Raw genomic sequence first — 55,741 nt, forward strand, 5'->3', positions numbered from 1 at the left:
GCGCCATTCGGCGCGAGGTCGCGCCTCCCACAAGGGGGGCGCCGTGCACTGCGTTTTTTGTGGGAGGCCCGACCCCGGGCCGAAGCTTTTTCGGACTCCGAGTTGGCGCCATTCGGCGCGAGGTCGCGCCTCCCACAAGGGGGGCGCCGTGCATTGCGTTTTTTTGCGGGAGGCCCGACCCCGGGCCGAAGCTTTTTCGGACTCCGGGTTGGCGTCGTTCGGCGCGAGGTCGCGCCTCCCACAAGGGGGGCGCCATGCATTGCTTTTTTCGTGGGAGGCCCGACCCCGGGGCGAAGCTTTTCGGACTCCGGGTTGGCGCCGCTCGCCGCGGGTCGCGCCTCCCACAGAACCTGGCCACTAGCCGAAGAGCCAACACCAAACTGGCGGACCGAAAACAGCCTGCCAGACAAGCCGAGCCATTTCCGCCCTTAAGGGTGGGTCAGGATGAGGGAAGCGGAATCCGAGCCCCATCCATCACCGCAAAAGGAGAAGCCCATGAGCCATGACTACGACACCCTCTTCGCCCAGGATCGTGCCCACTTCATGCACCCGTCCACCCATGCCCACGACCATGCCAGCGGGGCGCTCCAAGGGCGCATTGTCACCGGCGCCTCGGGCATCCGTATCCGTGACCACGAAGGCCGCGAGCTGATCGACGCTTTCGCCGGGCTGTACTGCGTGAACATCGGTTATGGCCGCACCGAGGTGGCCGAGGCCATCTACCAGCAAGCCAAGGAACTGGCCTACTACCACACCTACGTCGGCCACTCGACCGAGGCCATCATCGAACTGTCGCGGCGCATCATCGACTGGGCGCCTGAGGGTATGAAGAAGGTCTATTACGGCCTCTCCGGCTCGGATGCCAACGAGACCCAGATCAAGCTGGTGCGCTATTACAACAACGTGCTCGGCCGCCCGCAGAAGAAAAAGATCATCTCCCGTCAGCGCGGCTATCACGGCTCGGGAATCATGACCGGCAGCCTGACCGGCCTGGCCAGTTTCCATCAGCACTTCGATCTGCCACACGCGGACATCAAGCACGCCGCCTGCCCGCACTTCTACAAAGCCCCGGCCGGCATGGACGAAGCGGCCTTCGTGCGCCATTGCGTAGATGACCTGGAGCAACTGATCGAGCGCGAAGGGCCGGACACCGTCGCTGCCTTCATCGGCGAACCGGTGATGGGCACGGGCGGCATCATCGTCCCACCCAAGGGTTACTGGGAGGCGATCCAGGCGGTGCTGGCGAAATACGACATCCTCTTGATCGCCGACGAGGTGGTCTGCGCCTTCGGCCGTCTGGGTACGCCAATGGGCAGCCAGCTGTTCGGCATGAAGCCGGACCTGATCACCACGGCCAAAGGCCTGACCAGTGCCTACGCACCGTTATCGGCGGTGATCGTCGGCGAAAAAGTATGGGATGCGATAGACGAAGCCTCGACCCGTGACGGCGCCATGGGGCACGGCTGGACCTACTCTGGGCACCCGATCTGTGCCGCCGCGGCGCTGGCGAATCTGGACATCCTGGAAAAGGAGAACATTCCCGGCAATGCCGCTGAAGTGGGTGCCTATCTCAATGCTCAGCTGCGCCAGACCTTCGAGCACCATCCACTGGTCGGCGAGGTGCGCGGCATCGGCATGCTCGCGGCGCTCGAGTTCGTGGCTGACCGCAAGGGCCGTACGCCGTTCGATGCGGCACTGAAGGTCGGCCCGCGGGTCTCGGCCGCTTGCCTGGAGCGCGGTATGATTGCCCGCGCCATGCCGCAGGGCGACATCCTCGGCTTCGCCCCGCCCCTGGTATTGACCCAGGCGGAAGCGGATCAGGTCGTCGAGATCGCCAAAAGTGCGGTGGACGCGGTGGCTGCCGAGGTGCTCTGAACTCAGAAGAAGGTCAGGCCGGCCTGGAACAGCCGTTCTACATCGCGGATATGCTTCTTGTCGACGAGGAACAGGATCACATGATCGCCGGATTCGATGACGGTGTTGTCGTGGGCGATCAGCACCTCCTCGTCGCGAATCACCGCGCCGATGCTGGTGCCTGGCGGCAGGCCGATCTTGCCGATGGCGCGGCCGACCACCTTGCTCGAGCGCGAATCGCCGTGGGCGATCACTTCGATGGCCTCCGCCGCGCCTCGACGCAGCGAGTGGGCGCTGACGATATCGCCGCGACGCACGTGGGTCAGCAAGGTGCCGATGGTGGCCAACTGCGGGCTGATGGCGATGTCGATCTCGCCGCCCTGGACCAGATCGACATAGGCCGGATTGTTGATGATGCACATCACCTTGCGCGCGCCGAGACGCTTGGCCAGCAACGACGACATGATGTTGGCTTCGTCGTCGTTGGTCAGCGCGAGGAAGACATCGGCGTCATTGATGTTCTCTTCCACCAGTAGATCGCGATCCGAGGCGCTTCCCTGAAGAATGATGGTGCTGTCGAGGGTGTCCGAAAGGTAGCGGCAGCGCGCCGGGTTCATCTCGATGATCTTCACCTGGTAGCGACTTTCAATGGCTTCGGCCAGTCGCTCGCCGATATGCCCGCCGCCGGCAATGACGATCCGCCGGTAGGAGTCATCAAGGCGGCGCATCTCGCTCATTACGGCGCGAATATGCCCACGGGCGGCGATGAAGAACACCTCGTCGTCGGCCTCGATCACCGTATCGCCCTGCGGCATGATCGCCTGGTTGCGGCGGAAGATCGCCGCCACGCGGGTGTCGACATTGGGCATGTGCTTGCGTAGTTGGCGCAACTCCTGGCCTACCAGCGGCCCGCCGTAGTAAGCGCGCACCGCCACCAATTGCGCCTTGCCTTCGGCAAAGTCGATCACCTGCAGCGAGCCGGGATGCTCGATCAGACGCTTGATGTAGTTGGTCACCACCTGCTCCGGGCTGATCAGCACGTCGACCGGAATCGCCTCGTTGCTGAACAGACCTGAGCGGGTCAGGTACGCCGACTCGCGTACCCGCGCAATCTTCGTCGGGGTGTGGAACAGGGTGTAGGCCACCTGACAGGCGACCATGTTGGTTTCGTCGCTGTTGGTCACCGCCACCAGCATGTCGGCATCGTCCGCACCCGCCTGGCGCAGCACGGTGGGAAACGAGCCGCGGCCGACCACGGTGCGAATGTCCAGGCGGTCGCCAAGATCGCGCAGACGATCGGCATCGGTGTCGACCACGGTGATGTCGTTGGCTTCGCTGGCGAGATTTTCGGCGAGCGTGCCGCCCACCTGCCCTGCACCGAGAATAATGATCTTCACGCGATCACTCCTGAAAGGCGGCAGGCCGCCGCATCCATGATTGGCCGAAGCATGCTGCCTGGCTCATTTACGAATTATGGCCATTGGGTTGGGCCGCGATTTTTATCAGTTTGGCGTAGTAGAAGCCGTCGTGGCCGTTTTCTTGCGGCAGCAACTGACGCCCATGGGACTGTTCGACACCGAAACCGCTCGGCAAATCCAGCTCACGGGCGCCAGGCATGCGCGCCAGGAAGGCCTCGATCACCTCACGGTTCTCGGTCGGCAGCACCGAGCAGGTGGCGTACAACAGCACGCCACCGATCGCCAGCGTCGGCCACAGCGCGTCGAGCATCTCGCCCTGCAGGATCGCCAATGGCGCGATGTCGTCGGCCTGGCGGGCCAACTTGATGTCCGGATGGCGGCGGATGACCCCAGTCGCCGAGCAGGGGGCATCGAGCAGGATGCGCTGGAACGGTTGGCCGTCCCACCAGATCTCGGTCTCGCGCGCATCTGCCGCGACCAGTTTCGCCTGCAATTTCAGCCGGTCGAGGTTTTCCTGAACGCGCTGCAGACGCTTAGGCTCAAGATCCAACGCGATGACCTCTGCCAGCGCCGGCTCGCGCTCGAGGATGTGGCAGGTCTTGCCACCGGGCGCGCAGCAGGCGTCCAGCACACGTTGCCCCGGGGCGAGATCGAGCAGCCCGGCCGCGAGCTGCGCGGCTTCGTCCTGCACACTGACGCGCCCTTCGGCAAAACCCGGCAATTGGGTGACGTCGCAGGCTGCGGCCAGGCGGATGCCGTCCTCGCTGTGGTCGCAGGGGAAGGCTTCGAGGCCTGCGCTCTGCAGTTCGTCAAGGTAGGCGTCGCGCAGGGTCTGACGATGGTTGACCCGCAGCATCATCGGCGGATGAACGTTGTTCGCGGTGCAGATGGCCTGCCAGTGCTCGGGCCAGTGCGCCTTCAGCGATTTCTGTAGCCAGCGCGGATGGGCGAAGCGAATCACCGGGTCGTGTTCCAGTTCGGCGAGCAAGGCTTCGCCATCGCGCTGGGCATTGCGCAGCACCGCGTTGAGCAGGCCCTTGGCCCACGGCTTTCTCAGCTTTTCCACGCAGCCGACGGTTTCGCCGATGGCTGCGTGCGGCGGGATGCGGGTATAGAACAACTGGTAGAGACCGACCAGCAGCAGGGCTTCGACGTCGCGATCGGCGGCCTTGAATGGCTTTTGCAGCAGGCGCTCGGCAAGGCCAGCCAGGCGCGGTTGCCAGCGAGCAGCACCGAACGCCAATTCCTGGGTCAGACCACGATCACGGGTGTCGACCTTGCTCAGCACCTCGGGCAGGCTGCTGTTCAGCGAGGCCTTGCCGGACAGCACGGCGCTGAGCGCGCGCGCGGCGGCCAGACGCGGATTCATCGACATCAGACGAACACCTTGCCAGGCGTGAACTGCTCACGTCGGCTGTTGTACAGATCGCTGAAGTTGAGCGGCTTGCCGTTGGGCAGTTGTAGTCGGGTGAGCAGCAGCGAGCCCTCACCGCAAGCGACTTGCAGGCCGTCCTTGCCGGCATCGAGGATTTGGCCGGGCGCGCCCTGTGCTGAAGCCAGGCGAGCGGCGTGAATCTTCACAGCGGCCTCGTCCAGCCGGCTATGGCAGATCGGCCAGGGGTGAAACGCCCGTATCAGGCGCTCCAGCTCGACAGCCGGGCGGCTCCAGTCGAGGCGCGCCTCGTCCTTGTTCAGCTTGTGTGCGTAGGTGGCCTGGCTGTCGTCTTGCTCCTCGCCGCGGAGCGTGCCGGCTTCGAGGGCGGCGACGGCCTTGACCACCGCCTCCGAACCCAGCATGGCGAGCCGGTCATGCAGGGTTCCGCCGGTATCGTCGGCGGCGATCGGCGTGCGGACTTTCAGCAGCATGGGCCCGGTATCCAGCCCGGCTTCCATCTGCATCACGGTCACTCCGGATTCGGCATCACCAGCTTCGACCGCGCGCTGGATCGGCGCGGCGCCGCGCCAGCGTGGCAGCAGCGAGGCGTGACTGTTGATGCAGCCCAGGCGCGGCAGATCGAGCACGGCTTGCGGCAGGATTAATCCGTAGGCCACCACCACCATGAGGTCGGCGTTCAGTTCAGCCAGTTCGGCCTGGGCCGCGGGGTCGCGCAGGGTCTGCGGTTGATGGATGGCAATCCCGTGCTGTAGAGCGAGCTGCTTGACCGGGCTGGGCATCAGCTTATGCCCGCGTCCGGCCGGCCGATCCGGCTGCGTGTAGACCGCCACTACCTGGCGATTGGCATCGAGCAGGGCTTGCAGATGCTGAGCGGCGAATTCCGGCGTTCCGGCGAAAACGATGCGCATGGAAGGACTCGTCAATAAATAAAAAAGGCTTGCTGCTGCAAGCCTTCGGGTCGGTGATCAAGCCTGCTGACGGTGAAGCTTTTCCAGCTTCTTCTTGATCCGGTCGCGCTTGAGAGTGGAGAGGTAATCGACGAAGAGTTTGCCGTTGAGGTGATCGCATTCGTGCTGGATGCACACCGCAAGCAGGCCTTCGGCGATTAGCTCGTAGGGCTGGCCGTCGCGATCCAATGCCTTGATCTTGACCTTCTGCGGTCGGTCGACGTTCTCGTAGAAACCGGGCACCGACAGGCAACCTTCCTGGTACTGCTCCATCTCGTCGGTCAGGAACTCGAACTCGGGGTTGATGAAAACTCGCGGCTCGGACTTGTCCTCGGACAGATCCATCACCACCACACGCTTGTGGACATTGACCTGCGTCGCGGCCAGGCCGATGCCGGGGGCGTCGTACATGGTCTCGAACATGTCGTCGATCAGCTGGCGGATGCCATCGTCGACCACGTCCACCGGTTTGGCTATGGTGCGCAGCCGTGGATCGGGAAATTCTAGGATGTTCAGGATTGCCATATGCGTTTGTGATGCACTTATGGAATAAAGTCAAAAGCCGCTGCTAAGATGCCGAGCAGCTTGTAAACGGCTTAACGCCGCTTTCCACAAGGGTTTCTGCGGCGCTAGGGCGCTTTACGTGAAGGCACATCATAAAGGGATTCACCACATGAGGAAATCACTACTCGCCCTGCTGCTGGTGGCGGTTGGCGGCATGGCACAGGCCGCTGTGCAGCTCAAGGATGACCATCCGGAGCAGTACACCGTAGTGAAAGGCGACACGCTCTGGGATATTTCCGGTCGCTTCCTTCGCGAACCCTGGAAATGGCCGGAGCTCTGGCACGCCAACCCCCAAGTGGAAAACCCGCACCTGATCTATCCCGGCGACAGCCTCAGTCTGGTCTACATCGACGGCCAGCCGCGTGTCGTGCTCAATCGCGGAGCATCGCGCGGCACCATCAAACTGTCACCAACCGTCCGCACCACACCCATAGCCGAAGCCATCAGCACCATCCCGCTGGAAGCGATCAACAGCTTCCTGCTGAGCAACCGCATCGTCAACAACGCCGCCGAATTCGAGGCTGCACCCTATATCGTCGCCGGCAATGCCGAGCGAGTCATCAGTGGTGCAGGCGATCGCGTCTACGGTCGTGGCAACTTCCAAGACGACATCAAGGTTTACGGTATCTTTCGTCAGGGCAAGACCTATGTAGATCCCGAGACCGAGGAGTTCCTGGGCATCAACGCCGATGACGTAGGCACCGCCGAGCTGCTCGACATGGAAGGTGACATCGCCACCATGATGCTCACGCGCGTCACCCAGGAAGCCCGTCTCGGCGACCGCATGTTCCCCAGCGAGGAGCGCGCGGTGAACTCGACGTTCATGCCGAGCGAACCGGAAGGCGAGATCAAAGGCGTGATCCTCGACGTGCCGCGCGGCGTGACCCAGATCGGCCAGTTCGATGTGGTGACCCTGAACAAGGGCGCCCGCGACGGGTTGAGCGTCGGCAATGTGCTGGCGGTGTACAAGACCGGTGAAACCGTGCGCGACCGGGTGACCGGTGAAAACGTCAAGATTCCCGATGAGCGTTCGGGGTTGCTGATGGTCTTCCGCACCTATGAAAAGCTCAGCTATGGCCTGGTCCTCCAGGCCACGCGCTCGCTGTCGGTGATGGATAAGGTCCGCAATCCTTGATTCCCGAGCCCCGCTGATCAGGCTGTGTGAAAACTACTGCGCTCGGTTATGCCGCGTTAAAAACAGGCTCGGATGCGAGCCCAGTCGGAATGTTCATTTACAGCTCGTAAACTCGAGTGCGAGCCCAGTCCGCTTCCTCGCCTGTTTTTGTGGGGACGCCTAGTTCTTGCTTAACCTTCGCTCGCTACGTTTTCACGCAGCCTGAATGCAGGGTTTTTTTTACAGCCGACACCACCGCATGGATGCGGTGCGACGAGACAAGGAATGCTCACCCATGCCTGCGATTTCCCCTGCCGAACTGGAAGCCCGCCTGCGCCTGCATCTGCTGCCGGAGCTCGGCCCGCGGCGTCTGCATAAACTGCTCAGCGCCTTCCCCGATGCCTCCTCTGCGCTCAGTGCACCGGCGACCGCCTGGCGTGCGCTGGGGCTGCCGGCGAGCTGCGCTGAACCCCGACGCAGTCCTGCGATACGCGAACGGGCCGCCCAGGCAATGGCCTGGCTGGAGCAGCCAGACCATCAGTTACTGATGTGGGACGACCCTGGCTACCCGGCATTGCTGGCGGAGCTGCCGGATGCGCCGCCGCTGTTGTTCGTTCACGGCGATTCCACCCTGCTGGAGCAACCACAGCTGGCCATGGTCGGCAGCCGTCGAGCCTCGCGCCCGGGCCTGGACAATGCCACTGCCTTTGCCCGCAGCCTCGCGGGCGGTGGCTTTGTAATCACCAGTGGCCTAGCCCTCGGCATCGATGGCGCCGCGCACCAGGGCGCGCTGGACGTAGGCGGCCGAACGATCGCCGTGTTGGGTACCGGTCTGCAACAGCTCTATCCGCGCCGGCATGTCGGTCTCGCCGGGCGCATCATTGAGAGCGGCGGCGCTCTGGTGTCCGAACTGCCGCTGGACTGCGCACCGCACGCCTCCAACTTTCCCCGTCGCAACCGCATCATCAGCGGGCTCTCGCTCGGCGTGCTGGTGGTCGAGGCCAGCCCTTCGAGTGGCTCGCTGATCACCGCGCGCCTGGCAGCCGAGCAAGGCCGCGAGGTCTACGCCATCCCCGGTTCGATTCATCATCCCGGCGCTCGTGGCTGCCACCAGCTGATCCGTCAGGGCGCGGCACTGGTTGAAAGCGTCGACGATATTCTTCAGGCCCTCCGGGGCTGGCAACAGACGACTGCAGCCGACGAGCCGCAACCAGAGCGGCCGGCACATGCCTTGCTCGATCAACTGATTGCCGGCTCGATGACCAGTGAGTCCCTCGCCGGGGCGGTGGCGCAGCCCTTGGCTCAGGTACTGGCGGAACTGACCGAGCTGGAAATTGAAGGGTTGGTCGCCTGTGAAAATGGGCTCTGGGTCGCGCGAACCGGTTGAGCGCGGCTGTGCAGTCGCATGTGCTTGGGTACACTGCGCCGATCAGTCTCAGCGGGGGTGCTAATGATCGGAAACTGGCGTGTGCAGCAGGCGGCTCGGGTGGTCAGACAGGGCGGCGTCATCGCCTATCCGACCGAAGCGGTCTGGGGGCTGGGTTGCGATCCCTGGGACAGCGATGCGGTGCATCGGTTACTGGCGCTGAAGGAGCGGCCGGTGGAGAAGGGATTGATCCTGGTGGCCGACTGCGTCGAGCAGTTCGACTTCCTACTGGAGGACCTGCCCGAGCGCTGGCTGGATCGTCTGGCCGGCACCTGGCCTGGGCCGAATACCTGGCTGGTACCACATCGCCAGCGGTTGCCGGATTGGATTACCGGCAAGCACGACAGCGTGGCCCTGCGCGTCAGCGATCATCCGTTGGTTGCCCGGCTGTGCGCGCTGACCGGGCCGCTGGTATCCACCTCGGCGAACCCCGCCGGCCGCCCCGCAGCGCGATCGCGCTTGCGCGTCGAGCAGTATTTCTCCGATCAGCTCGACGCGGTGCTCGGCGGCTACCTGGGTGGGCGGCGCAACCCCAGCACCATCCGCGATGTGCGCAACGGCGAGGTCATTCGGCCGTCTTGACGACAGCCGGACGGCCAACCTCAGGGCAGCAGAATGGTCGATCCTGTGGTCTGGCCCGCTGCCAGCGCGCGCTGTGCCTCGGCCGCCTCGGCAAGCGGGTAGCGCTGGTCGATCTCGACCTTGATCTTGCCGCTGGCAATCATCTCGAACAGTTCGCTCGCCATCGCCTGCAGGCGCTCGGCGGTGTCCGCGTAGCCGGCGAGCGTCGGTCGGGTGACATACAGCGAGCCCTTCTGCGCCAGCACTCCGAGGTTCACCCCGGTGACGGCGCCTGAGGCATTGCCGAAGCTGACCAGCAGGCCGCGCGGTGCGACGCAATCCAGCGAGATCTCCCAGCTGCTCTTGCCAACCGAGTCGTAGACCACCGGGCATTTCTTACCCTCGGTGAGTTCCAGCACGCGCTGGACAACGTCCTCGCGGGTGCGGTCGATGGTCGCCCAGGCACCCAGCGCCTTGGCCCGTTCGGCCTTGTCCGCCGAGCCGACGACACCGATCAGTTTCGCGCCGATGGCCTTGGCCCACTGGCAGGCGATCGAACCGACACCACCGGCTGCGGCATGGAACAGCACGGTTTCGCCGGCCTGCAACGCGTGAGTCTGGCGCAGCAGATACTGCGTGGTCAGGCCCTTGAGCATTACGGCGGCGGCCTGCTCGTAGCTGATGGCGTCCGGCAGTTTCACCAGGTGCCGCGCCGGCAAGGTGTGATGCTGGCCATAGGCGCCCAATGGGCCGGTGCCATAGGCGACGCGATCGCCGACCTGAAATCCGCTGACGCCCTCGCCAACGGCCTCGACTTCACCCGCACCTTCGGCACCCAGGCCGGACGGCAGGCTCGGCGGTACATATAGGCCGCTGCGGAAATAGGTATCGATGAAGTTCAGGCCGATCGCATGGTTACGCACCCGAACTTCGCCGGCCCCCGGCGCTGTGACGGGCACGTCTACTTGTTCGAGAACCTCGGGACCACCGTGCTGGCTGAACTGGATGCGCTGCGACATATCGACTCCTGGGCAAATGCAAAGGAGCCTATCCAACGCTTCCCGGACGCGTCCGTCAATCGGCTGGGTGATATGCTTGCCGGCCCTTTTGCTGAAGCACGGCCCGGCCAGTCAATAACGCCGGACCTGTGCGGTTATTTGCCAAGGTGATTTTCGTGAACGAGCGTACCGAAGCCGTCAAAGCCTATCTGCTCGACCTGCAGGACCGTATCTGCGCCGCCTTCGAAGCCGAAGACGGCGGCGCCCGCTTCGTTGAAGACGCCTGGACCCGCCCGGCCGGCGGCGGTGGCCGAACTCGGGTGATCGAGAACGGTGCGCTGATCGAGAAGGGCGGCGTGAACTTCTCGCATGTTCACGGCAGTGGTCTGCCCCCTTCGGCCAGCGCGCACCGCCCTGAACTGGCCGGCCGTGGCTTCGAGGCGCTCGGCGTGTCGCTGGTGATACACCCGGAAAACCCCTATGTGCCAACCTCGCATGCCAACGTGCGGTTCTTCATTGCCGAAAAGGAAGGCGAAGAGCCGGTGTGGTGGTTCGGCGGCGGTTTCGACCTGACGCCCTATTACGGCAACGAGGAAGACTGCATCCACTGGCACCGCGTGGCCCGCGATGCCTGTGCGCCCTTCGGCGCGGATGTGTACCCGCGCTACAAGGAATGGTGCGACCGCTACTTTCACATCAAGCACCGTAACGAACCGCGTGGCGTTGGCGGGTTGTTCTTCGATGACCTCAACGAGTGGGATTTCGACACCAGCTTCGCCTTCATGCGTGCGGTTGGCGATGCCTACATCGAGGCCTATCTGCCCATCGTCCAGAAACGCAAGGCCATGGCCTACGGCGAGCGCGAACGGGCATTCCAGGAGCTGCGCCGCGGCCGCTACGTGGAATACAACCTGGTCTACGATCGCGGCACCTTGTTCGGCCTGCAGTCTGGCGGGCGTACCGAATCGATCCTGATGTCGCTGCCGCCGCTGGTGCGTTGGGGCTACGACAAGCAGCCGGAGCCCGGCACGCCGGAAGCGCGACTGACCGATTATTTCCTGCAGGATCGCGACTGGCTGGGCGAGCAGCCCTGAGCACGGCTCGCCATTGCTGCACTTGCTACGACATTCAGGAGCTTTCATGGACCGCTACGGCGTTTTCGGCAACCCCATCGGCCACAGCAAATCACCGCAGATCCACCGCCTGTTCGCCGAGCAGACCGGCCAGGCGCTGAGCTACGAGCCATTGCTGGCCCCGCTGGATGATTTCTCCGGCTTCGCCCGTGAATTCTTCGCCCACGGGCTGGGCGCCAATGTCACCGTGCCGTTCAAGGAAGAGGCCTTTCGCCTGGCCGATCAGCTGACCGAACGCGCACGGCGCGCCGGCGCGGTGAACACCCTGATGAAGCTCGAAGACGGCCCCCTGCTGGGCGACAACACCGACGGCATTGGTCTGGTGCGCGATCTGCTGGATAACGCCGGCGTGGTGCTGCAAGACAAGCGCGTCTTGCTGTTGGGTGCGGGCGGCGCGGTACGCGGTGTGCTCGAGCCGTTACTGACACAGCGGCCGGCAACGCTGGTCATTGCCAACCGCACGCTGGGCAAGGCCGAGCAGTTGGCCGATGAGTTCGGCGAGCTGGGCCCTGTGAGCGCGAGCGCGTTCGAGCAATTGCAAAGTCCGTTCGATGTGATCATCAACGGCACCTCGGCCAGTCTCGGCGGCGAATTGCCGCCGCTGGCCGACAGCCTGATCCGCTCGGGCACGACCTTCTGCTACGACATGATGTATGGCGCGAAGCCGACGCCCTTCTGCCAATGGGCCGCTGACCTTGGCGCGCAGACCCGGGATGGTTTGGGCATGCTGGTCGAACAGGCCGCGGCGGCTTTCGAGTTGTGGCGCGGGGTACGTCCGGATGCGGTTCCGGTGTTGACGCAATTGCGTCAGCAACTCGCCGGCTGAGTGCCGCTCAAAGGCGGAAGTGGATCTGCTGATGCAAATGCTGTGGCGTTTCCAGCTCGTCGACCATGCCGGCGGCCATGCGCCGAAGCTGCACGCGGCGGTCATCGGTTTCCAGCCCGTCGAGGACGCTGAAATCCTCGATCGACAGGTCCTCGCCGCTGCTTTCAGCATCCACCAGGGTCCACTTCAGTGGGTGCTCCGCGATCCGCTGCAGCGCCGCCGCCACCTCCGGCTCTCCGCCATGGGCGCTGAAGTCGACCACCAGCAGCAGCCGTTCGACGCCGACCTTCGGTAGTCCGGACAACAAGGCATCGACCACCTGATATAGATCGTGCGGCTGCTTTGCCGCTGCGGTACCGGAGGCGGTGGGCACCGACTGGCTGTCGTACAGGCAGACCACCGCGTCCATGCCGGCGACACTCTGCGATACGCTGACGGCATCGAATAGATCGCCGGTCTTGGCACGCAGCCCTGGGCGGACGGTCATCGAATTCAGATCGTCCACCAGCGCCACGGCCTCGTGCTGCCGGCTCAGTAATTCACACAGCAAGGCATTGCCCAGACTTGAGTGCGCCCCGTATAGCGCGAACTTGAGCCTGGGCGTCTCGGCGTTGAGCATGGCGGGACGAGCCGGTCAGCGCCGGGTGACCAGATAACCGATCAGCGCGACCGCGCCGGCGGCCAATGCGACGGTGCTCAGCGGGTGTTCGCGTACGCATTCCTTGGCCATGCGACCGGCATCACGCCCCCGCTTGGACAGGTCGCGGCAGTGCGCGTCCCAGTCGGCGTCGTGCCATAGCGATTCGGCGCGTGCGCGCAGGGAGTCGAAGCGATGTCGTGAGCCGCGCGCCGCGTCGTGCTTGAGCTCATCGAGCGCGGTCATCAAGTTGTGGATTTCGCTTTCGATTTCGTTGCGGGTGGTGGGCTTGCGGCTGAAACGGGACATATCGGTTCTCCCCTTTTGAATGTGCTCGTTGGACCCCATGGTTATGGCAAAGATCCTGACAGGCAGCGGACCAGCAGCAGGCGTACGGGTTCCCGTCCGTCGGGCTGATTGATTCGGCGCGCATCGCTGCCGATAGCCGGGGAGAGGCCGCCACGGTCGTTTCGTGTTGCGGCTTCGCTGTATCGGCTCGGAGGGTGTGGAAAGCGCAGCAGTCGATGTTCTTCTACACTCAGAACGCAGCGCCCTGGGCCCGCTCAGCACAGTCGGATACCCGGGCGCCAATCTGGGCAACGAGCGAAACGGCTTGTACGGAACGGGTCGAAACGGCCCTGAACGAGCCGAAATATAACGCTGCAGGGGCCTTATGCGTGGCCTGGGTTTACCTATAATGCGCGTCGCGTTCGTAGGCTTCGGGCGCGTCTTTTTTCACTGCCAATTCATCGGTGTTCATCTTGAAATTTCGCCAATCCATTCTCGGTCTGCTGCTCGCATGCAGCAGCGTCATCCTGACTCCTTCCGTTATCGCTGCTTCCAAGGCGACCACCCAGCAGGAGCTGGCGTCCGGCAGCGCGCTGTTGATCGATCTGAAGAGCAACGAGGTGCTCTATTCGAGCAACCCCAACCTGGTGGTGCCGATTGCCTCGGTCACCAAGCTGATGACCGCGATGGTCGCGCTCGACGCCAAGCCGCCGCTCGACGAGCGCCTGCCAATTACCATTCGCGATGCGCGGGAAATGCAGGGCGTGTATTCACGGGTGCGCATCGGCAGCGAAATCAGCCGGCGCGAGATGCTTCTGTTGACGCTGATGTCGTCGGAAAACCGCGCCGCGGCGAGCCTGGCGCACCATTATCCAGGTGGCTACAACGCTTTCATTCAGGCCATGAACGCCAAGGCCCGGGCGCTGGGAATGAGTCATACGCATTACGTCGAGCCCACCGGCCTGTCCGAGCAGAACGTGTCCAGCGCCAACGATCTGGTCAAGCTGCTCAAGGCCAGCCAGGCCTATCCGCTGATAGAGCAGTTCAGCACCACCTCGGAAAAGACCGTCGCCTTTCGCAAGCCCAACTACACGCTGGGTTTTCGCAACACCAACGCGCTGGTACGCAAGCCCGACTGGAACATTCACGTGACCAAGACCGGCTTCACCAATGCCGCGGGCCACTGCCTGGTGATGCGTACCGTGATGAACCGTCGCGACGTGGCCTTCGTTGTGTTGGATTCGTTCGGCAAGTACACCCATATGGCCGATGCCAGCCGTCTGAAGAAATGGCTGGAGACCGGCAAGACCACCCCGGTGGCGCCCGCCGCACTGGCTTACAAGCAGCAGAGAATGGCCAAGCGGCAGCTGACTCCTCAGCCGGACAATTCGGCTACGGTGGTCGCCGGCGCGCGCTGAAGCACCGCAGGACGATGGGGCCTCGGTGCCTGCGACTTCATTCGCGGAGCCTGCTGTAAGGCGAGCCGCCCGCTTCTATCGCCCCGACACCACGCTGCTGCCGGCTGGGATGGTCGAAGCGGCGTGGGGTGGATCACGCCCCACCGATCCACCGAGCACCGTCACGGTGGATGTAAAGAGCGACATCCACCCTACACACGACGATTCGCAAGGGTGAGAGAGATGTAAGCCGCCCTGCTACGGCACCTCCAGACATCGATACGCCGATCGATGCAACGATGCCGGTGCGTTCGACTCAAACGACTACCCTTCCCCTTCAGCGCACCGGGAACCCAACGTCGTTATGAGCACACCAGACAACGCCTACATCGAATGGCTGGAAAGCCAATCCATGCTCCACGCAGCCCGTCAGCGGGCCCGCCTCTATGCTGGCCAGGCGCGGCTCTGGCAGCGTCCCTACGCCCAGGCGCGGCCGCGCGACGCGAGCGCGATTTCCTCTGTGTGGTTCACCGCCTACCCCGCCGCGATCATCACTCCCGAGGGCGGCTCGGTGCTGCAAGCGTTGGGTGACGACCGCCTCTGGAGCGCGCTGTCCGAACTCGGCGTGCAGGGCATTCACAACGGCCCGATGAAGCGCTCCGGCGGCCTGCGTGGTCGCGAGTTCACGCCGACCATCGATGGCAACTTCGACCGCATCAGCTTCGACATCGACCCCAACCTCGGCACCGAGGCCGAGATGCTGCAGCTCAGCCGCATGGCCGCCGCGCACAACGCCATCGTCATCGACGACATCGTGCCCGCGCATACCGGCAAGGGCGCGGACTTCCGCCTCGCCGAGATGGCCTACGGCGACTATCCGGGCCTCTACCACATGGTCGAGATCAACGAGGAGGACTGGCCCCTGCTGCCCGACGTGCCCAAGGGGCGCGACTCGGTCAACCTCTCGCCGATCGTGGTCGACCAGCTCAAGGACAAGCACTACATCGTCGGTCAGCTGCAGCGGGTGATCTTCTTCGAACCCGGCATCAAGGACACCGACTGGAGCGCCACCGGCGTGGTCACCGGCGTCGATGGCAAGCGTCGGCGCTGGGTCTATCTGCACTATTTCAAGGAAGGCCAGCCTTCGCTGAACTGGCTGGACCCGACCTTCGCCGCCCAGCAACTGATCATCGGCGATGCCCTGCATGCCATCGACATCTCCGGCGCGCGCGTGCTGCGTCTGGATGCCAACGGCTTCCTCGGTGTCGAGCGCCGCGCCGAGGGCACCGCCTGGTCCGAGGGGCATCCGCTGTCGGTGACCGGTAATCAACTGATCGCCAGCACCATCCGCAAGGCCGGCGGTTTCAGCTTCCAGGAGCTGAACCTGACCATCGACGATATCGCCTCGATGTCCCACGGCGGCGCCGACCTGTCCTATGACTTCATTACCCGCCCCGCCTATCAGCACGCCCTGCTCACCGGCGACACCGAGTTCCTGCGGCTGATGCTGCGCGAGGTGCACGCGTTCGGTATCGACCCGGCATCACTGATCCACGCCATGCAGAACCACGACGAGCTGACCCTGGAGCTGGTGCACTTCTGGACGCTGCACGCCTACGACCATTACCACTATCACGGCCAGACCCTGTCCGGCGGCATTCTTCGCGAGCACATCCGCGAGGAAATGTATGAGCGGCTGACCGGAGAGCACGCGCCCTACAACCTCAAATTCGTCACCAACGGCGTGTCCTGCACCACGGTCAGCGTGATCACCGCAGCGCTTGGCATTCGTGACCTGGACGCCATCAAGCCGGCCGACATCGAACAGATTCAGCGCCTGCACATCCTGCTGGTGATGTTCAACGCCATGCAGCCCGGTGTGTTCGCCCTCTCCGGCTGGGACCTGGTCGGCGCCCTGCCCCTGAAGGCCGAACAGGTCGAGCACCTGATGGGCGACGGCGATACCCGCTGGTTGCACCGCGGCGGCTACGACCTGGCCGATATCGCACCCGAAGCCGAGACGTCCAGCGAGGGGCTGCCCAAGGCGCGCTCGCTCTATGGCAGCCTGGTGGAACAATTGAAGACTCCGGGCTCCTTCGCCTGCCAGCTCAAGCACATCCTCAGCGTCCGCCGCGCCTACGACATTGCCGCGAGCAAGCAGATCCTGATTCCCGACGTCCAGGCTCCGGGGCTGCTGGTCATGGTGCACGAGCTGCCCGCCGGCAAGGGCGTGCAGATCACAGCGCTGAACTTCAGCGCCGAGATCGTCAGCGAGACGATCACGCTGCCTGGCATCGCGCCCGGTCCGGTGGTCGACATCATTCACGAAAGCGTCGAAGGCGATTTGACCGAGAACGGCGAGATGACCTTCAACCTCGACCCTTATGAGGGGCTAGCCCTGCGTGTGGTGAGTGCTGCGTCCCCGGTGCTGTAATGGTGAACGGCCGCGGCGCAAATGCTTCGCGTCGCGGCCGGTGCAAAGTGATCAGATCCAGACGTCGTTCACGGCGGTCCGCTCGTTGATTTCATCGCCGGTGTTCAATACGTCCCGCGGCTCGATCAGCAACAGCTTGGTCTCCCGCGCGGCGCTGGGTTTGTGCTCCACGCCCTTCTTCACCACATACATCTCGCCCGCCGCCACGGTTACCTCACCGTCGCGAAAATGAATGACCAGTTCGCCCTCCAGCACAATGAAGGTCTCATCGGTGTCGGCGTGGCTGTGCCAGACGAACTCGCCTTCGAGCCGGACGATTTTGAACTGGTAGTCGTTCATCTCGGCCACGACTTTCGGCGCCCACTGCTCGTGGAACAGTGCGTATTTTTCGGCGAAGTTGATGGAGGTATAGCGGGTGGGTGTCGCTTGGGATGTCATGGCGTGGCTCGCTCTCGTTGCGGAGTAGGCGACTACGTTAGTGTTGCCTCCGACGCCCGTCTTGCATGATCGTGCAAGTTCCGTCTGCGGCCGCTACCGGCTCGCAAGCATCTTCAGCCAGCGTGCAGACGAGATGCCGAAGGTTTGGGTGTACAGACGGGTCATGTGGCTTTGATCGAAAAACCCGCTGGTCAGCGCCGCGTCGCTCAGCGATTGGCCGGCTAGCAGCCGAGTGCGCACCGCTGCCAGGCGCCGCTGGGTGACGTAGCGATACGGGCTGGTGCCATACAGCGCACGGAAGTCCCGCGACAGGCTCCAGCGATCGCGACCGCTTGCCCGCTCCAGATCATCCAGCGTGATGGCCTTCTCCAGGGCGTCATGGATGAACGTGCGTGCCCGCTCCGCCGCGGGATAATCGATCGCACGACGGCCGCGATGCGTGCCGGCGGCGAGCCTGAGTGCCTGGGCCAGGTCATAGATCGCATCATCTTCTTCCAGTGGATCTAGGGCGTTGTCCAGGCTGTACAGCAAGCGTCGGGTGGCCGAAAACAGCCGAGGATCCCGTGACAGCCCGCCAGCGATGAAAGGCAACGGCTCGCCTCCCAGCACCTTCTGGATCAACGACGGCTCGATGTACAGCATTCGGTAATGGAATCCGGCCCGGGTGCCCGCCTCGCCATCGTGGATCTCGTCTGGATGCAGCACGATGGTGCCGCCCGGCAGGCTATGCCGTTTCGACTGCCGATAATGGAAGCTCTGCACGCCCGCAAGTGTATGGCCGATGGCGTAGGTGTCGTGTCGATGGGGCGTATAGCCGTGCCCGCGAAAATAGGCCTCGATGCGCTCCATCTTCATCGATGGAGTGGCGCGGGCAAGCCAGTCGCGGTCGGTGTGGGTCGTGCTCATCGAACAAGGCCATCCTGAGAGCCAAGGCTGAAATATACCCATCGAGGTGGCCTAGGTCTTGCGGCTCGTCTGCTTTCACCGGCGGCAAGCAGCTTCCATTCTCGTTAGCTGCCAGCGCAGGTCGATTCGTCGGCTACGACAGGAAAAGCTGGAACCAACCTCGAACCGGCCGCCTCTCCTGAACAGGAGCTCCGTCCAAGACGGCCCTGCATATCCGGCTGGAGCCGGTTCAATCAGAGAGGTGACAGACATGAGCGACGAGCAACGCATACGCGAACGGGCCTATCAGCTCTGGGAGGCCGCTGGCCGCCCCGAGGGACAGGATGTCGAATACTGGATGCGGGCCCGTGACGAGATCGAACCCTTCTACAAGGAAGGCGACCCGCTGGCCGGCAGCGTGGAAAGCAGCGTCGCCATCCCGATGCCGAAACGGACGGAGGAATGAAATCACCCATCGAAGTAGACGCCGGTCTGCCGTTATCTTGACCGCATCCGCGCAGGCCGGCCGTCATCTCACCGAAACCCCTGAGGCCACGCCGACCCCACCTGGGGGTTGGCGCTGTGGCTGCTGGGCACTACCGTGTCACGACGAGCCGCCTTCGTTAAGGCGAATGCGCTATCTGGTCTTTGAAAGGAATGGCAATCCATGAGTGAACAAACCATGCGTCATGTAGAGCATCGTCCAGGCGGCGACGCCGAATGCCTGAGGCTGGCCGAAGGACCGGTCCCCGAGCCTGGCCCGCACGATGTGCTGATACGGGTGGCTTACGCCGGGATCAACCGGCCGGACGTATTCCAGCGCTCCGGCAGCTACCCGCCTCCGCCGGATGCGTCGCCCCTGCTCGGCCTTGAAGTCTCAGGGGAAATCGTCGCGCTCGGCAACGAAGTGAACGGCTGGAAACTGGGCGATCAGGTCTGCGCGCTGACACCGGGAGGTGGTTACGCTGAATATTGCGTAGCCCCGGCCGAACATTGCCTGCCGGTGCCCGCCGGGCTGTCACTGCTGGAAGCGGCCGCGCTACCGGAAACCTACTTCACCGTCTGGAGCAACGTGTTCGAGCGCGGTGCCCTGCAGCCCGGTGAATCCTTCCTGGTGCATGGTGGCTCCAGCGGCATCGGCCTGACAGCAATTCAACTGGCCAAACAGTTCGGTGCCACCGTTTACACCACCGTCGGCAGCAGCGAAAAGGCCGACGCCTGCCGCCGCGCCGGCGCGGATCGGGTGATCAACTACCACGAAGAAGATTTCGTCGACGTGCTGAAGCAGGCCACCGATGGCGACGGCGTCAACGTCATCCTCGACATGGTCGGCGGCGACTACATTCCTCGCAATATCAAATCCCTCGCCGTGGAAGGCCGCCTGGTGCAAATCGCCTTTCTCAAAGGCAGCCGCGTCGAACTCGACACTTCGCCAATCATGCGCAAGCGCCTCACCTTCACCGGCTCGACCCTGCGCCCCCGCAGTCGCGAAGAAAAAGCAGATATCGCCAAGGCATTGCACGACAAGGTCTGGCCGCTGCTGGACCAGGGCCGATGCCACCCGGTAATCCACGCCACCTATCCCCTCGAACAAGCCGCCGAAGCGCACCGGCTGATGGAAAGCAGCAAGCACATCGGCAAGATCATGCTGAAGGTTGCGCCGTAATCCTTCGCGGTCAGGTGCAAGCGCCCGCACCGCAGGAGCAACGCTTGCGGTGTTTCGCAACTCTGATGTACGCAGAATCTCGTGCAATCAACTGGTGAGCTGAAAGGGGTACGCCGGACGGGCGCCGATAACGCCGCAGCACTTGTGTTAGAGCAGCTCAGCCTGGCGATGGTGGAATGTTATACACCACGCCCGTCCGGCGTCTTATACACCAATTGGTGTCTAATTATAGTTATGTGTAATCAAGGATCGATCATGAAATTTCAAACAATACCTATTTTGAGAATTTTCGATGAAGGCAAAGCAAAAGAGTTTTACCTCGAATTCTTGGGTATGAACCTAGATTGGGAGCATCGCTTCGAGGCCAATTTACCGATATACATGCAGGTATCAAAAGGAAATCTTGTATTTCATCTCAGCGAACATTCGGGCGACTGCACTCCTGGCAGTAAGGTTTTTGTCAACGTAAGTGACATTGAAACCCTCTATCATGAGGTTACCTCCCGGCCGTATAAGTACAGTAAACCGGAAATTGAGCAGGCTCCATGGGGTGATCGTTGCTTTACGGTAACGGACCCTTTTTCAAATAAAGTGCTATTTAATGAGCCAGCCAATACATAACAACAGGTTCAAACCGTTCGCTTCGCTCACTGGGACGGGCTAAAGCCCGCCCCTTAACCAAACGTTATACAATACGGCCTAAAAATGAATGAGGTTGAGATTAAAATAATAACTCCGGATGAATGGGAGTTATACAAATTAGCCAGACTAAATTCTTTAAAAGAATCGCCTGATTATTTTGGCTCAATTTATGATCAGGAAGCCGTATTGTCAGATGCGGAATGGAGATCACGCTTAGATCTTAAATTTCGTGATGTTGATGCTTTGCCATTAATCGCAGAGCTCAAGGGCCAGCCGGTAGGTATTGCTTGGGGCTTTATACACAAGCCGAACTTGCAAGTCGCACATATCTATCAAATGTGGGTCTCGCCAGAGCTTAGGGGTAAAGGCATAGCAAAATCCCTTCTGCTTAAAATTAAAACATGGGCTTTAGGCAGAGGGTGCAGCCTTATGGCACTTGGCGTCACAACAAGCAATGAAGCGGCAGTTAACTTGTATAAAAAATTTGGTTTTATCGCTGCGGGACAGCTTGAAGAGTTGAGAGCTGGCTCACCACTTTTGGTGCAGCCCATGACTATAGAGCTAAACAGTGTCGTATAACAAATGGTTTAAACCGTTCGCTTCGCTCACTGGGACGGGCTAAAGCCCGCCCTTTGATAAGAAAAGGGGCAGATTTATTTATTTCGTACATCTTTCTGTGCGCTAAATAGATCTGTCCCCCTTTCCCATTTATCGCAGGAGCGCTGATGTTCACTCACCATCACCGCAGTACACACATAACGGCATGGTTAGACGGCTGATAGCAGTATGTCGCTACTGATTAAAGAAATCCCGGCATCAAAGGCTCCCATGGAGTTGTTGCTGTTGGCAGACCCCTCTGAAGACAAAATACGTTCTTATCTTTCACTGTCGAAGTGCTTCGTTGTGCTGGCGGGCGAATGCGTGGTTGGGGCCTGCGTCGTGCAGCCGCTTATCAACGAGACGTACGAGTTGATGAGCATCGCCATTCACCCCGACCATCAGCGGGCGGGTCATGGCGCAGCGCTCTTGAAATGGGTCATCGAGTTCTACCGCGCACGCGGCGCGCGGCAGCTAGAGGTGGGCACCGGCACGTTTGGCTATCAGCTCGCGTTCTATCAGCGGCACGGCTTCCGGGTGACACGCGTTGACCACGATTTTTTTATCAAACACTATCCCGAGCCTCTTTTTGAGGATGGCATACAGCACTTCGACATGCTGCGCCTCACGCTGCGTTATTTGGGGGCCAAGGAGGGTAATGAAAGAGAAAGCTGCTAGTCGTTTGTTTGTTACGGAACACTTTTGTCTTATGTATAGGGGTATCGCAGAGTACTGTCTATTTACCGCAGAGGCGGAGCTGGTAAGTGCTGAAAATACGTCAGGGATGGGGCGCGACGCCCTGGAAGCTGACAAGCGAAACGGAAAGGGGGCAGGGCTATTTCTGGCAATGGCTCGCTTCAAGAACGCACCTGTTCCGTTTTCCGAACTTTCCATGCGGTCAGTGTCTGCCTGCTCCTGTGCGCGGCGGCACCGACCAGAGCGATATTTGCTAAAACGTCTGCTAAAGTAACTTCAAAAGATACTAAAAATAAGGCAGTCTTGAATTATACGCCGCGAACTGGGCAGCCTCAGCACGTTAGCCAACAAGCCGTTATACGCTCAAGGAAGCACTATGCATGACCAGATATGCTCGAAGTTAAGTTTCGGTAAACGGCCATGAGCCAGGACAACCGATCGCCCTTTGCAAATAAGGCTGCAGTCGCGACCTATGCGCAGGACACGCCGCGTAAGGTGCCTGGACTGACCGATCTCCATCGCATGACGACCTTGCTGTTATCCGAGCAGGCGCCAAACGAGACGCACATTCTCGTTATCGGGGCGGGCGGCGGGTTGGAAACGAAGGCCATGGCCGAGGCTCGGCCCGGCTGGCGCTTCACAGGCGTCGATCCAGCGTCTGCCATGCTGGACCTTGCGCGCCAGGCCGTCCTGCCGTTTGCGCATCGCGTCGAGCTCTTGGAGGGCACTGTTGATCAGGCACCGGCTGGCCCTTTCGATGGCGCCACTTGCCTTCTCACGCTGCATTTCCTCGACCGAAGCGAGCGGTTGCACACGCTGCGGGAAATCCGTCGTCGCCTGAAAGTGGGCGCGCACCTTGTGATCGCTCATCACTCGGCGCCCGATCCAGACCCTGAGCGCTGGATGACACGCTCGGTCGCTTTCGGCGACCACAGCGGCATCGATTGGGCAAAAGCGGAAGCTACGGGTAAGGCGATGAACGAGCGGCTGCCTTTGCTCGCGCCGGAGGAGGATGAAGCACTGCTCCGTGAGGCGGGGTTCAGTGATGTCGCGCTGTTTTATGCGGCGTTTTCATTTCGTGGCTGGATTGCGGTCGCCGCCGGGAAGTAGGGGGCCAGGCTTGTGTAACTAGCCGGGCATGCCACCGCTGGAAGCGGCCGACTTGTTTTGCCCGGTCCGCTCGCCGAACAGCAGCGCGAAGGGGCTTTCATCGATGAGGAGCATCACATCCAAGCTGGCTGGCCCTCGTTGATAGTTGTACAGGTTGCGCTGACCGTCTAGCACCACCATAGGCTGTTCTCCATTCTCCGGGTGTGCTCTCACCTTGCCATCGTCCAGCGGTAGTGGAACTCATGTGCCTTTGCGCTTGCTGGTATTTAAACTGAGGCGTGAATGTTGCTCGGTTGGGCTTGTTGTCTCTGCGCCCAGTTACCTATTTTGTCCCCTCTGTCGGCGGTAGGGTTATGTTAACTGTAGGTCCACTTTCAGTCGGGTCGACCTTGACTGTAGTACTGCCGTGAAACGTAGCTTTACATGCTGCTTTGAGCTCGTCTGGGGTTGATTCGTCGGCGTACGAATCAAAGCATAGATAGAAGAAATCGTTAACATCAATAACCGATTTCGCGATGTTCTCGACTGAAGAAGCTACCTTTCCGAGGGCATCCGGGCTCAGTTGGACTACTGGCACTGCATTCGATACCGCCGAAGCTGATGTGCTTACGAGTGATGCGCGATCCTGTTCAAGCTTCAGCTTTAACGCGTCGATCGTTGTGCGGAGGTTTTTTGCTTCGTCAGTTTTGGCGTCCAATGCAGCGTATTTCTGTTCTGCGTCGTTCAGCTGTTTGGTTTGTTCAAGCAGGTCTCTGCCCTGGTCCGCTGAGCTCGACGAGGCCAGGACGACATTGGGTCCATGAGCTATCCCGGTCAGCTGCTCGATCGCCATGATGGCTACAGTGTTTCGTTGATTTCGGGTTAGATACATCTTGTATGTGTTGGGAGAGATAGCGCCGTTGGCGTACGCCTGACAGATGCTGAAAAGCTGGTCGCGTAGCAGTTGTATCGAATGCGTTCGCAGCCCAATGTTCGCTGCCGACTCGCCATAGGTAGCCGCAATGGCAGCGATGTTCTGCTTCGATGCGCTCGCGGATGCCGCTATGGTTTTGAGTGCGTCGGGGCTAGGTTCAGGGCAGACGATGCGCTCTGTGACGCTGTTTTTGCCGATTTTTCGGTCCACGGCAGTAATAACCCTTTCTTCAGCCTCCAGGGTTCGTGTGGAAAGTCGTGCGGGGGTGCAGCCGGTAGTGATCAGTAGAATGCAGAGTGCTGGAACGATTGCTGTCTTCATTATGAAGTCCCTTTTCATAAGCTAGGCCGTGAGCGACAGCAAAACGCTTACCGGAGCATAGGCTAGGTTTGCACTGCTGCAACCTAGCCCTCGCGAACTTTTTAAGGTCCCACTGCACCGGGATGGAAGTCACATAGCGTCTCGGTCATCGACACCCCTGTGTGGCAATAGGGGACGGGCAATAGGGGGGGCAGACCACGTTTTTCATGATCCGAATGACATGTGGCCACGCGCTGCGTTGCGTTGCGGTCGGCTACCTCCGCACTACTTGTAAGCGGCAACATACCTATCAAAACCAGATGCGGTGCAAGAAACGGCAGCGCCAGCGTTGGCTGGCACCGATAGATCCTCAGAACGTCACGCCTGCGATTAGGCCGATATTGCTGTAGGGCCGGCATTCTCCGGTGCGTATCTGCACACGAGCCTTGGCGCATGCGGCCTTGAGTTCGTCATGGCTGACCAGCTGGCGCTCGCCCAGTTCGCCGGCGGCGTACAGCGCCTCGATGGCGCCGAGCCCCGAAGGCGCGACCTCCAGGGTTTCGCGGGCCAGTAGATGACCCTGCACCTGCATTTCGCTGAGCACGACCTGCAAGGTGGTGGCGAAATCCGGCACGCCGGCCGTCAGCGCCAGGTCGATGCAGGGTGTGCCGGGCGGAACCGGCATGCCGGCGTCGCCGATGACGATGATGTCGCCATGCCCGAGTCGGGCGATGGCGGCGGAGAGGGCGGCGTTGAGCAGGGGTGTCTTCTTCATGTGGGCAGCTCATGGCGGTAGGGGATGGAGGGTTGCGCACCCGGACGGGTGACGGCCAGCGCAGCCGCTCGCTGACCGAGGCCGATGGCCGCTTCCAGTGGCTGTCCGGCCGCCAGGGCCGCGGCGAAGCCACCGACGAAGGTATCGCCGGCCGCGGTGGTGTCGATTGCCACAACCGGGTCGACGGGCAGATGAAGATGACGTGTGGCATCGGCGTAGAGCACGCCTTGACTGCCAAGGGTGATCAGTACGCGTCTTGCGCCACGCCTCAACAGCTTGTGTGCTGCGAGCAGCGCGCTTTGCGGCGAGTCGACCTTAATTTCCGTGAGCAACGCGGCCTCGCTTTCATTGGGGATCAGGTAATCCACCAGGCCGTACCAGTGAGCGGGCAGGGGGCCGGTGGCCGGCGCCGGGTTGAGGATGACCGTGCGGCCCAGTTCATGGGCCCGGTACAGCGTGGTCTCGACGGTCGGCAGCGGCACTTCCAGCTGCGCGATGACGATATCGGCTGCCTGCAGCAATGCATCGTGAGCGGCCAGACGCTCCGGCGTCAATTCCCCGTTACCGCCCGCGGCGATGATGATGGCGTTCTGGCCGGCATCGTCCACCAGAATCGTGGCAATGCCGGTGGGGACGCCGGGCGCACTCATGACCGCGCTGCAATCGATGCCTTCGGCCATCAAGCCCGCGCGCAGATCAGCGCCGTAGGCGTCATCGCCAACACAACCGATCATCGCGACATCGGCGCCCAGGCGCGCGGCGGCGACAGCCTGGTTGGCGCCCTTGCCGCCGGGCGCCGTGGCGAAACCGTGGCCGGCGAGGGTTTCGCCACCGACGGGAAGGCGAGGGGTCCGAACGATCAGGTCCATGTTCAGGCTGCCCACCACAACTACCTTTGCTTGCATTGCTGTTGTTCCTCTTTCGCGGCGATACGCAGACGGCTCATGGCTCTTCAACCGGTGGCGCCGTTCAAGCCGCTGGTGCCGCGCTGGATTCACGCAGCACCAGGGTGGGTTCGACGAGTTGATGTGCGGCGCTCAGCTCGGGCTCGCGGATGCGCGCGAGCAGGCGCGCGGCCGCCGTTTCACCAAGCTGGCCGATGGATTGGCCGACCGTGGTCAACGCGGGATACAGGTAGCGGCTGACCTCGATATCGTCGAAACCCACCACCGATAGCTGCTCCGGCACGCGAACGCCTCGTTCCGCCGCGGCACGCAGCACACCCAAGGCGATCATGTCGTTGCCGGCGAAGATCGCGGTCGGCGGCGCTTTACCCGCAAGCAGGGCCAGGGCAGCGGAATATCCCGCGGGGCTGGTGAAGGCGCAGTCCACTACGGGAAGCGGTTCCACGCGGGCGCCTGCCAGGGCGCGGCGATACCCCGCCGCACGTAGCTGCACGACTTGCGTGCTGGCCGGCCCCCCGATGCACGCGATACGGCGATGGCCCAGCTCGAGCAGGTGCTGCGTGGCGAGAAAGCCGCCGCGTTCATGGTCGACCTGCACGCGGTCAGCCGTGACGCCATCGAGGGAGCGGTCGACCAGCATCAGCGGCACTTTCAAACCGGCGAGCGCCTGAGCGAACGCCGTGTCGCTGGCCACGGTGGCGACGATCAGACCGTCGATACGACGCTCCACCAGCACCCGCAGGTAGCGTAGCTGCTTGTCGATATCGTCATCGGAGTTGCACAGGATCACGCTGTAGCCGTTGCGCTCGGCATGGTCCTCGATGCCCCGTGCCAGTTCGGCGAAATAGGGGTTGCTGGCGTTCGGCACGAGCAACCCAAGGGTGCCGGTTGCGCGTGCGCGTAACGAGCGCGCCACGCCGCTGGGCACATAGCCCAGCTCGGATATGGCGGCTTCGACCTTTTCCCGCACCGGGTCGCTTACCGGCCGTGTGCCGTTCACCACGTGGGAAACGGTGGTGTAGGAAATGCCGGCGCGCGCGGCGACGTCCTTGATGGTGGCCATGAACCTTCAGCCCCTGCGCTTGGCGCGATGGCTGCGGTAGGTATCGAGGATCACCGCCACCACGATCACCGCACCGGTGATGATGCGTTTGGTCGGTTCAGTGGCGCCAATCTGCGCCAGCCCGGCCGCCAGTACGGAAATGATCAACACGCCGAAAAAGGTGCTGATCACCGAACCGCGCCCGCCCATCAGGCTGGTGCCGCCGATCACCACGGCAGCGATCACCTGCAGCTCCAGGCCGGAGCCGGCATTCGGATCGGCCGCTTCCAGGCGGGAGATCTGGAAGAGTGCGGCCAGGCCAGCAAGCAGGCCCATCAGCGCGAACACTGAGACCTTGTACGGCTTAGGGTTGATGCCCGCCAGGCGCACGGCCTCTTCGTTGGTGCCGATGGCCACCAGGTAGCGGCCGAACACGCTGCGGGTCAGCAGCAGGTGCGCTGCGACGATCACCAGCAGCGCGATGATGAACGCGGGGGAAATACCCGCCGCGAATGGCGTCGACAGCCAGGCATAGGCGTCGCCGATGTAGGCGGTGCGTGAGTCGGTAAGCTGGTAGGCGAGGCCGCGCGCCATCTCCAACACACCGAGGGAGACGATGAAGGAGGGGATGCCCCAAGCGACAGTGATAGTGCCGGTCACGGTGCCGGCCAATGCGGCGCAGGCCATGCCGAGCAGCGCCGACGGCACGATGCCCCAGCCAAAGCCAAGCATCGCCACGCTGACCACAGCCGCCGCCAGAGCAAGTACCGAACCCACCGACAGGTCGATGCCGCCAATGATCAGGATCAGGGTCATGCCCACCGACAGCACCATCAGATCGGGGATCTGGTTGGCCAGGGTGGTGAAGGTGGCGTAGGACAGGAAGTGACTGCTCAAGGACGAGAACAGCACGATCATCGTCAACAGCGCGCCAGCGAGGCCCAGGTAAGTGCCCAGGCCCTGGTGCGTGCCGCTGCGCTTGGCGGCAGGCGTGGCGGACGAAATGGTCATTGGGAAAGCTCCTGTAACGGGGGCGCGACATCGCCGAGCATGGCTTCGCGGCTGCGGTAGCCTGCGAATGCGGCAGCCAGCAGACGGTCCTGACTCCAGTCGTCGCGGTCAAAGGTTTCAATGAGGCGGCCGGCGGACAACACGCCGATACGGTCGCAGATCAGCATCAGTTCGCGCAGGTCGCTGGACACCACCACCAGCGCTTTGCCCTGGCGCGCCAGGTCGCCGAGCAGGCGGTAAATCTCAAACTTGGCGCCGACGTCGATGCCACGGGTGGGCTCGTCGAACAGCAGCACGCGGCAATCGCGCTCCAGCCAGCGGCCAATGACGACCTTCTGCTGATTACCGCCGGACAGCTCGACCACCGCCTGATGCGGCCCGTTGCACCGGATGCGCATGGAATCTATCTGCCGCTGGGCAAGGGCCTGTTCCGCGGCTGGCCGCATCAGCCCGTTGCGTGAGACGGCCGGCATGTTGCCCAGTGCCAGGTTGGCGGCGATGGGCTGGCTCAGCAGCAGGCCTTCGCCCTTGCGGTCTTCGGTGATCAGCGCGATGCCGTGGCGTACAGCTTCGGCGGGGGAGCGCACCTGGACCGGCACGGGCGGGTTACCGAGCGAGACCTGCCCGCTGTCGGCGCGATCGGCACCATAGATCAGGCGCAGCAGCTCGGTGCGGCCCGCGCCGATCAATCCGGAAATACCGTAGATTTCCCCGGCGCGCACAGTGAGCGACACATCCTCCACCTTGCCGCGGCGGGTGAGATTATCGACTTGCAACAAGGGCGCGCCGATCGGGCGTTCACCCAGGTCGATGGCTTCGCCGACATCGCGGCCGACCATCAGGGTGACGAGCTCGTCGCTGCTGTAGCGGTCGATGGCTTCCACCGCCACCAGTTGGCCGTCACGCAGCACGGCGACGCGCTGCGCCACTTTTGCCAGTTCTTCCAGGCGATGAGAGATGTACATAATGGCGACGCCGGCTTCGCGCAGCCGCTGGATCTGCGCGAACAGCAGGTCCACCTCGCGGGCAGTCAGCATGGCGGTGGGCTCGTCGAGCACCAGTACCCGGCAGTCGCCGATCAGATTGCGGGCGATTTCGACCATCTGCTGATGACCGACTCCCAGGGCCGCGACAGGCGTATCCGGATCCACCGACTCCAGCCCGACCTGCACCATGGCCTGGCGCGCCATCTCACGCAAACGACCACGGGTGATCCAGCCGCCACGGCTGGGCAGATTGTCGAGAAACAGGTTTTCCGCCACGGTCAGTGTCGGCAGCAGGTTGAGCTCCTGCAGCACCATGCGTACGCCAAGGCGCTCGGCTTCGCGACGGCTCGCCGGGGCATAGGGTTGGCCGAGAAAGCTCAGCGAGCCGGTGGTGGGCTGCTCCAGCCCGCAGAGGATCTTCGACAGCGTGCTCTTTCCGGCGCCGTTCTCACCGGTCAGTGCCAGCACCTCGCCGGCGCGCAATTGCAGGTCGATTCCGCCTAGCACCGGCTGAGCATAGGTCTTGCCGATGCTGCTGGCGGCGAGAACGGTCTCGCCACCGGCTACCGCTTGGCTCACGGCTTGGTCACGAGTTCGACAGGGGTTTCGATGACGCCGTCTTTGGCATCGGTGGATTCGCCCTTGACCAGCTTGAGCGCCGCTTCGATACCGAACACGGCTTGCTGCGCGGCGAACTGATCGGCGGTGGCGAGTACACGACCGTCCTCGAGCATGGGCTTGATGGCGTTGATGTTGTCATAGCCGACCACCTGTACCTGGCCTTGCTTGCCGGCCGCGCGCACCGCCGATACCGCGCCGAGCGCCATGCTGTCGTTACCAGCCAGCAACGCCTTGAGGTTCGGGTACTCGTTGAGCATGGCGGAGGCCACAGCGTTGCCGCGATCGATTTCCCAGTTGCCCGACTGCACGCTGACGACCTTCATGCCGGCGGCTTCCATCGCATCCTTGAAGCCTGCGGTGCGTTGCTGAGCATTGGTAGTGGTCGACACACCTTCGATGATGCCGACCTCATCGCCCGCTTTCAGCTTGTTCTTGGCCAGATATTCACCGACCAGACGCGCGCCTTTGCGATTGTCCGGGCCGACGAAGGGCACATCCAGGCCCTTGCTTTTCACCACGTCCGGATCGAGACGGTTATCGATATTGACGACCTTGATCCCGGCATCGCTGGCCTTCTTGATCACGGACACCAGGGCTTTGGAGTCGGCTGGCGCGATGACCAGCGCATCGACCTTGGCGACGATCATCTGCTCGACGATGCGGATCTGCGCAGAAGTATCGGTCTCGTCCTTGATGCCGTTGGCGATCAGCGTGAACTGGCCCGGATGTTCCTTCTGGTAGGCCTTGGCGCCGTCTTCCATGGTGCGGAAGAACTCATTGGCGAGGGATTTCATGACCAGTGCCACCTGAGGCGTTTCACCTTCGGCAGCTTGAGCACTGGAGAGGCTGACTAGGGCGGCGGCACCGAGAGCAATGGCGGCGCAGAGACGGGCAGGACGGAGACCGAGCATGGGAAAACTCCACGGTTATTGTCATTATTTTGGATACGCAAACGTTTGCGTGTATCTAAAACTATGAAATAGCCTGGATTTTGTCAAATTAGGTAGCGCCACCACTCGTCGTTAATAGAACTGCGAGTGCTTAGCGAAGCAGCGGGCTAGGAAGTGCGCTAAACATCGAGCTTTAGAAAGGCCTTGAGCTCGGATTTCTTGCCCATGGCATCCCGGTAACCCAGTTCAATCAGCTCGCTGCAGTAGCCGGGCTCGAACAACAAGTAACTCAACAGCCCGCCGCCGCCTTCGCGCGTGCCGCCCGAACCACGCAGGAATAGCCTCAGAGCCGCGGGCATCTCTCGCCGATGGCGAGCGGCGATCTTGTCCAGCGGTTGGCTGGGAGAAATTACCAGCACCTCGACGGGCGTCAGGCCATAGGCGCGCTTGCGCTGTTCGATAGGCACCAGTCGTCCCAGTAGGTTGAGGCGCTCCAGCAGCTCGATATCAGTCTCGACGTTGTCGATGAACGTGCTGTTGAGCATGTGCCCTGAGATCTGCGCCAGGCTTGGCATGGTGCCGGCAGGCCTGGGTATCGGCGCTGTTTTGGCCTGAGCTCCCACCGGGTTGCCACTGACCCCGACCACCAGCACACGCGTTGCGCCCAGGTGCAGGGCGGGGCTGATCGGTGCGGTCTGGCGTACCGCGCCATCGCCAAAATACTCACGGTTGATTTTCACCGGCTCGAAGATCAGCGGGATGGCCGTGCTGGCCAGCAGATGGGGTATTGCCAGGCGGGTCGGCACACCCACCCGACGATGGCGCAGCCATGGGTCGATCGCAGCATGTCCCTGATAGAAGGTCACCGCCTCGGCCGACTCGTAGCCGAATGCTGTCACCGCTATCGCGCGCAGTTGCCGATGTCGCATAGCCGCGGCGATACCGGAAAAATCCAGCTCGCGCTCAAGCAGCTTGGCCAGCGGCGAACTGTCGAGCAGCGCAACCGGCACTTGCTTGCCGATACCCAGCACGCTGCGGCCGAGAAAACGGCTGGCCTGGTGCAACACACCCGGCCAGTCACTGCGGTACACCTGATCGGTATGAAAGCTGCGCCACACGGAGCTCAGCCGCCCCACTGCCTCGCGAAAATGCAGGGCGCCGCATGCCAGGCTGACGGCATTGATCGAGCCCGCCGAGGTGCCGACGATCACCGGGAACGGGTTGTCTGAGGACTCAGGCAGCAGATCGGCAATCGCCGACAGCACGCCCACCTGATAGGCCGCTCGCGCGCCGCCACCCGAGAGGATGAGCCCAGTGGTACCGGGGTTGTTCACAGTGTCCTCGGCCATCATCGATTCCAGTTCGGGGTTTCCGGTAGCGCTTGGGCTCGCCAGAACTAATGATTTGGTCCGGGGTACTTATCACATGACGATTGAGACCGCGAATGGCTTGAAGCCGGTCGGCCGTGCATCTGTACCTTGGCGTTCTCGCCGTTTGGCTTACCGTGCGGTAGAACCGGCTGTGCTGGCCCATCGGGTTGGGTATTGCAAGCAGACATGGCTATGTGACATGGCGCGCGGCATGGAATGCAACCCTGTTGCATTCAATTTAACTTCCCTCTCTTGTGGCTCAGCCGTTCGGCACGACCTCGTAGGACGTATTGCTGAAGAGGATGTTGCGCCAGTCCGGGCGCCATTGAGGGATGCTCAGGGTGAAGCCCTGGGTGCGCTTGTCGAAGGCGATCCAGGTCACGCCCAGGCTTTGGCTGTCCTCGCTTGCCCGCATGTCCACGGAGTGCGTGGTAAAGAGTGGGCTGCGAAATACCTTCGACCGGTCCGCACGGTCGACGATGCGCAAATACGACAGGCCTCCGCCAGGGGCTAGCAGGCCCTGTACCGGCACGCTTTCGATGAGATGGCCACCTTGCGGGCTGACTTGCGAAACCGACGGCGGCGCGCTCAGCGCTTCGCTCAGGCTCCAGCCAAAGAGCAGGGCGAGCGCGGCGAGAAGGCTGCATACAGCGAGAATGGCTTTGTTCATGTCAGCGTTTCGGCAGGGTGATGGCGGGCGTGCCAGGTGGCAAGGGTTCGCGTAGCAGATCGGAAAACACGCGGAAGTCTCCGCCTCGTTTGTATCTAGCCCGGTACCGCATCAGTGGCCACCGCTTGCCGTATCATGCGCACCCCGTTTTCTTTCATCAGCCCATGACTACCCTCGAACTGATCGCCTCCACCCTCGGCGTGCTCGCCGTCTGGCTCACCGTGCGTCAGAACCCGCTGTGCTGGCCCATCGGATTGGTGATGGTACTGCTGTATGCCTGGTTCTTCTTCGAAGCGCGGTTGTATTCGCAGGTGTTGCTCAACGGAGTATTTGCCGCCATGCAGTTGTATGGCTGGTGGCAGTGGACGTGGGGCGGCGGGCAGGGCGGTGGCCGGCCCGTGGTGGGCTCGACGGCGATGGAGATGGGTGTGGGCCTTGCCGTGGCGGCGCTCGGCAGTGTCGGGCTGGGTTTGTTGATGACCGTGGCTACCGAAGCGGCTTATGCCTGGCCGGACGCTGCGTTGACGGCGTTCAGCCTGCTGGCGCAGCTGTGGATGGCACTCAAGCGGTGGCAGTGCTGGGTGCTGTGGATCGCAGTGGACGTGCTCTTTGTGGCGTTCTTCGTGTTTCAGGAATACTGGTTCACTGCGGGGTTGTACGGGTTATTCACTGTGCTGGCGGTGATGGGCCTGCATGAGTGGCGGCAGTCGAAGTTCGCGGTGCAATGAGGCCCGCGGCGCCGAATTGGCAGGCCGGGTGGCGCTGGGTGGCCGTAATACCGACTGCCGTCGACATTGCTTGGCCGAACAGGCCAGTGGTCCCGCTGTCATTGTTAAGGCGCCACGTGCCTCCCATACTGCCAACCTCCGGCTGTAACCCACGCGCCAGAGCATATGGGCACCACCGAAACACAACTACCGCCCCTTGCTGCGCTATTCCATCTGCCGACCGCAACACGCAATACGCCCGCCCACTCGCCAGAGCAGACCGTGCCCCATGTTGTTCAGCCGTTTCGAAAACCTGATCGATGTTTTCAAGCCAAGCCCCGATGTAGCACCACCCAGCGGCATGCTGCGGTTCTATGCCCACTACCTGAAGCAGGTGTGGCCGCTGATGATCGCGGTGTTGGTGATTGGCTTCGCGGCGGCGGTGATCGAAGTGGCGCTGTTCAGCTTTCTCGGGCAGTTGATCGACATGGCCCAGGCGACCAGCGATGCGCGGACATTCTTTGCCGAGCATCGTAACGAGCTGCTGTGGATGGCGGCCGTGGCGCTGATCATCCGCCCCCTGGTGTTCGGCCTGCACAACCTGCTCACTCATCAGGCGATCAACCCTGGGCTGACCAACCTGATCCGCTGGCAGAATCATCGTTATGTGCTCAAGCAGAGCCTGAATTTCTTCCAGAACGATTTTGCCGGGCGCATCGCCCAGCGCGTGATGCAGACCGGCTCGTCGCTGCGTGATTCGGCCATGCAGGTGATCGACGCGCTGTGGCACGTGGTGGTCTATGCCGGCAGCGCGCTGTACCTGTTCGCCGCCGCCGATCTGCGTTTGATCGTGCCCTTGCTGCTGTGGATCGTCGGCTACAGCGCCGCACTCTGGTACTTCGTGCCGCGTATCCGCGCGCGTTCGGCGGCGGCGTCCGCTGCGCGCTCCAAGGTGATGGGACGGGTGGTGGATGGCTACAGCAACGTCGCCACGCTCAAGCTATTCGCCCACTCCCGGGAGGAAGAAAGCTACGCCCGCGAGGCCATGCAGGAGCTGCTCGGCAAATTCCGTCTACAGTCGCGCGTCATCACCAGCCTGGATTTCGCGATTACCTGCATGAATGGCCTGTTGATCGTCGGCACCGGCGCGCTGGCGCTGTGGCTCTGGAGCGAGGCGCTGATCAGCACCGGTGCCATCGCCCTGGCGCTGGGCCTGGTGATCCGCATCAACAACATGGCCGAATGGATCATGTGGGTGGTCAACGGCATCTTCGAGAACGTCGGCACCGTGCAGGACGGTATGAAGAGCATCGTTCGACCCCGTGATGTGCTCGACCGTGAAGACGCCCAACCGCTGCAGGTGGAGCAGGGCGGTGTGCGCTTCGACGATGTGCATTTCCACTACGGCAAGCGCGGCGGGGTGATCAGCGGGGTGAGCATCGATGTCCGTCCCGGCGAGAAGATCGGCCTGGTCGGGCCGTCCGGCGCGGGCAAGTCCACATTGGTCAACCTGCTGCTGCGCCTCTATGACCTGGAAAGCGGGCGGATCCTCATCGACGGCCAGAACGTCGCCGAGGTCGGTCAGGAAAGCTTGCGCGCCAACATCGGCGTGGTCACCCAGGACACCTCGCTGCTGCACCGCTCGATTCGCGACAACCTGCGCTACGGCAAGCCCGAAGCCAGCGACGATCAGCTCTGGGCCGCTGCCCGCAAGGCCCGGGCGGACGTCTTCATCGGCACGCTGGACGACAGCCAGGGCGGTCTGGGCTTCGACGCCATGGTCGGTGAGCGGGGCGTCAAACTCTCCGGTGGGCAACGCCAGCGCATCGCCATCGCCCGGGTACTGCTGAAAGATGCACCGATCCTGGTGCTCGATGAAGCCACCTCGGCGCTGGATTCGGAAGTCGAAGCGGCGATTCAGGAGAGCCTGGACACCCTGATGGAAGGCAAGACGGTGATCGCCATCGCGCACCGGTTGTCGACCATCGCGCGCATGGATCGACTGGTGGTGATCGACAAGGGCCAGGTAATCGAGACCGGCACCCACACCGAGCTGATCGAGCGCGGCGGCCTCTATGCGCGCCTATGGCAGCATCAGACCGGTGGCTTCGTGGGCGTGGATTGAACGGACCGGTAACGGCAGAGGGAAAGACTTCACGGATGGACAGGGAAAACGCCAGGCAGCCGAGGGGAGCGGGCCAATGAAGGTGCTGGTACTCACCGGAGCCGAATCGACCGGCAAAAGCTGGCTCGCCGCGCGACTGCAGCAGCGCTTCGGCGGGGTGGTGGTGGGCGAGTACGTCCGGCATTTCATCGACTCCGAACAGCGCGACACCTGCCTGGCTGACATCCCGGCCATCGCCCGCGGCCAACTGGCCTGGGAAGACGCGGCGCGCATCCAGCGGCCCTGCCTGCTAATCCTCGATACGCACCTGCTGAGCAACATGGTCTGGAGCCAGACGCTGTTCGGCAGCTGCCCGGCGTGGCTGGAAGCCGAACTATTGGCGCGCCGCTACAACCAGCATCTCCTGCTTTCGCCCGAAGGCGCCGAGTGGCACGCGGACGGCCAGCGTTGCCAACCGGACGCCGCCCAGCGATGGATCTTTCATGACGCCTGCCGCAGCTGGCTCCAGCAGCATCGGCAGCCGTTCGTAGAAATTGCTGGAGACTGGGCTAGCCGTGAGCAGCAGGCCGTCGTTCAGGTTCAGGAGCTGTTGGCGCAATAGGTCGCTCCGCGCGTAAACGCGAATTAATGACGGCTGACGTGCTGCGTATACGGGTGAGTGTCCATCCGCCTCGCACGCTTGGGGTGGCCTCGATGGGTTTCGCAGTGCTCAGGGCTATCCTACTTGGCGGGTGTGTGGTGTAGAGCGGTGGATCGGTGAGGCGTGATCCACCCTACGGTAGATGGTAGGGAGGATGTCGCCTTTTATCCCCACCGCTGGCACAGACGGTGAGCTGAAATTTTTCTGGCTGGGTTGAGTCGGCGATATCCATCGGGGATGGCGATGGGTTTCGCTTCGCTCAACGCCATCCCACGGTCGGGGTCTACTGTTCAAAGTGGCGGTATGCCGCCTTTCGATAAGGGGAATCGCGTGGAAAGTCGAGGGTTTGTTTGGGCGCATTTCAAGCTCAATGCCGAGCAGCGCCTGCGTGGGTTCAACTTCTTCGTGGTGCTGGCGATCTTTGCCGACGGTGGTGTGCTGGCCGCCTTGGAGCGCGGCTTCTCGCCAGGTTTGCTGGTGTTGCTGGGGGCCTTCACCGTGTTGCTGGCCATGGTGTTCTGGCTCGTCGATGCGCGTAGCCGCCAGCTGTTGCAGCTGACCATCACGGCGCTTCGGGAGATCGAGTCCGAGTTTCCGCCCAGCTACCGGCTGTTTGCCAACGATGCGCTGGGACAGAACCCGGTCATCAGCTACACCTTTGCCATCCGAGCGCTATTGTTGGCGCAGATGGGCTTCGGCTTTGGCGTGATCGTCTATGGGCTCTACCACTGGTGACGACGCGACGCGGTTTGCTGGCAGGTTCTCACCCTTCCCATCTCGTTGCATGGCGCGCTGGAGCCCGAGCAGCCTCACTGATAGAGTGCCGCCGCTCGCCAACTATCGGCTGACAGGATGTCTGCCCAGCCGCCGCACAGGATGCTTTCATGAAAAAACTCGCACTCGCTGTTGCCGTACCCCTGGCCCTCATCGGAGCCGCCACCTTCTACACCGGCACCCAGGTCGAATCGCTTGCTCGCGATGCCGTCGACCAGGCCAACGTCAAGCTTCGCCAGATGGGAGTCGGCGCTGGTGCCGACGTCAGCCTGGAGCTGGTCAGCTTCGAGCGCGGTCTGCTGTCCAGCTCGGCGCGCTATCAGGTCGACATCGAAGTGCCTGATGACGAAGGCAACACCAAGCACTACCTGGTGTTGCTGCAAGATCAGCTCGAGCATGGTCCATTCCCTCTGTCGCGTTTGGCACGCGGCCAACTGATGCCGGTTGCCGCCCAGAGCCACGCCGAGCTCGTGCGGACACCGCTGACCGAAAAGCTGTTCGATGCCGCTTCAGGCGAAAGCCCGCTGGTGGGCGACACCACCATCGGCTACGACGGTCGCCAATACGGCGATCTGCGTTCGGCCGCATTCAATTTCGAAGATGAAGACGGCGCGGTTCGCGTCTCGTCCGCCACGATCAATTTCGAAGCGGCGAAGAACGCCGCTGCCGTACGCATGAACGGCGAGCTGCCGGAAATCGACGTCAACCTGCAACACAGCGCCGCCGATAAGCCGATACACATGAATGTGCGCGGTATCAGCCTGAGCGTCGACAACAAGGAGGATGCCAATGGCTTCGCCCTGGGGCCGTCGGCTATCACCCTCAAGCGCATGGAGATCCAGGCCGGTGACGAGCCTGCCGTGATCATCCAGGACGCGTCGTTCGACGCCGCACTGGCCGAGGGCGAGCGCGGCCTCGACCTGTCGGCCGGCTACCGTGTCGGTCAGGTGGACGCGCAAGGGCAGACCTTCCGCAACCTGGCTCTGGTTTTCGGCCTGCGTAACCTCGAGGGCAGCAAGCTCAAGGCGCTGGTCGATCGCTACAAAGAAATACTCGATAGCGGCCCCACGCCGGAGGAGTCGATCGCCAACATCACCGATGCCCAGCAGCAGGAATTGCAGGCGTTGGCGCTGCAGCTGCTCGAGCACAACCCCACGCTGGCCCTCGAGGAGTTCGGCTTCGAAACCGCTCACGGCGCGGCCCGCCTGTCCATAGTGGTGGATCTGCGTGAGCCGAGCGCAGAGGCGTTCACTCCCGACGCGATGATCTCCAGCATGCTGGCATCGCTCAAGGCCGACGCCGGTATCGACAAAGGCCTGGTGCGCGATGTGGTCAGCCTCGTCGCACAGCGTCGGCAGGAGGAAGGGCAGCTGGACCCTGTGGCGCTGAAGCAGGAAGCCGACGTCAGCACCGACCTGTTCAGCAGCATGGCGATCGATTCGGGCTGGTCCCGCCTGGAAGGCGAGCGCCTGATCAGCTCCCTGCACTACGCCAATGATCGGGTGACCTTCAATGGCCGCGAGATGAGCGTCCAGGAGTTCATCGGCTTTGCCTTCGGCTCGGTACAGGGTGCCGGCCTGCTCGGCCAGTGATTCAACGAGCATGAAAAAGGCGGCTTCGAGCCGCCTTTTTTGCATCTACGACAATTCCAAGTTCCACAACGGCGCGGTGGCGCTCGCGAGCCCAGTTGTCGGACCACAGCTCATCTCCTCGGCTGAACGCCTCCGATCCGCACCCGGTCGGTATAGATAACCACCGGGAGGCTTGACGATGACGATATCCAGCAATCTGTTTTGGGGCGCGTTGGCGCTTGGTCTGGTCACGGGCATGCGCAGCACGCTGGCGCCGACGATGACCAGCCGTGCGCTGGCCGCGCGTGACGGGATCGAAGATGCCGGCGAGCCGGCGCGTATGCTGGCCTCGCACCCTGCACAGCAGGTTCTGTTACCGATGGCGGCGGCTGAGCTGCTGGGTGACAAGATGCCCTTTGCGCCGGATCGCACCATCGTCCCGTCGATGATGTTCCGTGCCCTGTCGGGTGGCGTGACGGCCGCAGCATTGGCGAGCGTTCGACGTGAGCCGGTGATGCTACCGGCACTGATCGGTGCGTCGGCGGCGCTGGTTTCGTCGAAGATCGGGCTGAGCCTGCGCAAGCCTTACCAGCCGCGGCCGCTGATCAACGCCGCCCTCGGGCTCGCCGAGGATGGTCTGGCATTGACCCTGGGCAGGGCGGGGCTGCGACGTTCGCTGGGTTAGAGCGTGCAGGCAATGAGTGTCGGTACGGCTTCGCCGGCATTGACTCCGCGTGGCGGGCTGAAGCGGAACGCCGCCCGGCCCTCCCTGCGGAGAGAGATGATTGACCTGTGGAGCGCCCATTCGAGCCATACGTTCATGACAGGCCGCAGCGCGGCCTGTCATTCACCGTATCGAGCAATCAGCTGGGCCGCTGGATCACGCAGATGCGATTACTGCCGGTCCCGGAAGCTGTGGAGCCCTGCACGGTATTTCCGCCGCCGGTCACCGGGTTAGTGGCCAAGGTGTCTGGATAATCCGTACCGGCTCGTTTGGCGCTGCTGCCGACATCGTAGCGACCCGTGTCGGCTGTCGCCGTACGGTCGGTCGGCAGCGCTTCGTCGGTCGGTCCCGCACCGGCCGCGTGGCTGAGCCGATCGTCATCCGGGTGGGTGTGAGCGGTCGTGGTCGCGTTCGAGGTCGTGGCGGCCGGCTTGGTGAAATGCTTGTCGAGATGGCTGTCGCCACCGGTCGCGCCGGCATAGGGGCTGGTAGGCCCGGCATAACCCTGCATCGCGCCTGAGTCAGTTGGGCCGGCGCTGCGATCATTGATGTCGATGGCGCCGTTGTATTCCAGAGCGTCGCGTGCCCTGACCAACTGATCGTCGTTGTACACGTCCACCGCGATCACCAGGGCGCCCCGGCGCACGGCTTCCGGGTAGGCGGTGGCGTGGTGACGGTGCGCCTCGTGCGGCTCGTTGCCAAACAGGGACTTGAAGAAATGCGCGACCTTTGACTCGTGATGCGCACGATCCACGTTGCCGTCCGTGGTGGAGTAAGGCGCGTCGTAGGCATGGATCTCTGCGCTGTCGGCCCCGACCGAATGTATCTGTTCCTGAGCGATGCCCCGGGCCATCAGGTCGCCACGGGTGCGGTTTGCATCGGTCAGCGTTGCGAACGCTGCTACCAGTGTGTGTTTCATGGTCCACCTCGCGTTGTGTTGAACAACTGGGTATGACGAGCGCTGTGCTTACACGGCTGACGACAGGTTCCAGTACGGGCAGCCATGACGATGGCTGCCCCCGCTGCAAGAGTGGCGCTCATGAACATTGGGTCGGGGCGCACCGCCATAGTTCAGATCGGCGGTCGGATAGTTGCTCGGCTCGCCGTGCGACGGGCGTTAGGGAATTGAATCGCACGGGGGGCGCCATGAATCACGTGGGTCGCGATCATGCGTGCCGAGAGGGTGATGGTGAAGCGGGCCGAGCAGCGTTCGCCTCGGCCCACCGGGGCGTGCAGGTCAGTCGAGATCGGCGGCGCTATGGCGTTCGGGAGCCTGCTCCGACTCGTCGCCCCAGCTGCGGTTGACCTTGCGCCCGCGAATCACGGCGGGTCGTTCGGCAATCTCGGCAGCCCAGCGCTGCACGTGCTTGTAATCCTGCACCGAGAGGAATTCGCCTGCGTCGTACTGCTCGCCGCGCACCAGCCCGCCGTACCAGGGCCAGATCGCCATATCGGCGATGGTGTAAGTGTCGCCGGCTATGTAGCGGTTTTCGGCCAGTTGGCGGTCCAGCACATCGAGCTGGCGCTTGACCTCCATCGCGTAGCGGTTGATCGGGTATTCGTACTTCTCCGGGGCGTAGGCATAGAAATGCCCGAAGCCGCCGCCGAGGAAGGGCGCCGAGCCCATCTGCCAGAACAGCCAGTTGAGCGTTTCGGTGCGCGCGCGGATTTCGGTCGGCAGGAAGGCGCCGAACTTCTCCGCCAGATAGAGCAGGATCGAGCCGGATTCGAATACCCGTAGCGGTTCGCCTTCGACGCTATGGTCGGCCAGGGCCGGAATCTTCGAGTTCGGGTTGATCTCGACGAAGCCGCTGCCGAACTGGTCGCCTTCACCGATGTTGATCAGCCAGGCGTCGTATTCGGCACCGCTGTGGCCGAGCGCGAGCAGCTCTTCGAGCATGACGCTGACCTTCACGCCGTTGGGCGTGGCAAGCGAGTAGAGCTGCAACGGATGCTTGCCGACCGGCAGCGCCTTTTCCTCGCGCGCGCCAGCGGTAGGGGCGTTGATATTGGCGAACTTGCCGCCCGACGGCGCGTCATGGGTCCAGACTTTCGGCGGTACGTAAGGGGTATCAGGCATGGCAATCTCCTCGAGTGGCTACTGGGGATGTGCAGGGCATGCTACGCGTTAGTTTTGCACGGTCGAAATCGAGCGGATTGATAGTGGTCATCGATGCTCAATGATGGGTTCGAATGTGCGTGCTTGGTAGAGCGGCGTGTGCGGCCGCCAGGTTTCGACTAGCAGCCATCCGTCCGAGCCGCCACGAAGCGCGCAATGTCAATCGGCTGCCGCTTCGGCTGAGCGATACGTGCGCCGTGATTGGCAGATCCGTTCGTGATTGGCATCGGCCCATTGCACCAGTGCCTGCATCGGCACCAGGAACCCCCGCCCCAGATCAGTCAGACGGTACTCCACGCGAGGCGGTACCTCGGCGTAAAGGGTTCGTTGTACGAATCCATCCATCTCCAGCCGCTTGAGCGTCCGCGAAAGCATCTGCTTGGAGATATCGCCGATTTCTCGGCTGAGCTCATTGAAGCGCAGCGTGCGCTCGGACAGCGCGTCGAGCACCAGAAAACTCCATTGATCACCGATGCGATCAAGCACGTCGCGGATCGGACAAGGGTGATCGAAAGCGGCGTTAACGCCAACAGCTTGCGGCATACAGGATCTCCTAGGTCCAGCCAGGTCAGCGGCGAGTGACCAGGTAACACCAACCTAACTTCTTGTGGGTCAAGGCGGCGCACCGTAGCATCGGCCTCTCTCAAGGTCTACAACACATACCTAGTCCACTAAATAGAACATAGGGTCTCGCATGTCTCATATCGCATTGATCGGCGCCTCCGGCTCAGCTGGCTCGCGCATCCTCAAAGAGCTCTCTGACCGTGGCCATAGGGTCACCGCCATTGCACGCAACCCAGAACGCATCGCTGCACGTGCCGGTGTGACGGCCGTCAAGGGCGACGCCCAGGATCTGCAAGGCCTGGCGTCGACCTTGCGCGGCCACGATGCCGTCGTCAGTGCGGTCAACTTCACCTCGTCCGAGCCGCATACCCTGATCGAGGCGGTACGCGCCTCTGGCGTCAAACGCTATCTGGTCGTAGGCGGCGCCGGCAGCCTGGAAGCCGCGCCGGGTCAGCGCGTCATCGACTTGCCTGATTTTCCCGACGCCTACAAAGCAGAAGCCTCCCGCGGCGCGGCCTTCCTTGAGCAACTCAAGCAGGAAACGGAACTGGAGTGGACCTTTCTGTCACCCTCGGCCGAGTTCGTTCCCGGCGAGCGGACAGGTCAATTCCGCCTGGGCAAAGACGCGCTGCTCAGCAACGAACACGGCAGTCGCATCTCCTTCGAAGACTACGCCGTGGCGTTGGTCGATGAGATCGAGCACCCGGCGCACATTCGCCAACGCTTCACCGTTGGCTATTAAGGCGAGATAAAAAAGCCGCTGCCCAGATAAACGAGGCAACGGCCCCGGTGCGACTGACTGGACGTCAGTCGCGTGCGCCGCGTACTCCGGCACTGATATCGCGACACAAGCCCAGCACGCCCTCGACGGCTTGCTCGGACGTTTCGGCGCTGGCGATCCGGTCGATCAATGCCGAGCCCACCACCACGCCTTCACTCAATCGGGCGATGGCGGCTGCCTGTTCCGGGGTGCGGATACCAAAGCCGACGGCCACCGGCAGGTCGGTGTGGCGTTTCAGCCGCGCCACGGCTTCTTCGACATGTTCCAGCGTCGCCGAGCCGGCACCGGTCACGCCGGCCACCGAGACGTAGTAGACGAAGCCCGAGCTGCCGTTGAGCACGGTGGGCAAGCGCTTGTCGTCGGTGGTCGGGGTGGTCAGGCGGATGAAGTCGATGCCTGCGGCCTGGGCCGGGTCGCAGAGGTCTTCGTTATGTTCCGGCGGCAGGTCGACGACGATCAGGCCGTCAACGCCGGCTTCCACCGCTTCGGCGAGAAAGCGCTCGACACCCATCTTGTGGATGGGATTGAAGTAGCCCATCAGCACTAGCGGCGTGTCCTGGTTGTCCTGCCGGAACTCGCGAACCATCTGCAGGGTTTTCGCCAGGTCCTGCTTGGCCGCCAGGGCGCGGATGTTGGCCAGCTGGATCGCCGGGCCGTCGGCCATCGGGTCGGTGAAGGGCATGCCGAGCTCGATTACATCGGCGCCAGCGGCGGGCAGGCCCTTGAGAATTTCCAGCGAGGTGGCGTAGTCCGGATCACCGGCGGTGATGAAGGTCACCAGCGCGGCGCGGTTTTCCTGTTTCAGCTGGGCGAAGCGCGTCTGCAGGCGGCTCATATGTGTTCTTCCTGTTCGTCGTAGTGGTGCATGACGGTCTGCATGTCCTTGTCGCCGCGGCCGGAGAGGTTGACCACCATCAGGTGATCCTTCGGCAGGCCGGGGGCGCGCTTGAAGACTTCGGCCAGCGCGTGTGCGCTTTCCAGGGCCGGGATAATGCCTTCCAGGCGGCAGCACTTGTGGAAGGCGGCGAGCGCTTCCTTGTCGGTGATGGAGGTGTACTCAACACGGCCGATGTCGTGCAGCCAGGCGTGCTCGGGGCCGATGCCGGGGTAGTCGAGGCCGGCTGAGATCGAGTGGGCGTCGATGATCTGGCCGTCCTCGTTTTGCAGCAGAAAGGTGCGATTGCCGTGCAGCACGCCGGGTACACCGCCGTTTAGGCTGGCCGCATGCTGGCCGGTCTCGATGCCGTGGCCGGCCGCTTCGACGCCGATGATGGCCACGCTCTGGTCATCGAGGAAGGGATGGAACAGGCCCATGGCGTTTGAGCCGCCGCCGATGCAGGCGACCAGCGAGTCGGGCAGGCGACCTTCCTGGGCCGCCATCTGGTCGCGGGTTTCCTTGCCGATCACCGCCTGGAAATCGCGGACCATGGCCGGATAGGGGTGCGGGCCGGCCACGGTGCCGATCAGGTAGAAGGTGTTGTGGACGTTGGTCACCCAGTCGCGCAGGGCTTCGTTCATCGCGTCTTTCAGCGTGCCGGTGCCGGCAGTAACCGGAATCACCTCGGCGCCCAAGAGCTTCATGCGGAAGACGTTGGCCTGCTGGCGGTCGATGTCGGTGGTGCCCATGTAGATCACGCACTGCATGCCGAAGCGCGCGGCGACGGTGGCGGTGGCCACGCCGTGCATGCCTGCGCCGGTCTCGGCGATGATGCGCTGTTTGCCCATGCGCTTGGCCAGCAGGATCTGGCCGATGCAGTTGTTGATCTTGTGCGCGCCGGTGTGGTTGAGCTCTTCGCGCTTGAGGTAGATCTTCGCGCCGCCGAAAAACTCGGTTAGGCGTTCGGCGAAATACAACGGGGAAGGCCGGCCGACATAGTCACGCTGGAAGTAGGCGAGTTCCTTGGCGAACTCGGGATCCTGCTTGGCTTTTTCGTATTCGGCGGCCAGCTCGTGGATGAGCGGCATCAGGGTTTCGGCGACGTACTGACCGCCGAAGTGGCCGAACAGGCCCTTGGCGTCAGGGCCGTTGCGCAATGAGGTCATGGCGTGCTCCTTGTCGACAGCGCTTGGCTGGCAGGGCGAGTGGTTGATGGCGCCCATTGTATCTCCCACCCGTTCAGGGAAAAGCGATTAGATCGTCGTAACCTGTCAATAAAACTCACCAATAATCCAGGCGGTGGCGGTGATGCCGCACGCTGTTGTCAGCGGCGCAGAACTCGGCGCCGGCGTATCGGTCCCAAGCGCAGCGGCATGGGCTCCGTCTTACAGGAAGACGTTCGAATGCAAAAACTAATGGCGATGGGTGCGCTATGCGCGGCGCTGGCGACGACGGCTCAGGCCGAGACACTGGCACTCGATGGCATCGGTAACTCACGTGATGTGAGGTGCAAAGGGCAGGATGTGGCCATCACCGGCAATGCCAATCGCTTTCGTCTGAGTGGTGATTGCGGCAGAGTCGAGGTTCACGGATCGGATCAGGTGGTGACCGTCGACAATGTCGCCAACTTGGAGGTGACAGGCGGGGAAAATCAGATCGAAGCCGAGCGGGTCGGGAGCCTGGACGTGAGTGGTGCCGATCACCGGATTACGGCTCAGGTGCAAGGCGACGGCGAGCAACCGGCCTCGGTCGTGCTATATGGCGGCAGCAATATACTCACGCTCGATCTGCATGGGCCGGTGCATCTGGAGGTCAACGGTATTGGCCAGCAGGTCACCTGGCGCGGAGACGATCCAACGGTCGAGACCAGCGGCGGCGAGCACCGCATCCAGCGCCAGTAGCCATGCGCCGGTTGGCGGTTCGACTGGAACGTGATTAGATGCGCCTGACTCGTCAGGAAAAATCACCTCTCCCATGAGCCGCGACCTGCCACCGCTCAATGCCTTGCGCGCCTTCGAGGCCGCCGCCCGTCTGCAAAGCGTCAGCCGCGCCGGGGAGGAGCTGCACGTGACGCATGGTGCCATCAGCCGGCAGATTCGTGTGCTCGAAGAGGAGCTAGGGGTCAGCCTGTTCGACAAGGACGGCCGAGGGGTCAAGCTAACCGATGCCGGTGTGCGTCTGCGCGATGCCGCCTCCGATGCCTTCGAGCGCCTGCGCGGCACCTGTTCCGAACTGCGGCGCGGGGCAACCGAACAGCCGTTCGTCCTTGGTTGCCCCGGCAGCCTGCTGGCGCGCTGGTTCATTCCGCGTCTGGATCGCCTGAACCGTGATCTTCCGGGCCTGCATCTGCAGCTGTCGGCCAGCGAGGGCGAGCTGGACCCGCGGCGTGCTGGGCTGGATGCCACGCTCTGGTTCGCCGAGCCGCCCTGGCCGGCAGACATGCAGGTCCACGAACTGGCCGTCGAACGCATCGGACCGGTGCTGAGCCCACACCATCCGCGTTTCGCCACCCTGAGTCAGGCGCGCCCGCATGAGTTGCTTGGCGAGCCATTGCTGTACACCGCTTCGCGTCCACAAGCTTGGCCGACCTGGGCCATCGGTAATGGCCTGGACCCGGCCCGGCTGCAGATGGGACAGGGCTTCGAGCATCTGTATTTTCTGCTGGAAGCGGCGTTGGCCGGTCTTGGCGTCGCCATAGCTCCGCAACAGCTGGTCGTCGATGACCTGCATCAGGGGCGTTTGCGGGCGCCCTGGGGCTTCATCGAGACTCCCGCCATGCTGTCGCTCTGGGTGCCGTCCCGGCGCCCGGATCGCCGCGCGCAAATGCTGGCGGAATGGCTGCGGCAGCAACTGGATTGACGTGCCAGACCACGGGCAATCCGTTCGCGTTGTTTGCGGTGGGCTGAAGCGGAACGAAACCAGGCCCACCCTGTGATGCCAGGGGCTGGATGGGCTCTCGCTCACCGATGAGCCTGATGGCGGTAACTCGGCCCGCCGTACTGCTTGCCGACCAACGGCGCGTCGTTCGTCCGGCGTCGCTAAAACGCTACTGACCTTGCCGATACATTCGCCAATACCCGTTCGGGTAATGCCTGGCGATCTGGCGCGGGCTATCTGCAGTCGTTCAAGGAGAACAGTGATGGTCATGAAACGGCGTGTCGGCATTTTTTTGTGTGCGCTGCTGGCTACCGGGGCGGAGCAGGTCGCGGCAAAACCCGACTCCACGGCGGCGGCGTCGCTCAAGGCGGGCAGGCCTTTCGTCCAGGGCGAGCTGCTGGTGCAATTCAAGTCCGGCGTGTCGGACGTGGCCAAGAGCGCCGTGCTGACCAAGCAAGGCGCCAAGGCCGCGCAGAAGCTGCTCGACAAGATGGCCCGCAAGGACGCCAAAGGGGATCTGGTCCACGCGAAGCTGGGCAAGGGCAAGAAGGTCGACGCTGCACTCATCGCCCGGCTCGCGGCGGATCCTTCGGTGGATTTCGTCGAACCCAACTGGGTCTACCATACCCAGGTTGCCAACCCCAACGATCCAGGGCTCGGCATGCTCTGGGGGTTGCAGGGCGCGACCACCTCGCCGGCCCATCCCTACGGCAGCGGTGCGCTGGCGGCCTGGAACGCTGGGGCGTTGTGCTCCAAAAAGGTGTATGTCGGCATCGTCGATGAAGGCGTGATGGCGACCCATGGCGACCTGCGCCCCAACGTATGGATCAACCCGGGCGAGGGCAGTCGCGCTGACCGGCTCGACAACGACGGCAATGGCCTGGTCGACGATATTCTCGGCTGGGATTTTGCCGCCAACAACGCCAGCATATTCGACGGGCCCGCCGACGATCACGGCACCCACGTGGCGGGAACCCTCGCGGCGGTGGCGAACAACGGCGCCGGCGTGTTCGGTGTCTGCCCAACGGCCAAATACATCACCGCGAAGTTTCTTGGCGCCAATGGCGGCACCACGGCAGATGCGGTGAAGGCGATCAATTACCTGACACAGCTGAAGCTCGCGAAGAAGATCAATCTGGTCGCCACCAACAATTCGTGGGGCGGCGGCGGGTATTCGCAGGCGCTATACGATGCGATCCGTGCGGCCGGAAACGCCAACATCCTGTTCGTCGTCGCGGCGGGCAACAACGGGCTCAACCTCGACACCACGCCCAGCTACCCGGCCAGCTACAAGCTGCCGAACGTGATCGTGGTGGCTGCCATCGATCAAACCGGGCAGCGCGCATATTTCTCCAATTTCGGCGCCAACAGCGTCCATATCGCCGCACCCGGCGTCGATATCCTGTCGACGGTGCCGACCGCGACCGGTACCGCGGGTTACGCCTACATGAGCGGGACGTCCATGGCGACACCCCATGTGACCGGCGCAGCGGCGCTGTATGCCTCGCTGAATCCCTGCGCCACCAGTGCGAAGATCCGCGAGGCGTTATTGCGACTGGCGGTGCGTGATCCGCAGCTCACCGGCGTGGTTCAGCAGAATCGCCGGCTGGACGTATCGAAGATCCGTCGCGAACTGACCTGTACCACGCCGTAAAGCGTTGGCGGCTGCCGGCCAGCCCGCTCAGCTGGCCAGCGCGGTTTGCGCTGCTTCGCCGTCTTTTGCGGGGGTTTTTTCCACCGCATAGCCCTGCGGGTTGCGGCTCTGCCAGCGCCAGGCGTCGGTGAGCATGGTCAGCAGGTCCTTTTCCGCCTGCCAGCCGAGTTCCTCACGGGCCTTGGTCGGGTCCGACCAGCATTGGGCGATGTCGCCCGGACGGCGCGCCCTGAACATATGCGGCAGCGGCCGGCCGATGACCTCCTCGAATGCGGTGATCATCTGTCGTACCGAGTAGCCACGACCGGTACCGAGGTTCCAGACGCACACGCCGTGCACCAGGTTCAGCCGATCCAGCGCCTTCAAGTGCCCTTTGGCCAGATCGACCACATGGATGTAGTCACGCACGCCGGTACCGTCCGGGGTCGGATAGTCGGCACCGTAGACGTTCAGTTGCTTTCGCCTACCGACTGCCACTTGGAGCATGTAGGGCAGCAGATTGTTGGGAATGCCGTCGGGGTCTTCACCGATCAGCCCGGACTCATGCGCACCGATGGGGTTGAAGTAGCGCAACAGGGCGATCGACCAGCGCGGATCGGACTCGGCGAGCCCCTTGAGCACGTTCTCGGCCATCAGTTTGGACTGGCCGTAGGGATTGGTCGGCAAGCCGGTCGGGCAGTCTTCGGTGATCGGCATCCGCGGGGAGTCGCCATAAACGGTCGCCGACGAGCTGAATACCAGCTTGAAAATGCCGGCTTCGGCCATGGCCTGGCACAGCGCGATGCTGCCGCTGACATTGGTCTCGTAATAGCGCAGTGGCTCGCGCACGCTTTCGCCCACGGCCTTGAGCCCGGCGAAGTGCAGCACCGCGCTCACCGGATAGGAAGCGAACAGGGCATTGAGCAGCGAGCGATTGCGCACGTCGCCCTTGATGAACTGGACCTGGCGACCGGCGAGGGCTTCGACCCGCTCCAGAGCGACCTTGGAACTGTTGCAAAGGTTGTCCAGAACCAGCACTTCGTGGCCCGCCAGGAGCAGCTCCAGCACTGTATGAGACCCGATGTAACCAGCTCCTCCCGTTACCAGAATCATGTGTCTACCTCGCATACCGAAAATTATTCGACGCGCACGGAGGATGCGCGGCTGGCCGTATGAGCGCGGCCGCTGCATGCATCTCCAGGGTTGGGTTCGGCGAAACGGGCGGTGCTTCTCACGGCTGAAGCACACAGCGCCGATACCGGGGCAAATCAGGCGTCCTGTGATAGGGACGGGGGGAAGCGCGACCAAGTTCCAAAACCCCGACGGTCAGCCGATGACCGACCTCCCAGCGGCGGCATGGGGAACCTTGACTTGCCCTATGTCGTCCATAGCCGGCGGGTTGCGCTTGGCGTTGCACAAATCGTTCACGCCGCAGCGAGCCCCTTTCCTGTTGCCTGCGCAGGCTGCGCGGGCCTACGCGATGCGGCAGAAGGGACTCTGGAGGACTTCGCCATCAGCAAGAGGTAGCCATGAGCTGGGCCGGCCCTTACCAATACGAGATTGGAAAATCCCCCGACAAGCAGCAGACGCCGCCCGAAGTCGTTTTCGATGAGCTGGTTCCGACCCTGCTGTGTCTTTCGCATCTGCGCTGGAGCTTCGTCTACCAGCGTCCACAGCATCTGATGTCGCGGTTCGCGCGAGATTTCAACGTTTTGTTCTTCGAAGAACCGATCCCCACCGAGGATGCCCAGCCGTGGTTGGAAGTGCGTCCCGAGGAAAATGGCGTACAGGTGCTCATTCCTCGCTTGCCGCAAGGCTGCGAGGGTGAAGTGGCGCTACGCGTGCAGCGCGACTTGCTCGATGGCTACCTGGGCAAGCTCGGCGTCAACGAACTGATGCTCTGGTACTACACGCCGATGGCGTTGGGCTATGCCAGCCATTTGAAGCCCAAACTCACCGTCTACGATTGCATGGACGAGCTGTCGGCGTTTCGTGGCGCGCCGCCGGAACTGGTGCAGCGCGAGCGGGAATTGCTCGAGCGTGCCGATCTGGTCTTCACCGGCGGTTACAGCATCTGGGAAGCCAAGCGCGAGCTGCACGACAATGCCTTCGCCTTTCCCAGTAGCGTCGACGTGGCGCACTTCGCCGAGGCGCGGCGAACCCAGGCCGACCCCGACGACCAGGCCGAGATTCCGCATCCGCGCCTCGGCTTCTACGGCGTGATCGACGAGCGTTTCGATATCGAACTGGTGGCCGAGGTCGCCGAGAAGCGCCCCGATTGGCAGTTCGTGCTAGTCGGCCCGGTGGTCAAGATCGACCCGACCGACCTGCCGCAGCGCGACAACATCCACTACCTGGGCGGCAAGACGTACGACGAGTTGCCCAGGTACCTGTCCGGCTGGGACGTGGCGATCATGCCCTTCGCGATGAACGAATCGACGCGCTTCATCAGCCCGACCAAGACTCCGGAATACCTCGCTGGTGGCTGCCCGGTGGTGTCCACGCCGATCAAGGACGTGGTGCGCACCTACGGCGATACCGAGATCGTTCACATTGCCGATAGTCCCGAGGCATTTATCGAAGCGGTGGACAAAGCCCTGGCCGATAGCCAGGACCGCGACCGTTTGTTGAAAACCGCTGACGAGATTCTCGGCGACATGTCCTGGGACCACACCTGGGCTCTGATGAAGGAGAAGATGCAATGCGCGATGTAAGCCTGCGAGACAGCAACCCCGAGCACGCAGGCGGTGGCGCCAGCGACCACCCTAGCGGTCACCGGCGCGGCTTCGACTACCTCATCGTCGGCGCCGGTTTCGCCGGCAGCGTGCTGGCCGAGCGCCTGGCGGCCGGGCTGAACAAGCGTGTGCTGGTGGTCGACCGACGCCCGCACATTGGCGGCAACGCCTATGACCATTACGACGAAGCCGGCGTGCTGATCCACCGCTACGGCCCTCACATCTTCCACACCAACGCTCAGCGCATCGTCGATTACCTGTCACGATTCACCGAGTGGCGCCCCTACGAGCACCGTGTGCTGGCGCAGGTGGACGGTCAGGAAGTACCGATCCCGATCAACATGACCACGCTGAACAAGCTCTACGGGTTGAACATGACCACCGAGCAGGAAGCAGCGGACTTTCTCGCCGGCCGTGCTGAGCCGGTCGAAGACATCCAGACCAGCGAAGACGTGGTGATCAACGGCATCGGCCGTGAGCTGTACCAGAAGTTCTTCCGCGGCTATACCCGCAAGCAGTGGGGGCTGGACCCGTCGCAGCTGGACAAGTCGGTCACCTCGCGCATCCCCACGCGCACCAACACCGATGACCGCTATTTCACCGACACCTTCCAGCAGATGCCCAAGTACGGCTACACCAAGATGTTCGAGAAGATGCTCGCGCATCCGAACATCAAGGTGATGATCAATACCGACTACCGGGAGATCCGCGACGAGGTGCAGCACGACCACCTGATTTTCTGCGGCCCCATCGATGAATACTTCGACTACCGTTTTGGCAAGTTGCCCTACCGGTCGCTGAAGTTCGAGCATAAGCAGCTCGATCAGGAGCGGTTCCAGGCGGTCGGTACGGTCAACTACCCGAGCGAAGACGTGCCCTATACGCGCATCAGCGAATACAAACACCTAACCGGCCAAGTGCACCCGAAGACCAGCATCACCTACGAGTACCCCTCGGCCGAGGGTGATCCCTACTACCCGATCCCGCGTCCGGAAAATGCCGAGCTGTACAAACGCTACCAGAAGCTCGCCGACGAGACGCCGGGCGTGACCTTCGTCGGCCGGCTGGGGACCTACAAGTACTACAACATGGATCAGGTGGTTGGGCAGGCGCTGGCGCTGTACAAGCGTATCGAGGAAGCCGAGCGTGGTCCCGAGCGCGCTGAAAACGCCGAACACAGCCAGTCACTGGCTGAACAAGCCCCCTGAGACGAGGCCGAAGATGCATCAGCCGACGTTGTTCAAAAGTTTCTTCATGGGTGGTTTCGAATGTTCCAACCATCGCCGCAGCGACGGTCGGCGGCTCGATCTGCTCGCTGCCACCGGCCATGATCGCTGGGCCGCGCACGATTACGCCGTGTTGCATCGGCATGGGCTGCACAGTGTGCGCGACGGGTTGCGCTGGCACCTGATCGAACGCACGCCGGGCCAATATGACTGGTCGAGTTTTTTGCCGATGCTGCAGGCGGCCCAGCGCCAGGGCACCCAGGTGATCTGGGACCTGTGCCACTACGGTTGGCCGGACGACATCGACATCTGGCGCCCGCAGTTCGTCGAGCGCTTTGCCCGCTACGCGGCGGCGGCAGCGCAGCTGATCAAGGATGAAACCGATGCCGTGCCGTTCTATGCCCCGCTCAACGAAATCTCGTTCTGGGCCTGGGCCGGTGGCGATCAGGCGTATTTCAACCCGATGGCCCGCGAGCGCGGCTTCGAGCTCAAGCATCAGCTGGTGCGCGCCACCATCGCCGCGATGCAGGCGATCCGCGAGGTCGAGCCGCGGGCGCGCTTCGTCCAGGTCGACCCGGCCATCCATGTGGTTTCGCCCAACGACCGGCCTGGACCGCAGCGCGACGCCGAACGCTACCGGCAGTCGCAATTCGAAGCCTGGGACATGCTCTGCGGCGAGGCCTGGCCCGGCCTGGGCGGCGCCCCGGAATACCTCGACGTGCTGGGCGTCAACTACTACTCCGACAACCAGTGGTACCACGGCGATGGGCGCACCATCGAACGGGATAATCCGGACTATCGGCCCTTCAAAGGCATCCTCAATGAGATCTGGCAGCGCTATAAGCGTCCTCTGCTGATCGCCGAAACCGGCGCCGAAGGCGACGTGCGCGGCGACTGGCTACGCTACGTCAGCGAGCAGGCCGGACTGGCCATGCAGCGTGGGGTGCCGATCGAAGGGATCTGCCTGTATCCGGTGCTGGATTACCCCGGCTGGACCGACGAGCGCCACTGCCCGACCGGCCTACTGGGCTTTCCCGATGAGAACGGCAACCGCCGCGTGCACGATGGCCTTGCCGACGAGCTGCGTCTGCAGCAACTGCGGTTCAGCCAGTTCAACAGCCACTTGCCGCTGGCCGAAGCCCTGTCATGAACGCCCCGGCCCAGGCTCCCAAGGCGAAACCGCAGGCGGTGCCGCTACCGAGCCGGCCGGTAGCCTTTCTCTGGCACTACATCTGTGCTCGACCCTGGCACTTTGGTGGCCTGCTGGCGCTGATTGTCGGTGCCGCCTCCTGCGCTGTGGCGGTGCAGTACGGCATGAAGTTGCTGGTGGATTCCATGGCCCAGGGCAGCTCGGACCGGGGCGCCGCCAACGTCTGGTTCCCACTGGGGTTGTTCATCGGCCTGATCGTCATTGAAAACGTCTTCTGGCGTCTCGGCGGCTGGCTCGGTTGCCGCACCGTGGTGGCCAGCGTGGTTGACCTGCGCGTCGACCTGTTCAAGCACCTGACCGGCCATCCGATGCGCTACTTCACCGAGCACTTCGCCGGTTCGCTGGGCAATCGCATTTCCGCGGTGGGTCAAGCGGCTGGCGCCATCTACGGGGGATTGGCGTGGAAGATCGTGCCGCCCATCGTTGATTTTCTCGGTGCGGTGGTGGTGCTGTTGACCGTCGATGTGCGCATGGCGGTGGCGCTGATCCTATTCGTCGCTATCGTCGCCGCGCTGATTACCGGTTTCGGCATCCGTGGCCGCACCAAGCACCAGCGCTTCGCCGCACAATCGGCCCGGGTCGGCGGCGAGCTGGTGGATGCGGTCTCCAATGTCTGGACCATCAAGGCTTTCTCCGCCCGTGACCGCGAGGCCGAACGGCTGGCCCAGGAAATCGGTTACGAAGCACGTGCCCAACGCCGCAGCTGGATGTACCTGGAGAAGGCGCGGGTGATGCATGACATCTGTCTGTCGGTGATGGCCGGCGGCATGTTGGTCTGGGCGATCAATCTGTGGATCGCCGGCTCGGTGACCGCCGGCGACGTGGTGCTGGTCAGCGCGCTGACGTTCCGCATCCTGCATGGCTCGCGCGACCTGGCCCTGGCACTGGTGGACACCACGCAGCAGATCGGCGCCATCGACGACACCCTGCGCATCATCGTCCAGCCGCACGGCCTGACCGACAGCGACGCGCAGCTGTTGCTCGCCGAGGGCGATATCACCTTCAAGGATGTCAGCTTCGGATATCCGGACCGCGGCAGCGTGTTCCGCCATCTCGATCTGCATATTCCTGCCGGGCAGAAGGTCGGGGTGGTGGGTTCTTCCGGGGCCGGCAAGTCGACCCTGATCAGCCTGATCCAGCGCCTGGACGACGTGCAGGAAGGACGTATCCTGATCGACGGGCAGGACATCCGCAGCGTCAGCCAGGACAGCCTGCGCGAGCGCATCGCAGTGGTGCCGCAGGAAACCGCGCTGTTCAACCGCAGCATCCGTGAAAACATTCGTTATGGTCGCCCCACTGCGACCGACGAGGAAGTGGTCGAGGCGGCGCGCAGCGCCTTCTGCGACGCCTTCATCCGCGAACTGCCGCAAGGCTACGACACACTGGTAGGCGAGCGTGGCGTGATGCTCTCCGGCGGCCAGCGTCAGCGTCTCGGCATCGCCCGGGCGTTTCTCAAGAACGCGCCGATCCTGATCCTCGACGAGGCCACGTCGGCGCTCGATACCCAGTCCGAAGCCGAAATCCAGGTTGCACTCAACGATCTGGTGCACAACCGCACCGTGGTGGCGGTGGCGCACCGGCTGTCGACCTTGTCGAGCTTCGACCGGATCATCGTGCTGCGCGATGGATGCATCGTCGAGGACGGCGCGCCGCATGAGCTGCGCAGGCGCGGCGGTGAGTTCGACGCGCTGTGGCGCATGCAGGCCGAAGGCTTCAAGCCGCAGCCCGACCCGGCCCGATGAAAAGGGTCGCGGTGACCTCACGCAGCCTGCGCTCGCTGGGCTATGACCCGGACGAGCAGCTACTGGAAGTAGAGTTCCATAATGGCTCGGTCTACCGCTACGAACAGGTGCCGGCCGAGGTGGTGCAGGCCCTGCTCGAGGCCGATTCGATGGGCCGCTATTTCAACCAGGTGTTCAAACCGCAGCACTACCGCTATCGACGCATCGAGTCATAGCGGGCCGTTCACCGTGCCCTGGCCCAGTGACGTGCCCCCGAGTAGGGCGCGCTGGGTGGCTCCGCTTCAGCCCACCACCCGATCGTTGCGGTGTGCCGGGCGACGTAGGGTGGAAAACTGCGAAGCATTTTCCACGTGGCGCCTGGGTAACTCCGCTGTCTCGACCATTGCGGCGAGGTGGTGAATGGCGGATAAGCTTCGCGTTATCCACCCTACGAAACGCTTCGTGACACCCGATTCGGCAAAACGCGGCCGTCTCGCTGAACTTCCATGTCGCTGTGCGGGCCTCAGATAGACAGGACGCGTCATACCGAGCGGAGGCTCCTCAGTTTGCAAAGGGGAATTATCTAATGTCGGATCACCACACCTACAAGAAGATTGAGATCGTCGGTTCCTCACGCACCAGCGTGGACGACGCAATTCAGAACGGCATCGCCGAGGCCAGCAAGACGCTGCGCAATGTCGAATGGTTCGAAGTCGGCGAAATCCGCGGCCATGTCGAGAACGGCAAGGTCGGCCACTATCAGGTCACCATGAAGATAGGCTTCCGCCTCGCCGACAGCTGATCGTTCAGATCACCGGCAGCGGCTGCAGTCGCCTGCCCGGTGTCGCCTGACGAGTGTCGTCAGGCACCGCTGGGTGTCTGCTTCCGATTGCGCTCGTAACGGCGCAACAGGGGCTGGGTGCTGAGCCCGTGGATCAGGATGCTCA

56 protein-coding genes (1 of these 56 cut by a window edge) are annotated in these 55,741 nt (G+C 62.8%); 30 read left to right on the forward strand and 26 right to left on the reverse strand.

Going from position 1 to position 55,741, the window contains the following annotated elements; translation table 11 throughout:
• The first annotated feature begins 495 nt into the window (after positions 1 to 495).
• Positions 496 to 1,875, forward strand: coding sequence for an aspartate aminotransferase family protein (locus MCB86_RS21985; protein ID WP_239612151.1), 1,380 nt, complete (start codon positions 496 to 498; stop codon positions 1,873 to 1,875).
• Between the two features lie 2 nt (positions 1,876 to 1,877).
• Here MCB86_RS21985 and trkA read toward each other — a convergent pair whose 3' ends face one another.
• From trkA to def, 4 genes are all read right to left on the reverse strand, one after another.
• Positions 1,878 to 3,251 (reverse strand): Trk system potassium transporter TrkA, encoded by a 1,374-nt coding sequence (gene trkA / locus MCB86_RS21990; protein WP_045159979.1) that lies wholly within the window; start codon positions 3,249 to 3,251, stop codon positions 1,878 to 1,880.
• A 67-nt stretch (positions 3,252 to 3,318) separates the two neighbouring features.
• Positions 3,319 to 4,641: a 16S rRNA (cytosine(967)-C(5))-methyltransferase RsmB gene (rsmB, locus tag MCB86_RS21995; RefSeq protein ID WP_239612250.1), complete on the reverse strand. Its 1,323-nt coding sequence runs from the start codon at positions 4,639 to 4,641 to the stop codon at positions 3,319 to 3,321.
• A 5-nt stretch (positions 4,642 to 4,646) separates the two neighbouring features.
• Entirely contained in the window at positions 4,647 to 5,576 is a 930-nt protein-coding gene (gene fmt, locus MCB86_RS22000; RefSeq protein WP_196298621.1) for a methionyl-tRNA formyltransferase, read from the reverse strand.
• A gap of 57 nt (positions 5,577 to 5,633) precedes the next feature.
• A complete protein-coding gene (def, locus tag MCB86_RS22005; RefSeq protein ID WP_045159982.1) occupies positions 5,634 to 6,140 on the reverse strand; it encodes a peptide deformylase in 507 nt (168 codons plus the stop codon).
• Positions 6,141 to 6,288: 148 nt separating this feature from the next.
• On the opposite strand from def, the gene MCB86_RS22010 reads away from it, so the two are divergent.
• The 3 genes from MCB86_RS22010 to MCB86_RS22020 all read left to right on the forward strand — a co-directional run bounded on the left by MCB86_RS22010 (position 6,289) and on the right by MCB86_RS22020 (position 9,301).
• Positions 6,289 to 7,314, forward strand: a complete 1,026-nt coding sequence (locus tag MCB86_RS22010) for a LysM peptidoglycan-binding domain-containing protein (RefSeq protein WP_045159983.1) — start codon at positions 6,289 to 6,291, stop codon at positions 7,312 to 7,314.
• Positions 7,315 to 7,588: 274 nt separating this feature from the next.
• Positions 7,589 to 8,680: a DNA-processing protein DprA gene (gene dprA, locus MCB86_RS22015; protein WP_239612152.1), complete on the forward strand. Its 1,092-nt coding sequence runs from the start codon at positions 7,589 to 7,591 to the stop codon at positions 8,678 to 8,680.
• A 63-nt stretch (positions 8,681 to 8,743) separates the two neighbouring features.
• Positions 8,744 to 9,301 carry a Sua5/YciO/YrdC/YwlC family protein gene (locus tag MCB86_RS22020; RefSeq protein WP_045159985.1) on the forward strand — a complete coding sequence of 186 codons (558 nt, stop codon included), beginning with the start codon at positions 8,744 to 8,746 and terminating at the stop codon, positions 9,299 to 9,301.
• Between the two features lie 20 nt (positions 9,302 to 9,321).
• Here the strand turns inward: MCB86_RS22020 and MCB86_RS22025 are convergent, their stop codons facing one another.
• Positions 9,322 to 10,299: an NADPH:quinone reductase gene (locus MCB86_RS22025; RefSeq protein ID WP_239612153.1), complete on the reverse strand. Its 978-nt coding sequence runs from the start codon at positions 10,297 to 10,299 to the stop codon at positions 9,322 to 9,324.
• 155 nt (positions 10,300 to 10,454) lie between these two features.
• Between MCB86_RS22025 and hemF the strand changes: the two genes are divergently transcribed.
• Both hemF and aroE read left to right on the forward strand, forming a co-directional pair.
• On the forward strand, positions 10,455 to 11,372 hold the full coding sequence (hemF, locus tag MCB86_RS22030; RefSeq protein ID WP_045159987.1) for an oxygen-dependent coproporphyrinogen oxidase: 918 nt from the start codon (positions 10,455 to 10,457) through the stop codon (positions 11,370 to 11,372).
• Between the two features lie 46 nt (positions 11,373 to 11,418).
• Positions 11,419 to 12,237: a shikimate dehydrogenase gene (aroE, locus tag MCB86_RS22035; protein WP_239612154.1), complete on the forward strand. Its 819-nt coding sequence runs from the start codon at positions 11,419 to 11,421 to the stop codon at positions 12,235 to 12,237.
• Positions 12,238 to 12,244: 7 nt separating this feature from the next.
• Here the strand turns inward: aroE and MCB86_RS22040 are convergent, their stop codons facing one another.
• Both MCB86_RS22040 and MCB86_RS22045 read right to left on the reverse strand, forming a co-directional pair.
• Positions 12,245 to 12,856, reverse strand: a complete 612-nt coding sequence (locus MCB86_RS22040; protein ID WP_239612155.1) for an NAD(P)H-binding protein — start codon at positions 12,854 to 12,856, stop codon at positions 12,245 to 12,247.
• Between the two features lie 15 nt (positions 12,857 to 12,871).
• Entirely contained in the window at positions 12,872 to 13,183 is a 312-nt protein-coding gene (locus MCB86_RS22045; protein WP_239612156.1) for a DUF883 domain-containing protein, read from the reverse strand.
• Positions 13,184 to 13,635: 452 nt separating this feature from the next.
• Between MCB86_RS22045 and pbpG the strand changes: the two genes are divergently transcribed.
• Together pbpG and treS are read left to right on the forward strand one after the other, a co-directional pair.
• A complete protein-coding gene (pbpG, locus tag MCB86_RS22050; RefSeq protein WP_239612157.1) occupies positions 13,636 to 14,580 on the forward strand; it encodes a D-alanyl-D-alanine endopeptidase in 945 nt (314 codons plus the stop codon).
• A 343-nt stretch (positions 14,581 to 14,923) separates the two neighbouring features.
• On the forward strand, positions 14,924 to 16,993 hold the full coding sequence (gene treS / locus MCB86_RS22055; protein WP_239612158.1) for a maltose alpha-D-glucosyltransferase: 2,070 nt from the start codon (positions 14,924 to 14,926) through the stop codon (positions 16,991 to 16,993).
• Positions 16,994 to 17,044: 51 nt separating this feature from the next.
• Here treS and MCB86_RS22060 read toward each other — a convergent pair whose 3' ends face one another.
• Positions 17,045 to 17,431, reverse strand: coding sequence for a cupin domain-containing protein (locus tag MCB86_RS22060; RefSeq protein WP_045159992.1), 387 nt, complete (start codon positions 17,429 to 17,431; stop codon positions 17,045 to 17,047).
• Between the two features lie 93 nt (positions 17,432 to 17,524).
• On the reverse strand, positions 17,525 to 18,337 hold the full coding sequence (locus MCB86_RS22065) for an AraC family transcriptional regulator (RefSeq protein WP_239612159.1): 813 nt from the start codon (positions 18,335 to 18,337) through the stop codon (positions 17,525 to 17,527).
• Between the two features lie 250 nt (positions 18,338 to 18,587).
• On the opposite strand from MCB86_RS22065, the gene MCB86_RS22070 reads away from it, so the two are divergent.
• From MCB86_RS22070 to MCB86_RS22095, 6 genes are all read left to right on the forward strand, one after another.
• Positions 18,588 to 18,782, forward strand: coding sequence for a DUF2934 domain-containing protein (locus MCB86_RS22070; protein WP_045159995.1), 195 nt, complete (start codon positions 18,588 to 18,590; stop codon positions 18,780 to 18,782).
• 201 nt (positions 18,783 to 18,983) lie between these two features.
• Positions 18,984 to 19,982, forward strand: coding sequence for an NAD(P)H-quinone oxidoreductase (locus MCB86_RS22075; RefSeq protein ID WP_239612160.1), 999 nt, complete (start codon positions 18,984 to 18,986; stop codon positions 19,980 to 19,982).
• Positions 19,983 to 20,237: 255 nt separating this feature from the next.
• The gene (locus tag MCB86_RS22080) at positions 20,238 to 20,603 is read left to right on the forward strand and encodes a glyoxalase superfamily protein (RefSeq protein WP_239612161.1); all 366 of its coding nucleotides are present in this window, start codon (positions 20,238 to 20,240) and stop codon (positions 20,601 to 20,603) included.
• 84 nt (positions 20,604 to 20,687) lie between these two features.
• Positions 20,688 to 21,203: a GNAT family N-acetyltransferase gene (locus MCB86_RS22085; protein WP_239612162.1), complete on the forward strand. Its 516-nt coding sequence runs from the start codon at positions 20,688 to 20,690 to the stop codon at positions 21,201 to 21,203.
• Between the two features lie 207 nt (positions 21,204 to 21,410).
• A complete protein-coding gene (locus tag MCB86_RS22090) occupies positions 21,411 to 21,899 on the forward strand; it encodes a GNAT family N-acetyltransferase (RefSeq protein ID WP_239612163.1) in 489 nt (162 codons plus the stop codon).
• A 438-nt stretch (positions 21,900 to 22,337) separates the two neighbouring features.
• Positions 22,338 to 23,027 carry a class I SAM-dependent methyltransferase gene (locus MCB86_RS22095; protein WP_239612164.1) on the forward strand — a complete coding sequence of 230 codons (690 nt, stop codon included), beginning with the start codon at positions 22,338 to 22,340 and terminating at the stop codon, positions 23,025 to 23,027.
• 18 nt (positions 23,028 to 23,045) lie between these two features.
• On the opposite strand, the gene MCB86_RS22100 is transcribed toward MCB86_RS22095, so the two are convergent.
• From MCB86_RS22100 to MCB86_RS22145, 10 genes are all read right to left on the reverse strand, one after another.
• Positions 23,046 to 23,207 carry a hypothetical protein gene (locus tag MCB86_RS22100; RefSeq protein WP_239612165.1) on the reverse strand — a complete coding sequence of 54 codons (162 nt, stop codon included), beginning with the start codon at positions 23,205 to 23,207 and terminating at the stop codon, positions 23,046 to 23,048.
• Positions 23,208 to 23,349: 142 nt separating this feature from the next.
• Positions 23,350 to 24,261 carry a hypothetical protein gene (locus tag MCB86_RS22105; protein WP_239612166.1) on the reverse strand — a complete coding sequence of 304 codons (912 nt, stop codon included), beginning with the start codon at positions 24,259 to 24,261 and terminating at the stop codon, positions 23,350 to 23,352.
• A 349-nt stretch (positions 24,262 to 24,610) separates the two neighbouring features.
• Complete coding sequence (gene rbsD, locus MCB86_RS22110; RefSeq protein ID WP_045160001.1) at positions 24,611 to 25,015, reverse strand: D-ribose pyranase; 405 nt, start codon at positions 25,013 to 25,015, stop codon at positions 24,611 to 24,613.
• On the reverse strand, positions 25,012 to 25,920 hold the full coding sequence (gene rbsK / locus MCB86_RS22115; protein WP_045160002.1) for a ribokinase: 909 nt from the start codon (positions 25,918 to 25,920) through the stop codon (positions 25,012 to 25,014). Before rbsK ends, rbsD begins: the two co-directional genes overlap by 4 nt.
• Positions 25,921 to 25,984: 64 nt before the next feature.
• Positions 25,985 to 26,983, reverse strand: a complete 999-nt coding sequence (locus tag MCB86_RS22120; RefSeq protein WP_045160003.1) for a LacI family DNA-binding transcriptional regulator — start codon at positions 26,981 to 26,983, stop codon at positions 25,985 to 25,987.
• Positions 26,984 to 26,989: 6 nt separating this feature from the next.
• A complete protein-coding gene (locus tag MCB86_RS22125) occupies positions 26,990 to 27,973 on the reverse strand; it encodes an ABC transporter permease (RefSeq protein WP_239612167.1) in 984 nt (327 codons plus the stop codon).
• Positions 27,970 to 29,538, reverse strand: coding sequence for a sugar ABC transporter ATP-binding protein (locus MCB86_RS22130; protein WP_239612168.1), 1,569 nt, complete (start codon positions 29,536 to 29,538; stop codon positions 27,970 to 27,972). The genes MCB86_RS22125 and MCB86_RS22130 overlap by 4 nt, the downstream gene beginning before the upstream one ends.
• Positions 29,535 to 30,491 carry a sugar ABC transporter substrate-binding protein gene (locus MCB86_RS22135; RefSeq protein WP_239612169.1) on the reverse strand — a complete coding sequence of 319 codons (957 nt, stop codon included), beginning with the start codon at positions 30,489 to 30,491 and terminating at the stop codon, positions 29,535 to 29,537. Before MCB86_RS22135 ends, MCB86_RS22130 begins: the two co-directional genes overlap by 4 nt.
• A 158-nt stretch (positions 30,492 to 30,649) precedes the next feature.
• On the reverse strand, positions 30,650 to 31,819 hold the full coding sequence (locus MCB86_RS22140; protein WP_045160008.1) for a patatin-like phospholipase family protein: 1,170 nt from the start codon (positions 31,817 to 31,819) through the stop codon (positions 30,650 to 30,652).
• Between the two features lie 280 nt (positions 31,820 to 32,099).
• A complete protein-coding gene (locus tag MCB86_RS22145) occupies positions 32,100 to 32,510 on the reverse strand; it encodes a hypothetical protein (protein WP_239612170.1) in 411 nt (136 codons plus the stop codon).
• Positions 32,511 to 32,674: 164 nt separating this feature from the next.
• Between MCB86_RS22145 and pnuC the strand changes: the two genes are divergently transcribed.
• From pnuC to MCB86_RS22175, 6 genes are all read left to right on the forward strand, one after another.
• A complete protein-coding gene (gene pnuC / locus MCB86_RS22150) occupies positions 32,675 to 33,238 on the forward strand; it encodes a nicotinamide riboside transporter PnuC (RefSeq protein ID WP_239612171.1) in 564 nt (187 codons plus the stop codon).
• 268 nt (positions 33,239 to 33,506) lie between these two features.
• Positions 33,507 to 35,342: an ABC transporter ATP-binding protein gene (locus MCB86_RS22155; RefSeq protein WP_239612172.1), complete on the forward strand. Its 1,836-nt coding sequence runs from the start codon at positions 33,507 to 33,509 to the stop codon at positions 35,340 to 35,342.
• 76 nt (positions 35,343 to 35,418) lie between these two features.
• Positions 35,419 to 35,943, forward strand: a complete 525-nt coding sequence (locus MCB86_RS22160) for an AAA family ATPase (protein ID WP_239612173.1) — start codon at positions 35,419 to 35,421, stop codon at positions 35,941 to 35,943.
• Between the two features lie 369 nt (positions 35,944 to 36,312).
• Entirely contained in the window at positions 36,313 to 36,717 is a 405-nt protein-coding gene (locus MCB86_RS22165; RefSeq protein ID WP_239612174.1) for a hypothetical protein, read from the forward strand.
• A gap of 149 nt (positions 36,718 to 36,866) precedes the next feature.
• Positions 36,867 to 38,348 carry a YdgA family protein gene (locus MCB86_RS22170; protein WP_239612175.1) on the forward strand — a complete coding sequence of 494 codons (1,482 nt, stop codon included), beginning with the start codon at positions 36,867 to 36,869 and terminating at the stop codon, positions 38,346 to 38,348.
• 178 nt (positions 38,349 to 38,526) lie between these two features.
• Complete coding sequence (locus MCB86_RS22175; RefSeq protein ID WP_239612176.1) at positions 38,527 to 39,012, forward strand: DUF4126 family protein; 486 nt, start codon at positions 38,527 to 38,529, stop codon at positions 39,010 to 39,012.
• A 178-nt stretch (positions 39,013 to 39,190) separates the two neighbouring features.
• Here the strand turns inward: MCB86_RS22175 and MCB86_RS22180 are convergent, their stop codons facing one another.
• The 3 genes from MCB86_RS22180 to MCB86_RS22190 all read right to left on the reverse strand — a co-directional run bounded on the left by MCB86_RS22180 (position 39,191) and on the right by MCB86_RS22190 (position 41,713).
• Entirely contained in the window at positions 39,191 to 39,970 is a 780-nt protein-coding gene (locus MCB86_RS22180) for a hypothetical protein (protein ID WP_239612177.1), read from the reverse strand.
• A 318-nt stretch (positions 39,971 to 40,288) separates the two neighbouring features.
• The gene (gene yghU / locus MCB86_RS22185) at positions 40,289 to 41,131 is read right to left on the reverse strand and encodes a glutathione-dependent disulfide-bond oxidoreductase (RefSeq protein WP_239612178.1); all 843 of its coding nucleotides are present in this window, start codon (positions 41,129 to 41,131) and stop codon (positions 40,289 to 40,291) included.
• A 198-nt stretch (positions 41,132 to 41,329) separates the two neighbouring features.
• Positions 41,330 to 41,713 (reverse strand): helix-turn-helix domain-containing protein, encoded by a 384-nt coding sequence (locus MCB86_RS22190; RefSeq protein WP_045160018.1) that lies wholly within the window; start codon positions 41,711 to 41,713, stop codon positions 41,330 to 41,332.
• A 151-nt stretch (positions 41,714 to 41,864) separates the two neighbouring features.
• On the opposite strand from MCB86_RS22190, the gene MCB86_RS22195 reads away from it, so the two are divergent.
• Positions 41,865 to 42,476: an NAD(P)-dependent oxidoreductase gene (locus MCB86_RS22195; RefSeq protein ID WP_239612179.1), complete on the forward strand. Its 612-nt coding sequence runs from the start codon at positions 41,865 to 41,867 to the stop codon at positions 42,474 to 42,476.
• A 64-nt stretch (positions 42,477 to 42,540) separates the two neighbouring features.
• Here the strand turns inward: MCB86_RS22195 and trpA are convergent, their stop codons facing one another.
• Together trpA and trpB are read right to left on the reverse strand one after the other, a co-directional pair.
• Positions 42,541 to 43,350 (reverse strand): tryptophan synthase subunit alpha, encoded by an 810-nt coding sequence (trpA, locus tag MCB86_RS22200; RefSeq protein WP_045160020.1) that lies wholly within the window; start codon positions 43,348 to 43,350, stop codon positions 42,541 to 42,543.
• Complete coding sequence (trpB, locus tag MCB86_RS22205; protein WP_239612180.1) at positions 43,347 to 44,558, reverse strand: tryptophan synthase subunit beta; 1,212 nt, start codon at positions 44,556 to 44,558, stop codon at positions 43,347 to 43,349. Before trpB ends, trpA begins: the two co-directional genes overlap by 4 nt.
• A 237-nt stretch (positions 44,559 to 44,795) precedes the next feature.
• On the opposite strand from trpB, the gene MCB86_RS22210 reads away from it, so the two are divergent.
• The 3 genes from MCB86_RS22210 (at position 44,796) to MCB86_RS22220 (ending at position 47,923) form a co-directional block, all read left to right on the forward strand.
• Positions 44,796 to 45,293, forward strand: a complete 498-nt coding sequence (locus tag MCB86_RS22210) for a DUF3060 domain-containing protein (RefSeq protein WP_239612181.1) — start codon at positions 44,796 to 44,798, stop codon at positions 45,291 to 45,293.
• A gap of 73 nt (positions 45,294 to 45,366) precedes the next feature.
• The gene (locus tag MCB86_RS22215; protein WP_239612182.1) at positions 45,367 to 46,251 is read left to right on the forward strand and encodes a LysR family transcriptional regulator; all 885 of its coding nucleotides are present in this window, start codon (positions 45,367 to 45,369) and stop codon (positions 46,249 to 46,251) included.
• A 280-nt stretch (positions 46,252 to 46,531) separates the two neighbouring features.
• A complete protein-coding gene (locus tag MCB86_RS22220; RefSeq protein WP_239612183.1) occupies positions 46,532 to 47,923 on the forward strand; it encodes a S8 family peptidase in 1,392 nt (463 codons plus the stop codon).
• A 27-nt stretch (positions 47,924 to 47,950) separates the two neighbouring features.
• On the opposite strand, the gene galE is transcribed toward MCB86_RS22220, so the two are convergent.
• Positions 47,951 to 49,015, reverse strand: coding sequence for a UDP-glucose 4-epimerase GalE (gene galE, locus MCB86_RS22225; protein WP_239612184.1), 1,065 nt, complete (start codon positions 49,013 to 49,015; stop codon positions 47,951 to 47,953).
• A 416-nt stretch (positions 49,016 to 49,431) separates the two neighbouring features.
• Here galE and MCB86_RS22230 point away from each other — a divergent pair, with 416 nt between their 5' ends.
• The 6 genes from MCB86_RS22230 to MCB86_RS22255 all read left to right on the forward strand — a co-directional run bounded on the left by MCB86_RS22230 (position 49,432) and on the right by MCB86_RS22255 (position 55,596).
• Complete coding sequence (locus MCB86_RS22230) at positions 49,432 to 50,616, forward strand: glycosyltransferase family 1 protein (protein ID WP_045160025.1); 1,185 nt, start codon at positions 49,432 to 49,434, stop codon at positions 50,614 to 50,616.
• A complete protein-coding gene (gene glf / locus MCB86_RS22235) occupies positions 50,604 to 51,845 on the forward strand; it encodes a UDP-galactopyranose mutase (RefSeq protein ID WP_239612185.1) in 1,242 nt (413 codons plus the stop codon). Before MCB86_RS22230 ends, glf begins: the two co-directional genes overlap by 13 nt.
• Before the next feature lie 13 nt (positions 51,846 to 51,858).
• Positions 51,859 to 53,013, forward strand: coding sequence for a beta-glucosidase (locus tag MCB86_RS22240; RefSeq protein ID WP_239612186.1), 1,155 nt, complete (start codon positions 51,859 to 51,861; stop codon positions 53,011 to 53,013).
• The gene (locus MCB86_RS22245) at positions 53,010 to 54,815 is read left to right on the forward strand and encodes an ABC transporter ATP-binding protein (RefSeq protein WP_045160028.1); all 1,806 of its coding nucleotides are present in this window, start codon (positions 53,010 to 53,012) and stop codon (positions 54,813 to 54,815) included. The genes MCB86_RS22240 and MCB86_RS22245 overlap by 4 nt, the downstream gene beginning before the upstream one ends.
• Positions 54,812 to 55,030, forward strand: coding sequence for a KTSC domain-containing protein (locus MCB86_RS22250; protein ID WP_045160029.1), 219 nt, complete (start codon positions 54,812 to 54,814; stop codon positions 55,028 to 55,030). Before MCB86_RS22245 ends, MCB86_RS22250 begins: the two co-directional genes overlap by 4 nt.
• Positions 55,031 to 55,380: 350 nt before the next feature.
• Entirely contained in the window at positions 55,381 to 55,596 is a 216-nt protein-coding gene (locus MCB86_RS22255; protein WP_045160030.1) for a dodecin, read from the forward strand.
• Between the two features lie 59 nt (positions 55,597 to 55,655).
• Here the strand turns inward: MCB86_RS22255 and MCB86_RS22260 are convergent, their stop codons facing one another.
• Positions 55,656 to 55,741 carry the 3' end of a cation:proton antiporter gene (locus MCB86_RS22260; protein WP_045160031.1) on the reverse strand. 1,276 nt of this gene lie beyond the right edge of the window, so 86 of the gene's 1,362 nt are visible here — the last part of the coding sequence; its start codon lies beyond the right edge, outside the window; its stop codon occupies positions 55,656 to 55,658.

This window comes from Pseudomonas sp. KSR10 (assembly GCF_022355455.1).
GTDB lineage: Bacteria > Pseudomonadota > Gammaproteobacteria > Pseudomonadales > Pseudomonadaceae > Stutzerimonas > Stutzerimonas stutzeri_E.

Bases quoted from the DNA above. Each gene is read 5' to 3' on its own strand.
- trpA (WP_045160020.1), bottom strand. From the start codon at position 43,350: ATGAGCCGCCTGCAGACGCGCTTCGCCCAGCTGAAACAGGAAAACCGC.
- MCB86_RS22245 (WP_045160028.1), top strand. From the start codon at position 53,010: ATGAACGCCCCGGCCCAGGCTCCCAAGGCGAAACCGCAGGCGGTGCCG.
- MCB86_RS22080 (WP_239612161.1), top strand. From the start codon at position 20,238: ATGAAATTTCAAACAATACCTATTTTGAGAATTTTCGATGAAGGCAAA.
- MCB86_RS22020 (WP_045159985.1), top strand. From the start codon at position 8,744: ATGATCGGAAACTGGCGTGTGCAGCAGGCGGCTCGGGTGGTCAGACAG.
- galE (WP_239612184.1), bottom strand. From the start codon at position 49,015: ATGATTCTGGTAACGGGAGGAGCTGGTTACATCGGGTCTCATACAGTG.
- MCB86_RS22065 (WP_239612159.1), bottom strand. From the start codon at position 18,337: ATGAGCACGACCCACACCGACCGCGACTGGCTTGCCCGCGCCACTCCA.
- MCB86_RS22240 (WP_239612186.1), top strand. From the start codon at position 51,859: ATGCATCAGCCGACGTTGTTCAAAAGTTTCTTCATGGGTGGTTTCGAA.
- pnuC (WP_239612171.1), top strand. From the start codon at position 32,675: ATGACTACCCTCGAACTGATCGCCTCCACCCTCGGCGTGCTCGCCGTC.
- rbsD (WP_045160001.1), bottom strand. From the start codon at position 25,015: ATGAAGAAGACACCCCTGCTCAACGCCGCCCTCTCCGCCGCCATCGCC.
- MCB86_RS22175 (WP_239612176.1), top strand. From the start codon at position 38,527: ATGACGATATCCAGCAATCTGTTTTGGGGCGCGTTGGCGCTTGGTCTG.
- MCB86_RS22170 (WP_239612175.1), top strand. From the start codon at position 36,867: ATGAAAAAACTCGCACTCGCTGTTGCCGTACCCCTGGCCCTCATCGGA.
- MCB86_RS22095 (WP_239612164.1), top strand. From the start codon at position 22,338: ATGAGCCAGGACAACCGATCGCCCTTTGCAAATAAGGCTGCAGTCGCG.
- MCB86_RS22140 (WP_045160008.1), bottom strand. From the start codon at position 31,819: ATGGCCGAGGACACTGTGAACAACCCCGGTACCACTGGGCTCATCCTC.
- MCB86_RS22085 (WP_239612162.1), top strand. From the start codon at position 20,688: ATGAATGAGGTTGAGATTAAAATAATAACTCCGGATGAATGGGAGTTA.
- MCB86_RS22010 (WP_045159983.1), top strand. From the start codon at position 6,289: ATGAGGAAATCACTACTCGCCCTGCTGCTGGTGGCGGTTGGCGGCATG.
- rbsK (WP_045160002.1), bottom strand. From the start codon at position 25,920: ATGCAAGCAAAGGTAGTTGTGGTGGGCAGCCTGAACATGGACCTGATC.
- MCB86_RS22160 (WP_239612173.1), top strand. From the start codon at position 35,419: ATGAAGGTGCTGGTACTCACCGGAGCCGAATCGACCGGCAAAAGCTGG.
- MCB86_RS22135 (WP_239612169.1), bottom strand. From the start codon at position 30,491: ATGCTCGGTCTCCGTCCTGCCCGTCTCTGCGCCGCCATTGCTCTCGGT.
- MCB86_RS22195 (WP_239612179.1), top strand. From the start codon at position 41,865: ATGTCTCATATCGCATTGATCGGCGCCTCCGGCTCAGCTGGCTCGCGC.
- MCB86_RS22210 (WP_239612181.1), top strand. From the start codon at position 44,796: ATGCAAAAACTAATGGCGATGGGTGCGCTATGCGCGGCGCTGGCGACG.
- MCB86_RS22070 (WP_045159995.1), top strand. From the start codon at position 18,588: ATGAGCGACGAGCAACGCATACGCGAACGGGCCTATCAGCTCTGGGAG.
- MCB86_RS22045 (WP_239612156.1), bottom strand. From the start codon at position 13,183: ATGTCCCGTTTCAGCCGCAAGCCCACCACCCGCAACGAAATCGAAAGC.
- MCB86_RS22025 (WP_239612153.1), bottom strand. From the start codon at position 10,299: ATGTCGCAGCGCATCCAGTTCAGCCAGCACGGTGGTCCCGAGGTTCTC.
- MCB86_RS22125 (WP_239612167.1), bottom strand. From the start codon at position 27,973: ATGACCATTTCGTCCGCCACGCCTGCCGCCAAGCGCAGCGGCACGCAC.
- MCB86_RS22105 (WP_239612166.1), bottom strand. From the start codon at position 24,261: ATGAAGACAGCAATCGTTCCAGCACTCTGCATTCTACTGATCACTACC.
- MCB86_RS22190 (WP_045160018.1), bottom strand. From the start codon at position 41,713: ATGCCGCAAGCTGTTGGCGTTAACGCCGCTTTCGATCACCCTTGTCCG.
- MCB86_RS22075 (WP_239612160.1), top strand. From the start codon at position 18,984: ATGAGTGAACAAACCATGCGTCATGTAGAGCATCGTCCAGGCGGCGAC.
- MCB86_RS22155 (WP_239612172.1), top strand. From the start codon at position 33,507: ATGTTGTTCAGCCGTTTCGAAAACCTGATCGATGTTTTCAAGCCAAGC.
- dprA (WP_239612152.1), top strand. From the start codon at position 7,589: ATGCCTGCGATTTCCCCTGCCGAACTGGAAGCCCGCCTGCGCCTGCAT.
- treS (WP_239612158.1), top strand. From the start codon at position 14,924: ATGAGCACACCAGACAACGCCTACATCGAATGGCTGGAAAGCCAATCC.
- MCB86_RS22180 (WP_239612177.1), bottom strand. From the start codon at position 39,970: ATGAAACACACACTGGTAGCAGCGTTCGCAACGCTGACCGATGCAAAC.
- MCB86_RS22255 (WP_045160030.1), top strand. From the start codon at position 55,381: ATGTCGGATCACCACACCTACAAGAAGATTGAGATCGTCGGTTCCTCA.
- yghU (WP_239612178.1), bottom strand. From the start codon at position 41,131: ATGCCTGATACCCCTTACGTACCGCCGAAAGTCTGGACCCATGACGCG.
- MCB86_RS22250 (WP_045160029.1), top strand. From the start codon at position 54,812: ATGAAAAGGGTCGCGGTGACCTCACGCAGCCTGCGCTCGCTGGGCTAT.
- MCB86_RS22215 (WP_239612182.1), top strand. From the start codon at position 45,367: ATGAGCCGCGACCTGCCACCGCTCAATGCCTTGCGCGCCTTCGAGGCC.
- rsmB (WP_239612250.1), bottom strand. From the start codon at position 4,641: ATGAATCCGCGTCTGGCCGCCGCGCGCGCGCTCAGCGCCGTGCTGTCC.
- MCB86_RS22220 (WP_239612183.1), top strand. From the start codon at position 46,532: ATGGTCATGAAACGGCGTGTCGGCATTTTTTTGTGTGCGCTGCTGGCT.
- def (WP_045159982.1), bottom strand. From the start codon at position 6,140: ATGGCAATCCTGAACATCCTAGAATTTCCCGATCCACGGCTGCGCACC.
- MCB86_RS22100 (WP_239612165.1), bottom strand. From the start codon at position 23,207: ATGGTGGTGCTAGACGGTCAGCGCAACCTGTACAACTATCAACGAGGG.
- MCB86_RS22120 (WP_045160003.1), bottom strand. From the start codon at position 26,983: ATGGCCACCATCAAGGACGTCGCCGCGCGCGCCGGCATTTCCTACACC.
- MCB86_RS22145 (WP_239612170.1), bottom strand. From the start codon at position 32,510: ATGAACAAAGCCATTCTCGCTGTATGCAGCCTTCTCGCCGCGCTCGCC.
- glf (WP_239612185.1), top strand. From the start codon at position 50,604: ATGCGCGATGTAAGCCTGCGAGACAGCAACCCCGAGCACGCAGGCGGT.
- fmt (WP_196298621.1), bottom strand. From the start codon at position 5,576: ATGCGCATCGTTTTCGCCGGAACGCCGGAATTCGCCGCTCAGCATCTG.
- MCB86_RS21985 (WP_239612151.1), top strand. From the start codon at position 496: ATGAGCCATGACTACGACACCCTCTTCGCCCAGGATCGTGCCCACTTC.
- MCB86_RS22060 (WP_045159992.1), bottom strand. From the start codon at position 17,431: ATGACATCCCAAGCGACACCCACCCGCTATACCTCCATCAACTTCGCC.
- MCB86_RS22040 (WP_239612155.1), bottom strand. From the start codon at position 12,856: ATGCTCAACGCCGAGACGCCCAGGCTCAAGTTCGCGCTATACGGGGCG.
- trpB (WP_239612180.1), bottom strand. From the start codon at position 44,558: ATGACCTCATTGCGCAACGGCCCTGACGCCAAGGGCCTGTTCGGCCAC.
- MCB86_RS22230 (WP_045160025.1), top strand. From the start codon at position 49,432: ATGAGCTGGGCCGGCCCTTACCAATACGAGATTGGAAAATCCCCCGAC.
- aroE (WP_239612154.1), top strand. From the start codon at position 11,419: ATGGACCGCTACGGCGTTTTCGGCAACCCCATCGGCCACAGCAAATCA.
- MCB86_RS22090 (WP_239612163.1), top strand. From the start codon at position 21,411: ATGTCGCTACTGATTAAAGAAATCCCGGCATCAAAGGCTCCCATGGAG.